Here is a 57,671-nt window from a genome sequence, read left to right as displayed (position 1 = left end):
TTCACGGAAGTTCCGGCGACATTGAAAGCTGGCGTAAAAGAAATCCTGGTGGACAGCGGACTTGAGTATTTGACCAAAGAAGAATAGGTAAATGCTGGCGCCCGCTGCGGCGTTTTTATTTTGCCCCCGGGTCCCGGGGGTTTTTGTACATCAATATATAGTGAACTTGAAAAATGAGTAAAAAGGGAAAAGTGGCGGAGGAGAAGTTTGGAACTGGAGGAGCGGTAGCGTCCGCCTTTGTCTGCGGATTTCCACCGCGAGCAGCGGTATAAATTCAAGAAATCTGCAGATGGGCAGCGGCCGGAAGTCCAAACATTCTCCGCAGTTACGACCAGACCTAATATGAAAATCTAACGTCCAATAAGAAAGGGGTGAAACAATGAACAGCAACGACGTAGCGAATTTGGAGAAGATTCTTCCCTTGGCTGATAAATATGGTTTGGCTTATATCGTGGCTCTGATTCTGCTGGTGATTGTTCTGGTGCTTTTGCGCTCGATTGTCAAAGGGAATCTGGTGCCGCGTGAACTGCTCGAGCGGGCTGAAGAAGACCGGGACCGTCTGCAAAATATTTTGGATAAAGAGCGCTCAGATTTCATGGCACCCACGCTTGAAGTACTGCAGAGACTGAAAATTGATCAAGCGTCAAGCGGTGTGAATGTAGTAAATGAAGAAGATCGGGGAGGATAACGTGCTGAGTAGATGGATCAAACGATTATCGCCCCTGCACCGGGAAAAGGAAAGGGAGCTGACCCAAGCCTCGGCCCGGGTAATGTTCTCTATCCTTCGATATAAGGACGTATCCAAAGAGATTCAGGAGGAGATCCAAAATAACGGATTTGCCGAATTTCTAATCTATGATCGGGGTGTCAACAATGGGCGTAATTGATTTTTTGCGGTTAATTGCATATTCGGTATCTTTGATTTGTGCGCTGCTGCTGATAGCTGCGCTTTTTTTGTATTTTCGCAGACGTCTGCGGGCAAAGGCGGTCAGCCTGTTTATGCTGGCAGCTTTTTTCTTTCTGGGTGCCTACACCTTCCAAATGGCAGTCGCTTTGTGGATTCGCTGCACTGCTGTGTCTGGAGCAGACACTGTGCTGGCTTCGCTCAAAACAGAGGCCTGGGCGGTTGCCCAGACCGGAACCACGATTGGGCTGCTCATCCTAACCTTATTGGTGTTCACGAAACGTCAAGATTTGTTCATTGTTCTGCAGGAGGGCAAGAAGGGAGGAGCAAGCCATGCTGACCCTGACACAAATCAAAAATAAGTCCGCTCCCCGCTTAACCGGCCTGCATCCCGTCGTGCTCGCAGCAGCTACTGCGTTAATCGAATGCTGCTACACATGTGGTGTTCCGGTCCAGATTACGCAAGGACTGCGGACAATAGCTGAACAGGATGCGCTCTATGCTCAAGGACGTACGAAGCCGGGGGCGGTTGTTACCAATGCCCGGGGTGGACAGAGCTATCACAATTATGGTCTGGCCATTGATTTTGCATTGCTGCTGCCGAATGGCTCAAGCGTGTCCTGGGACATGGCGCGTGACGGAGACAATGACCGGACAGCGGATTGGCTGGAGGTGGTGCAGCAGGCCAAACGGCTGGGTTTTGAATGGGGTGGAGACTGGACCAGTCTGAAGGATTATCCCCATTTTCAGATGAGCTTCGGATTGACGCTTTCCAAACTGCGGGCGGGAGCACAGCCTTCAGTACAAGCGGTGGAAGCGGCGTATAAGCTAATCAACGGAAGGACTAAGGGGGAACAGAATCTGAATAGTGATGCGGTTACAATAGTAAAAGTGAATGGCGCAAAAATAGCCGATGGCCGTTTGGAGAACGGTGTAACTTATGTGCCGGTACGTGCTGTAGCGGAAGCGCTTGGAGCTTCGGTTGGTTATGATTCGGTTACCCGAACCGTAGAGATTACAAGTGGCCGCTAGAATTAACATTTTTGAACGATAAACGCGAAACGGAAAGGAGTGATTTTCCAGTGATTAACACCGGTATTCTGGATAATGTATTGGCTTTTGCATCGGTATTAGCGGTATTTACGCTTGCCTTGGTGCAATTGGTCAAAAATAATATTAATCTGCCACGCAACGCGGTGCCTTTTATCGGACTTGGGATTGGGCTGCTTATTGGAGCTGCTGCGTATCCTTTTACCGATCTGGGGCTTACGCTCCGGCTATGGTCAGGGGGACTCGCCGGATTATCCGCGACAGGTTTATTTGAATTAGCCTTCAACGATCACCCGGGAACCACCAAAAAATAATACGTGAATTTAATTGACAGCCAGCTCGTTGGAGCTGGCTTTTTTGTGTGTCGGCGTAATATATTATCACATGAAAACTACATAAACCCTTCGCAGATTAGGCAATATAAATTGGAAGAAATACATATTTTTTTTGAGACTGTATATATAGCCGGATTGGTGTATAATCTTAATTGCTGTATCGCTTTACAGCACAATAAAGTTGGAGATTTCCGGGCAGTTTTATTGTATGATATGAGGAAAGCTTTAAATAGACAATGTTAAAAGCATTGATCCGGAAAGAGGATGGGGGGAGCAGCATGACCGAACTTACGACTGCCGTCAGCAAAAGCAACTCTAACAATCTGCTGCGGCGAGACGTACGGTTCCTGGGGAATATTTTGGGCGAAGTCTTGGTTCACCAAGGCGGTAACGAACTGCTGGAGATCGTAGAGAAGATCCGCGAAACCAGCAAATCGCTGCGCTCATTGTTTTTGCCTGAACTGCACAATGAATTCAAGGAGCTAATCAATTCACTTGATCCTGAGAATCGACACCAGGTGATACGGGCGTTCGCAATTTATTTTCAATTGGTGAACATTGCCGAGCAGAATCACCGGATTCGCCGAAAACGCGACTACGAACGTTCAGCCGGGGAGACTGTACAGCCTGGTTCTATCGAAAGCGCGATTCAGGAGCTCCGCGAGCGGGATTTCTCACACGAGGATGTTCATGAAATCATGAACGGCCTGTCTTTGGAGCTGGTCATGACGGCTCACCCTACGGAAGCCATGCGGCGGGCGATCCTTGATATTCATAAGCGTATCTCCGATGATGTGATGGGTCTGGATAACCCTACCCTGACCTTCCGGGAACGCGAACAGCTGCGTGAGAAGCTGCTGAATGAAGTCATTACCTTGTGGCAGACGGATGAGCTGCGTGACCGCAAGCCTACGGTACTGGATGAAGTCCGCAATGGAATGTACTATTTCCATGAGACGATTTTTCAGGTGCTGCCGGATGTGTATCAAGAACTTGAACGATGTCTAAGCAAATATTATCCGGGCCAGAATTGGCATGTTCCAACTTATCTGCGTTTTGGTTCGTGGATCGGGGGGGACCGTGACGGCAACCCTTCAGTAACCGCGGCTGTGACCTTACAGACCCTGCGTTTGCAGCGCAAGCTGGCAATTCGGGAATATCAGCGCATTATGCGCGAACTAATGCAGTATCTGAGCTTTAGTACAAGCATCGTTAAGGTAACGCCGGAGCTGCTGCAATCCATTGAATTGGATCGGGGCATTATTCAACTGGATAAGGCGAAATCCTGGCATAATGATAATGAGCCGTACCGGATTAAGCTTGCCTATATGATCGCGAAGACGCAGAACGTTATGGATGATGAGAAAAAAGGTACGCCTGAGCGCTACGCCTCACCGGAGCAATTTATAGATGATTTGAACGTGATTGACCGCAGCCTGCGCCATCACTATGCCGATTATGTAGCGGATACCTACATTAAGAAATTGATTCGCCAGGTAGAGTTGTTTGGATTCCATACCGCAACTCTTGATGTCCGCCAGCACAGCCAGGAGCATGAAAATGCGATGACCGAGATCCTGGCCAAAATGAATGTTACGCAGGATTATGCCAAGCTGCAGGAGAACGAGAAGATCGAGCTTCTGGAAAAGCTGCTGAATGATCCGCGTCCGCTGACTTCGCCATATCAGACCTACAGCGAAAGCACGGAGGAATGTCTTGCTGTGTACCGTGCCATTTATACGGCTCAAGAGGAGTACGGCAAACAATGTATCACTAGCTACCTCATCAGCATGGCTGAAGCCGCGAGCGATATTCTGGAGGTTATGGTGTTCTCCAAGGAAGTCGGCTTATTCCGCAAAGACAATGATGGTACTGTTGTTTGCACACTTCAGGCTGTGCCGCTGTTCGAAACCATTGACGATCTGCATGATGCACCGCAAATTATGCGGACATTGCTCAACCTGCCGATCTACCGTGATGCGGTTAGGGCGATGAATGACCTGCAGGAGATCATGCTGGGATATTCGGACAGCAACAAGGATGGCGGTGTGGTTACCGCCAACTATGAGCTGCGTGTGGCACTCAAGGAAATTACGGCTACGGCGGATGAATTCGGCATCAAACTGAAATTTTTCCATGGCCGCGGCGGAGCGCTTGGCCGTGGGGGCATGCCGCTGAACCGCAGTATTCTGGCCCAACCGGCCTCGACGATTGGCGGCGGCATTAAGATTACAGAGCAGGGCGAAGTCATCTCCTCCCGGTATTCGATGCAGGGAATCGCCTACCGCAGCTTGGAGCAGGCAACCTCCGCGCTGATTACGGCAGCGATTAATGCCAGATCACCGCAGGCTGATCTGTACGAGCCTAAGTGGGAAGAGATTGTGGCCCGGATTTCTGAAGTATCACTGAACAAATATCAGGACCTGATCTTCCGTGATCCGGATTTCCTGAACTACTTCAAGGAATCGACGCCGCTTCCTGAGGTTGGAGAGCTTAATATCGGGTCGCGTCCTTCCAAACGAAAGAACAGCGACCGTTTTGAAGACCTGCGTGCGATCCCTTGGGTTTTTGCCTGGACACAGAGCCGTTACCTGCTTCCTGCATGGTACGCTGCCGGAACGGGGCTGCAGAGCTTCTACGACGATAAGGAAGAGAACCTGAAGATCATGCAGCATATGTATGAGAAATTCTCGTTCTTCACTACGTTAATTGATACTCTGCAAATGGCCATTGCCAAGGCAGATCTGATTATTGCCAAGGAATACGCCGGCATGGGCAAAAATGAGGAGGCGCGTCAGCGTATCTTCGGACAGATCGAAGCAGAATTCAAGCTGACCTCCGAGCTGATTCTCAAAATCACCGGACAACAGGATATTCTGGATAACGTTCCTGTCATCCAGGAATCCATTCGCTTGCGGAATCCTTACGTTGATCCGCTCAGCTATCTGCAGGTGCAGCTCTTGTCTGAGCTTAGAGCCCTGCGTGAAGCCGAGGGCGATGACGCCGAGCTTCTGCGCGAGGTGCTGCTTACGATCAACGGCATTGCCGCCGGACTGCGAAATACCGGCTGATATTATAGTGAACTTGGAAGCTGGCCCGGCCGCTTCCCAATCCCCGTCCGGCCTCTCTATGGAGGCCGGACGGGGATTTTTTGTGAATAAACGGGTACCGTCCTTTTAGAGGAAGGTGAAGCCGGTTCTGCTTGTTTATACCGATTGAACATGAAGTTTATATACTATATATCGTATAATCATAGAGAAATTGCTGTATGATTGCACTTTCTGCAACAGATGACTCAGTCTCCGGCAACAAATCGCATTCTGCTGTATTTCCTGCAATAGATTTCGGGATTTTGAGGAAAATGCACCTTCCCCCGGGGATTCTGCTGTACAATGTGCAATTGATTCAGTTTTTAGGCAGATTTAGGAGGCATCTGCTGCAGAAAGTACAATAGAATACACCCGGACCTTAACTTGAATGAGATTCGAAGTGGTATCGGTGTTTAGATAGGCCGGGAACTATATGGGAGGGAAGCTGCAAGGATCAAGCAGCTTCCTTCCCTTTACCTGCCCATTGTTGCCGATATGGGTTTTGGGCAGAGCAATAGGCATTTGAACTTCCGCAGATGAAGTGATGGAGAGGAAATTTGGAATTGGAGGAGCGGAGCGTTCGCCTTTATTGTCAGATTTCAACCGCTGCTTGCGGCTTCAATCAGGAAATCTGACAATAACAGCGGCCGGAAATCCAAATGTTCCTCGGAGCCGCGATGAATCTGCGGATTTTCCTGAATGCCATAGCGTTAGCCCAATATATATAGAAGGTAACAATACAATCCTTGATTTTTGCACAAACTTGAATTACGATTTAAGAGCTTGTACCGTGGACAATCAAGAGATGAACGACCAAGGGCGGCAAGTCTGGGGGAGTTAACAGGTGGAGAATTTGGAAGGCAGATTGACAAAGCTCGCCTTGAAGGGCGACCAAAGGGCATTTGCCGAGCTTGTGGAACTATATAAAGACAAAATATATCATTTGGCATACCGGATGCTGAACAACCGCCATGAGGCAGAGGATATTGTTCAGGAAACGTTTTTGCGCGTGTACCGGAATTTGGACCGTTATGATGACAAACAGAAATTTTCAACCTGGATCTACCGCATCGGCACGAACCTGTGTATTGACAGACTCCGCAAGCGGCGGCCGACGTATTCATTGGATGCCGAGATGAACGACCAGGAGGGGATTGACGGCTATTCTATGATCCCCAGCAATAATGTGACCCCGGAAACGGAACTGCTGCTCTCCGAGACGCAGAGTCTGATCTATGAGGCCATTGACAGCCTGCCTGTGAAATACAGGTCGGTGATGATTTTGCGGTATCTGCAGGATTTATCTCTTCAGGAGATTAGCGACGTCATGGATATGCCTGTAACAACGATTAAGACCCGCGTGCACCGCGGACGTGAATTTTTACGTAAAAAATTAGGCCCCAAAATGTAAAATAGATTATTTTTTATGAAACGCCTGACGGGCAGCGACGTATGTAAGTTAAGCAAGTCTTATGCGCTCTGCCCCTTTGCCATGTAATAATTAAATAGCACTCATGAAAGGATTGGCTCCTATGGAATGCAAACTGGCCGTCTCTATGATGCACGACTACCTGGATGACGACTTGCCCGAACTGCAGCAGAGGGAATTGAAGGAGCATCTTCTATCCTGTACAGATTGCCGTGCCAAGTTCAAAGAATTGGAACAGACCGATATGCTGATGTTTTCCCTGATGCACCAGAATCCTGTGGCTTCTGAGGATCTTGTAGGCCGGATTATGAATTCATTACCGCATGTCAAGAAGGAACGGGCTTTTGTTACCTGGATCAAGCGGCATCCTGCACTTACAGCGGCGTCCGTATTTATTCTCGTAATGCTGATGAGCTCCGTTACTTTTTGGAATCAGGATCGGCAGCTTGTTGTCAGGGGAAGCGACCTGGAACAGGTTGTCATCAAGGGTGATACGGTTATCGTACCTTCCGGCAAAACAATATCCGGTGATCTAACGGTGGAGAATGGTAAAACTCAGGTGTATGGTGAAGTGAACGGCAATGTGACTGTGATCGACGGTTCCTTGTATCAGGCTTCAACAGCTCATATCTCCGGGCAAGTCAAAAGCATAGACCAAGCGGTAAGTTGGCTCTGGTATAAAGTGACGAACATGTTCTCTGAAGTTGCCTACCGTTAATAACATTTGGTCGCTTTTAGCAGAAATATCATTTGCGCCTCTTTTTCCGGAAAGATGGCGCTTTTTTGCTGCCTGGAAATAACATGGTATGAATCCCTGCGCGTCTAAACTTGCAACCTGGGCTGGAACGTTATAACCTAGATATGTTGCAGAACTTACAGACATTTTACATAAACCCAGCTAATATGAAATATGACGGGGGTTTTGGCATGAGTTATTTTTCGGACATGACATGGAAAGATTCCATTAAAGATATAGTCGATATTCTGATCGTCAGCTATATTATCTACAAAGTGCTCAATATGGTGCGCGGGACCCGGGCGGTTCAGCTCCTCAAGGGGATTCTGGTCCTGGTTGTGATCTGGGCACTGAGCACTCTGCTTGATTTGTATACCCTGAAATGGCTGATGAACCAGATTTTTACCTTCGGGATCTTTGCGATATTTATCATCTTTCAGCCCGAACTACGAAGGGGGCTGGAGCAGCTTGGCCGGGGCAAGTTTTTTGGACGGGCTGCCGAGAATGATGAAGAGATCAGCAAGCTGATCGGTGAAGTAATTAAAGCTGTGAATTATTTAGCCCAGCGAAAAATAGGCGCGTTAATTGTCTTCGAAAGAGCTACCGGGCTTAACGAATATACCGAATCCGGTATTCCTATGCGCTCTGTGGTCAGCTCCGAGCTGCTGATTAATATTTTTATTCCGAATACGCCGCTGCATGACGGTGCGCTGATTATGCAGGAAGGGCAGATCGCCGCTGCTGCCTGCTATTTGCCGCTGTCGGAGAATCCGTTTATCAGCAAGGAACTGGGGACACGCCACCGTGCCGCAATCGGGATTAGTGAAGTGGCCGACTCTGTTTCCGTTGTAGTCTCGGAAGAGACTGGACAGATTTCGCTGGCGATTAACGGGCAGATCGTGCGCGATATTAAGGAAGAGTCCTTAATCTCCAAGCTGTATGAGGAACTGCGTGCCACTTCATCGCTCAAGGAGAAGAGCTCCGCTTTCTGGAAACGGAAGGGGGATAAGAACAATGGATAAGTGGATGAAGAACAATAACTTTAATAAAATTCTCGCCCTTGCCCTTGCGATTATCCTGTGGACCATCGTCCATGTAGATACTGCACCTACCAGCCAGACCACGGTCAACAAGGAGTCCAAAATCATCGAAAATGTCAAGATAGAGGTCAAAGGATTCGATGAGGACAAATATGTAATCACGTCCCAGGACGCCGTAAGCGTCAGACTCGAGGTCCTGGGCAAAAAATCGGATCTCACCTATAAGTTTTCGGATGCCTATAAAGTGTGGATTGATTTAAGCAACATTCAACCGGGGGATACCACACTGCCGCTTCATTATTCACTTCCGAGCGGAGTGACGCTGCAGCATATCGATCCCAATGAAGTAAATGTCCATGTGGAACTGCGGAATACCAAGTCTTTTCCTGTATCCGTTGTTACTAAAGGGAAGCCGGCGGCGGGTTATCAGGTGGGTGCTCCAGTCATAGAACCAGCCGTGGAGGCGCAGGTTACGCTGGCTGCAAGTGAGCTTAGCAAGGTGTCCAAGGTGCAGGGAACCATTGAGCTGGATGGTGAAAGCGAGACAATTAAGGGCAAGAGGCTGAAGTTGTACGCGGTTGACAGCAGCGGCGAAGTGATTAAGGATGCGGTCATCGAGCCGTCCTCTATTGCTGTGGATCTGCCGGTCACTATGCCATTCAAAAGCCTGCCGCTTGACATCAGCTTCGCCGGTCAGCTTCCAGGAGCGTTGGCCTTGTCCCGGGTGTCGCCCGAACAGGACACGGTAACGGTATATGGAACCGAAGAGTCCTTAGCCGGTTTATCCTCCTACGAAGCCACGCTGAATTTAGGCACAATAGATTCCGCAGGTACCAAGGAGCTGAAGCTGGAGCTGCCTGCTCCGGAAGGTACGGTAAAGATTGAACCTGCAGTCTTGAATGTTTCTGTAGTGACCTCGAAGGTAGCCGAGAAGACCATCGACAATATCCCCATTAAGCTGGAGGGGGTAGACAACGGGCTTACCGCTCAGATCACAGATCCGGCCAGCAAAGCTGTTACCCTGACAGTATCCGGAGCCCCGGCTTTGCTGAATCAGCTGGACAAGAATAATATTAGTGTGGTGGCGGATGTGGTTGGCCTCACGGCTGGAAATCATGCTGTAACCCTGCATGTCTCGCTGCCCAGGTTCATTACTCTTGCGAATGCGTCGCAACGGCTGACGGCAACGGTAGAACTGCTGGCTCCGGCAACGCCAGAAGCTACGGAGACACCGGATAACAGCAATGCAGCAGTGACCCCTGAGCCAAGTACGGAGCCGGCCATCGTTGAAGAGAGTCCGACAGCACCTGCACAGAGTCCAGATGCCGGGGAACCCACAGCCACGCCAACCCCTTCCGACGTAGTACCGGAGAACGGCGCTAGTTCAGGTGCTCTCAACGGAGTTGGCAACAATGTAAGCAGTACGGATGGAACGTAACTTTTTGAGCCAGTCGACGTCTAACCTGTGAGTCCAAAGCACGAAACAAGAATTCATTCATACAATAATTCATTAAGCTGAAGCAGCGTATCTAAAGGAGAAAACAGATGGGTAAGTATTTTGGAACAGATGGTGTGCGCGGAGTTGCAAACCGAGAATTAACTGCAGAAATGGCCTATAGCATCGGCCGCTGCGGTGGATATGTATTGGCAGGAAATGTGGAGAAGCCTAAGGTGGTTATAGGTATGGACACGCGGATTTCGGGTCCGTTGCTGGAATCGGCGCTTGTAGCGGGCCTGTTATCCATTGGTGCTCAGGTTATTCGTCTGGGGATCGTAAGCACGCCTGCGGTGGCTTATATCACCAGATTGCTGAAGGCTGATGCAGGAGTGATGATTTCCGCCTCACACAATCCGGTTGAAGACAACGGGATTAAGTTTTTTGGCGGAGACGGCTTCAAGCTGACAGATGAAACCGAGCTGCGGATTGAAGAGCTGATGGATGCGGAAATCGATGAATTGCCGCGCCCTGTTGGTGCGGGTCTGGGGACAGTAAGCATAGATAATGATGCTAAATATTTATATTTGGACTATCTTAAAACAACGATTTCCCATAGCTTCGCAGGACTTAAGGTGGTACTGGACTGCGCCCATGGAGCAGCCTATGAACTTGCGCCACGCCTGTTCAGAGAGCTCGGGGCGGAAGTGATTGCCATCGGTTCGGAACCGGATGGACTGAACATTAATGACGGCGTTGGCTCCACACATCCGGAGACACTGCGCGAGGAAGTTCTGCGTCAGGGTGCGGATCTGGGACTTGCTTTTGACGGGGATGCAGACCGCTTGATTGCCATTGATGAGAATGGTGACGAAGTCGACGGAGACTTTATCCTCTGTATTTGCGGAGATGCCATGAACCGTGCCGGCAAGCTTAAGGATGGGACCATTGTATCCACAGTGATGAGCAATATCGGGTTCTACAAAGCAACAGAGCAATTGGCGCTGAACACAGCCAAGACTGCAGTCGGTGACCGCTACGTGATGGAAGAAATGCGCCGGGGCGGATACAATTTGGGCGGGGAACAGTCCGGCCATGTTATTTTCCTGGACTACAACACAACAGGTGACGGTATTCTGACGGCGATCCAACTGGTGGACACAATGAAATCATCCGGCAAGAAGCTCAGTGTGCTGAAATCGATGATGACCAAATATCCGCAGGTGCTGGTGAATGTTCGCGTACAGGATAAGACTAACTATCCGAACAATCCGGCGATTGAAGCGGCTATTCAGGAAGTGGAAGGCAAGCTCGGCGATAATGGCCGTGTGCTGGTGCGTCCTTCCGGTACAGAACCGTTGATCCGTGTAATGGCGGAAGGTCCGGATAAGGCGGAACTGGATCTTTATGTAGGGCAGATTGTTGATGTTGTTCAGCGTGAACTGGTGTAATTGGTTAGAGTTGTTCAGCTGGTGAAGGGGGTGCTTGATCTGCTTCACCGGCTGAATATTTATATTTTTGTCCAGTTCCTTGTACGGGCTGCCACAAGTATTCCTGATACAGCATTGCCAAAACGATGTAAGGTGCATATAATAGATTAAGTGTCATTCCAGAAGGAAAGCGGGGATAGTAAGGTTGGCAACAGCAAGCGCCAGAGCTTGATCTTGCGCGGGGGAGAAGAGAGAGCCAGCAAGTTGCCGATAGGGGCAGGGCTTGAACGGATCACGGCAGATGTAAGCTGACGAGGTGGAGGTGTTCGAAATGTTCGGCGGGGACCTCCCGGTGATGCACCAGAGCCGTAAATGGAAACGGAAAATGCGAGGGCGACCTTTCACACAACGTTTCTGTGGGTGCAAGCAGAAGTTATACATTTCATGGGATCGCGCAATAACGGAAAGAAACACAGAGCGTTCTGCTGCGGCAGAGGAGAAGACTGTGCATTTCATGAACATAGACACAAGGGAAACGGATACTGTTCTTTTTTTAAGGATGGCGTAATCGTGACAACTTGGTGAGCCTGAAATACAACAGAATATTTGCTTTTTCTCAAAAACATGCCGCACGGCACGTTTCTTTCCTTATGCCGCCCACACTATAAATTGGACGGAGGAAATTATTATGTGTGGTATTGTAGGATATATCGGGAATCAGAATTCGCAGGGGATCTTGGTAGAGGGATTGAAGAAGCTGGAGTATCGCGGTTATGATTCCGCAGGGATTGCCGTATTTACCAAAGAAGGCCTTCAGGTTGTAAAAGCACAAGGCCGTATGGCGAACCTTGAATCCAGACTGGAAGCTACTCCACTTACCGGCAGCGCCGGAATCGGGCATACACGCTGGGCGACGCATGGTAAACCTTCCGATGAGAACTCCCACCCGCACACCGACGAGAGTATGAAGTTTTCGGTCGTACACAACGGGATTGTGGAGAACTACCTTGACCTTAAGGAAGAACTGATTGCCGGAGGATGCCACTTTACTTCCGAAACGGATACGGAGGTTATTTCCCACCTGATCGCCCGTGAATATAATGGTGATATCGTAAAAGCTGTACAAAAAGCGATCACCTTCATGCGCGGTGCGTTTGCACTGGGAGTTCTGACTGAATATGAGCCCGACAAACTGGTGGCTGTGCGTCAAGCAAGCCCGCTGATCATTGGTCTGGGTGAAGGCGAAAACTTTATCGGGTCCGACATTCCCGCTTTGCTGGAGTATACCCGCAACGTATATATTTTGAACGACGGCGAAATGGCTGTACTGACACGGGATGCTGTCGAATTGATGACGATTGAAGGCAACTTTATTTCTCGGGAAATGATTACTGTCGATTGGGATGCAGTTACCGCAGAAAAAGGCGGCTATGAGCATTTCATGCTGAAAGAAATCCACGAGCAGCCAAAAGCATACCGCGATACTATGCGTGGACGTACAAATGCTGAAGGCAACAAAGTGATTCTGCCAGAGCTTAACCTGACTGAAGAGCAGATCAAGAACATCCGCAACATCCAGATCGTTGCCTGTGGTACGGCTTATAATGCCGGTCTTGTTGGACGTAATCTGATCGAGTCCTTGGTGCGTATTCCTGTAGAAAATGATATCGCTTCGGAGTACCGTTACCGTTCGCCGATCGTTACACCGGAAACTTTGGTTATCGTAGTCAGCCAATCCGGTGAAACTGCGGATACTCTGGCAGCGCTGCGTGAAGGCCAAGCGAATGGTGCGCATGTACTGGCAATTACTAACGTAGTGGGCAGCTCCATTGCCCGTGAAGCTAATGATGTGCTGGTGACCCTGGCTGGACCGGAAATTGCAGTAGCTTCCACCAAAGCCTACACTTCGCAGATTATCGCATTCACGCTGCTTGGTCTGTATCTGGCAGAAGTACGCGGTACTCAGAGCGAAGCACAGGTCGCTGAGATTTTGGCCGCTATGCAATCCCTGCCAGAGCAGGTAGAACAAATTCTCGCGCAAAAAGAAGCGATTAAAACCTACGCTGAGCAGATCGCTGAGCATAAGCACCTGTTCTTCATTGGCCGCGGCGTTGATTACGCTGTTGCTCAGGAAGGCTCGCTGAAGCTGAAAGAAATCTCCTATATTCACTCTGAAGCTTACGCTGCGGGTGAATTGAAGCACGGCACCCTGGCGCTGATCGAAGAAGGCGTTCCGGTGATTGCCCTGGCCACCCAGGAATCCGTTCTGGAGAAAACCGTCAGCAACATCAAGGAAGTAAAAGCCCGCGGCGCAGACGTCTTGGCGATTACACACGAAGAGCATGTCACCGACCTGCTGAGATCCGTCGATCAAGCCTTCGTGATTCCTAAGACTCTGCCGCTGCTGACCGCTGCATTGTCCGTAGTAACGCTGCAATTGCTCGCCTACTACGCTTCACTGGCCCTGGGCCACGATGTCGATAAACCACGGAATTTGGCGAAGAGTGTTACGGTGGAGTAAGGGGTTAAGGTATAATAAAATCCTATGTAGAATGACATTAAAGTTGGTTACTAGACATTAATGTGAGTAACTTAACAATAATGTTTGTATCTTAACAAAATAGATTGTAAATTCTGTTTTGAATCATTTTAGCTTGCTAAGTCGCTCATATTTTTGAGCGGCTTTTTTATGCCTACAAAGAGAAAATAGGAGCACGAAATAAAATTAGGCTTTACTGTGAGGAGAAAATAAAGTATTAGACTGACGATGCTTGGTTAAGCTCCCATCGCTTGTAGTTCACTACACGCTGCCATGGATCACGTACACAATCTATAATGCTTCAGTAAAAAGATCTTCTTTGATGAAGGTCACAATGAAAATATGAAAATATATTAACGGATCTTTGCAGCAAAATATAGAGGTCTGGGTCCACTTATAGGCGGGGAATTCCCCTCATTTTACTGGAAATTTGTGTATACGTTAGAATAGTCATAACCAGTAGGTCGAATCCGAGGTGATAAGCGTGAGTATATTAAGATACAGTTATCCCACGATGTTAAAAAGAAGCAAAAGCTTGTCTTATCGACAGCAAGTTACTTCAATGACAACGGTACTAATGAATTTTTTAGTAGAGCACAAGTTAATTGTTATAGAACCTTTCCAAGAGGATGGTTCGCTCAAGGACGACTTGAAACTGCGAAGCTCTTATTTAACCGATTTAGGAAATGAATTCTTCAAGGAGGTTTTTCCCAAGTGGTCTGCGTATATTGATCGAGGCGGAGATATTCAAAAAATAACCATTCTTTTAAAGGGATTGAACAAGCTGCAAATGTAGCTCTTACCAATATGCAAGCACTGGGACTTATAAACTTTCCAATTATCAAGCCAAACGAAGCGCGGTCAATAATTTGATCTTGCCGATAGATAACTGGAAATAATTACATATACTGGATTGAAGGATCAGCCGAAGGCTAGGTTTTTCTTAAAATATAAACTTATATCCTTCACGCTATGAATTATTCTTCTATTTCTCGCTGAAACGGGTACTGTCCTAATAAGGACGGCGTAGCCGTTTCTACTTGTTGACTGGTGCCTAATCAAAAATTAAACTTCTTCATCAGGGTCAATTACCCAATCTCTTTCTTTATAAACTGCATTTAATAAAAACGCAGGCTAATAAAGAAAGGGTGTATGAGATGAAGAAAGTTGGAGTAAGGAAAGTAACACCGGTCAAAAAAAGAGCAGCTGCAAAGCCGCCGTATAAGGCAAGACAAAGAACACAACTTGAGAATGCACTTCAACAATTGAATGATGCACGACAAATTATCAACGCCAGCCGTGCTGCTCTCTTTGACGCACGTAATAGAGTCAACGATGCAAGAGATTTAATCAACGAGGCATTAGATGAATTGTAACCACTGGCCTCAATCGTGTGATGCGAGCTAATTTGATATTCAAATTTAAATATAGCCTGGATTGCTTGGAGGAGTGGCCTTACTGATCAAGCTACTATGAAAATTCTTTGCACCAAAGTGTGGAAAAGGGCAGCACTAAGAAGATGCAGCTCGTTCGTTTTTAGAATGGGGAGCGCCTGAATCGCTTTTTATGGCAGCTTTGTACTACAATTCGAAAAATGCGCGGAGTACAGTCATCCAGTCTAATACTTTATTTTCAGCTGGCACTTGTCGAAACAGTCCCGATGAATGGTTTTTCTGCATTGGGGCTGTTTTTATTTTTTTCGTAAATTTCCCGGTACTGCTTGGGAGTCAGAGTTGTGAATTTCTTGAATGTAGCGAAAAAATGTCCTTTGGACAAGAAGCCGCATTGGTCGGCGATCTCCATCACAGAGAGCTGGTTGGAGATAAGCTTTGCCTTCACTCTCTCAATTCGTTCCTGAAGCATGTATTCGGCGAGCGACACGTTCATGATCTCCTTGAACAGCTGCCGGATATAGCTTACCGAGAAAGAGAAATTGTCAGCTACCTGCTCGATTGACAATTGCGCATCCTGCAGATGGTTGTCCACATAATCTTTAATCTCTAGAACGAGCTCTTCTTTGCGGCTTAGAGATTTTGGAACATCAAACTCGGATGCGAGCGCTCTTACGACATCTTCCATCCATGCCTGGAATTCGGCCAAGGTGCTGTAGGCGTCGAGCAAATGATGGATACTGCCAATTTCCTGCAGGCTGTTGGACTTTGAGAAGTTCTTGAGCAGATCATAGGTAACATAAGTCAAATAAAGCTTGCAGTCGCGATAGGGCATCTCTTGAATGAGCTTCATATGCTGGCGCAGCAGTGCCACGGCGGTCTCCGGCCGGCCCAGTTTTCCACCATTCAAGCGAAATATTATAACGGGTTGTTCAACGGAGCGCTTGATCCAGACGAATACTTCTCCAAGTTCAAGGATGAAGGTGAATCGGTGCTCAAGAAAATCCAGATTGAGCTGGAGAAGCAGGTTGACGCTTTTTTGGTAAACAAATCGTAAGAGCGAGGCCAGATATCCACAAGAGCCGATTCGCAAGCTTCCCCGCTTGCAGGATCGGCTTTTCTTATCCGCAGTTGATCAAGATGACTCAGTTGTTCTTTTCACGACGCAAGTTCTTGTGATAGTCCAATTCATGAACTTGTAGTCTTTTTCTTGAACAGAACAAAATCCAATAAAAGTGGAATTTTACCCAATGACCGGTTCCTTATGCCTGCGGACAATCGGTTCTATAATTATGTATGCGGTTACACGAAACCGAGGAATCAATATAAAGGGGAGGCAAAGTATGAAAAGTATGAAACGTGTTTTAGCAGGGATCTCTACTATGCTTGTGATGACAACTGCTCTTACAGCATGCGGCGGGAACTCGAATTCTAACTCCAACTCATCCAGCCCAAGTGAAGCTCCAGCAGCTTCGGCCAGCGCATCAGCGGCACCAGCCAAGGGAGATGGCTCGAAGGTCACCATCAATCTCTGGAGCTTCACGGACGAGATTCCGAACATGAGTAAAAAATATATGGAAACTCATCCCGACGCTAATGTGGAATTTAAAACTACGGTTATTGCAACAACCGATGGCGCTTATCAGCCTGCGCTTGACCAGGCCCTGGCTGCCGGCGGGAAAGATGCTCCGGATATTTTTGCAGCTGAAGCGGCGTTTGTCCTCAAATATACGCAAGGCGACGCATCCGGCTATGCTGCTAACTATGCGGACCTGGGCCTTGACGATCAGATGGTTAAGGATGCGGGCATTGCCCAATACTCGGTTGACATCGGCAGCAAAGACGGTCAATTGAAAGGACTTGGATATCAAGCGACCGGCGGAGCCTTTATCTATCGGCGTTCGATTGCCAAGGATGTTTTTGGATCGGACGATCCGGCTACCATTAAGAATGAAGTTGGACCTGGCTGGGAGAAATTCTACGAAGCAGCTGCGAAGCTAAAAGCCAAAGGGTATGGCATCGTTTCCGGAGACGGCGATATTTGGCACGCGATTGAGAACAGTTCTGAAAAAGGCTGGATTGTCGATGGCAAGCTTCATATCGATCCGAAACGCGAAGAGTTCCTTGATCTCTCCAAGAAGCTGAAGGATAACGGATATCACAACGATACAACGGACTGGACGGAAGCATGGTACGCAGATATGTCCGGCTCGGGCGCCCAACCGGTCTTCGGTTTCTTCGGTCCCGCTTGGCTCATTAACTATACAATGAGCGGACAAGTAAAAGACACAAATGGGGACTGGGCAGTTACCGAGCCGCCGACAGGCTTCTTCTGGGGAGGCACCTGGTTGCTGGCTAACAAAGACGTTACCAAGGACGACGCCAAGAAACAAGCTGTTGCGGACTTTATCAAGTGGGTGACGCTCGATACCTCCGAAACCGGCCTCCAGTATTACTGGGCTAACGGAACAATGAAAGAGGGCGAGCAAGGCACGAAGGACAGTGTTGCCTCCTCTGTCGTCATGGCGAAGTCCAACGGTGAAGTTCCACTGCTCGGCGGGCAGAACATGTTCGATGTGTTCGTTCCGGCCAACGCTAACGCTTCAGGCAAGAACTTGACCCAATACGACGAAACGATTAACAAGCTATGGCGCGAGCAAGTACGCGAATATACTGCGGGCAACAAAGACCGCGCCAAAGCAATTGAAACCTTCAAGCAGCAGGTCAAAGACCAGCTTGGTATCGATAGCGAATAAGAAAGAATCGAAGGGGCGGGGAGTTATCCCGTCCCTTCATATAACTAAAGGGGTGAAAACATGCGCCGCAAAGGTGTGAACTACTCGAAATTCGGCTATATCTTTACGTTTCCGTTTGTCTTGGCATTTCTGATTTTCTCGTTATATCCCATTTTATACACCGCAGTCATCGGGTTCACCGATATGCAGGGATTGATACCCAAACCGATTCATATTATGGATAACCCTTTTCAAAATTTCAAAGATCTCCTCTTTGATAATGTCTCATTCCGGAAGTCTCTAATCAACACTGGGTTGCTCTGGATCGTCAACTTCATTCCTCAGATCGTTCTGGCGCTTTTGCTCACTGCCTGGTTCACGAACAAGCGCCTCAACATAAAGGGACAAGGTGCGTTCAAGGTTCTGCTCTATATGCCCAATATAATCACAGCGGGTACAATCGCCGTGCTTTTCAGCACTTTGTTTGCCTATCCGATGGGTCCCATAAACAGTATTTTTGAAATGCTGGGATGGTCCGACGCTCCGATTTTCTTCCTGCAGGATAAGACAACAGCGCGGGGAATTGTGGCGTTCATCCAGTTCTGGATGTGGTACGGCAACACCATGATCATTCTTGTCGCAGGCGTTATGGGCATAAATCCCGCTCTCTTCGAGTCAGCGGCGATTGACGGCGCAAACGGATTCCAAACCTTTTTCCGTATCACGCTGCCGAGCCTCCGCACCATTCTGCTGTTCACGCTGATTACATCGATGATTGGCGGTTTGACCATGTTCGATATTCCGCAGCTGTTTCTTGCAGGCGGACCGGACGACTCCACGCTTACCACGTCTATGTTCATCTACGGTCAAGCGTTCAAGGGAAGCTATATGTACAACCGTGCTGCAGCGGCGAGCATGATTATGTTCGTGATTGCGGCAATATTGTCTGGATTGGTGTTCTATCTAATGCGTGACCGCGATGCGGGGAGAATGAAAAAAGCGGAAAAGAACTATAAAAAATCTGCCAAAGCAGCAGCTGTGAGGGAGGTATAGCAGATGGACCACAATCATAAAAACGGAACCGTTACCCGAAAGATAAACAAGACAATTATCTATATTGTCTGCATCTTTTTGGCGGTGCTGAGTATCCTCCCTTTTTGGATCATGTTTGTAAATGCTACCCGCTCTACAGCGGAAATCCAAAGCGGCCTTTCACTGCTTCCTTCGACCCACATGATGAGCAACCTGCGGGTGCTGCTCGATAAGAGCTTCGATCCCATACAAGGGTTCCTGAATTCGTTTATTATCTCCAGTTCAGCAACCATTTTAACAGTCTACTTCTCGTCCTTAGCGGCCTATGGGCTTGTGACCTATGACTGGAAGCTGCGTAAGCCTTTCTTTACCTTTATCTTATGCGTGATGATGATTCCTTCTCAGGCAAGTGCCATCGGATTCTATCAGTTCATGTATAAAATACATTGGACAAACAGCTTTCTTCCGCTGATTCTGCCTGCGATAGCAGCACCGGCGGTGGTATTCTTCATGCGGCAATACCTGCTCGCAACGCTGTCGATAGAGATCGTAGAAGCAGCGCGCGTAGACGGGTCCGGCGAATTCAAAACCTTTAACCGGATCATCCTGCCGCTGATGATGCCGGCCGTGGCGACACAAGCCATCTTTGCCTTTGTGGCCAATTGGAACAATTTGTTCATGCCGCTGATTTTACTGACACAGAAAGAAAAGTATACGATGCCGGTCATGGTGAGCTTACTGCGCGGCGATATTTATAAGACGGAGTTTGGCTCGATCTATATGGGGCTGGCCTTGACGGCTTTGCCGCTGTTTGTGGTTTACTTCCTGTTATCCCGGTACATTATCGCTGGCGTGGCGCTGGGAGGCGTTAAGGAATAATCCCTTTCCGCTTAAGGATGTCTTGGAGCTAATGCTTCGGAGACATCCTTATTTGCGTTTCTATAATACTGTTCATAACCGTGGCGGGTCACACTGAGAATAACATCGGTTAAGTTGAGGGTCGAAAACAGGAAATAAAAACAGAATAATTTCTCTTTATCGAAAGGTTTTTTACTTTATCATTTTACTTATAGCTTTATTCACTATCATTATGAACGCGTATGAGGTGGTCGATTGGTAGAGCAAGTATTACTTGTATCTTTATTTACTTTTATTATTCATTTTTCCGAGACGCTTACATATTCCCTTCGATTAGCTGGTGTACGTTTAGGGAAATTAGCGGTTGCTATGTCCTTATCGGGGATTATACTGCTCATTTCAAGAACAGCTAACATGGTCCAGGCCCTACTTACCGGCAAAATTCTAGACTACGCAAAACATAATGAAGATTATCATCTAATTGATCAGTTTCGGATTATTATCGGTGCTGCTGTCTTAGGGACATTTACAGCTTTATTACTGTTCCCATCAGCTGTATTACTCTCTTCGAGAATAATATCTCATTTAGAAGTGGCAGGATCTATACCACAAATGATTCGTTCTTCGGTTTCTTTTCAAAAGATAAATAATGCACGATATCATTTGCGTTTTCCCAAATTATCGATGCTGTCACGGCTGAGGATTGGAGGTATACCCAAAAGGTTGGTGGTTCTGAATTGTTTGGTAACCGCAATCTACACAATTGGTGTGTTAGCAGCTCTACTTGCTTCAACATTAACCACAGAATACTCGACTACCGCCTCACAATCTTCTGGTCTAATAAATGGGATGGCGACTATTTTACTTACCATACTCATTGATCCGCAAATTGGTTTAATTACCGATAAAGTTCTAAGAGGAGAACGTAAGGTCGCTACACTTAATAAGGTTTTTGGGCTTATAATGGTGTCCCGACTAGTTGGAACTGTTCTTGCACAGGTATTGCTGGAGCCGGCTGCTTATTGGATTAAATGGATGGTATCAGTACTATAATGACTAGAAGCATAAAGAAGAGGAGTTCTTCATATGTACGGAATTATGGCTATGTCTGGCCTGTCTTTCTTTCTGGTGGCCGTATTTACACCGTTGTTGATCTGGACGCTGCGCAGGCTGAGGCTAACGCAGCCAATTCGCGCCGAGCTTCCGGCGGATCATCAGGCCAAACGAGGTACACCGCTTATGGCAGGGCTGACCCTGCTTATCGGGATAGCGATTTCGCTGCATTTTCGACCCGGGCGTCTAATGTTGCTCTTATGCGTTACATTTTTGCTATTCAGCTCGGTCGGATTTTTGGATGATTTCAAAAAGGCCTTCTGGCAAAACCCGTCCGGCATCTCCGGCCGCATGAAGCTGGTGCTTCAATTTATTTTTACTGGAACCATTTTGTATGTATTACTCCATTCGTTTGGCTTGACGAGCGATATTGCGTTATTTCAAGGTTACCACTTGCACTTGCCTGTATATCTGTATGTTGCAGTCATGCTGCTGTTCGTGGTCGGCTCGGCGAATGCCATTAATTTTACGGACGGTCTTGACGGGCTGCTGATCAATGTGGCCGTTCCGACGTATTTTTTCTTTTTCATGATTTCGGACAAACCTGAAGTGCAGGCATTTTCACTCGTCATGATCGGCTGTCTGCTTGGGCTTTTCCTGTACAACATCTACCCGGCAAAAGTGTTTATGGGCGATACGGGATCACTGGCGATAGGAGGCTCCCTTTCCGTTTTAGCCATCATTGAGAAGATCGAGGTTTTGATTCCAATACTGTTTTTCGCCTATTTGGCAGAGCAACTGTCGGTCATTTTGCAGGTGTGGTGGTACAAACGGACAAAATTGCGGCTGTTCCGGATGGCCCCGGTCCATTACCATTTCAGCCTGAAGTACGGATGGAGTGAAAATAGAATCGTGATGATTTTTGGTTTCATTTCATGGGTATCCGTACTGTTCTGCTGGTTGATCTGGAAATATCTTATGAATTAAGCGCTGGCCCAGGCAGCTTAATCGTAAAAGCCGACCCCACCCCCGGCTCGCTGCTGACCTCGACCGTGCCTCCGCTCAAGCTGATAATGCGGCTGACCAGGGGCAGGCCAAGGCCGTTGCCTTCGGCAGAGCGGGCGGGATCGCCCTGGTAGAACTTCTCGAAAATATGCTTGCGGACCTTCGGGGCCATTCCTATTCCTGTATCTGAGATAACCGCCGTAATCCATGGGGGGCCGGGCCGGAGAGAAACCGAAATTTCTCCGCCCTCCGGCGTAAATTTGACCGCATTGCCGAGTATGTTGAGCCATACCTGCATCATCAGCTCTTCATTTCCGTAATAGCGCAGCTCCCCAAGATCAAGGTTAAGGCTCAGCTGCTTCGGCCCCCAAGCCGGTTCCAGCAATAATAGAGCCTGCCGGAGCTGCTCATCCAAGCGGTACTCCGTTTGTTCTGTGAGCAGTTCCTGGTTTTCGAGCTTGGATATTTTGAGGATATTGCCGGACAGGGTGGATAATTGCCGGGCGCTGTCGATAATCATCCCGGTGTATTCGTCATGCTCTTCTTTGCTTAGGCTGTCATCCTGCAAAAGGGTGGCATACCCCTCGATCGCCGCAAGGGGCGTCTTGAACTCGTGGGACACATTGACTACAAAATCATTACGGAGCGTCTCGATGCTGCGCAGCTCCTGAACCATAATATTGAAGTGGTGAGCGGCGTCGCTGATTTCGCCCACCCGGTGGGATTCATCCAAATGAATCTCGAAGTTGCCTTTGGAGACTTCCTTGGCTGCTTTAATCAGTTCCGCGATAGGAGCTAATATTTTCCGGCCTACGGTCACAGTGATCGTCGTCCCGATGACGAGGCTGAATAATATAATGGTCAGGACCGGCGGGAAAGGATTTCTATGCTGCATGGCATCGTTGCCCAGACGGATATATAGATAAGCCAAGATCGCCATGACTAAAAGGAAGGACACAACAATTACAAATACCAACGATACAAAATACCACCACAAACCTCTGCTTTTAGAGCGCCTTATCCTCATCCCAGCTTCACCGCCTTATAGCCGAGTCCTCTTACGGTGACAATTTCAAAGTCAGTGCTCTCCCTGAAACGCTCGCGCAAGCGGTTAATATGGACTACCACCGTATGCTCGTCAGATTCCGTATCCATTCCCCATATTTCATCCATCAGCTGCTGTTTAGTAAAGATTTTGTTCGGATAGGAGATTAGTTTATAGAGTAAATAAAATTCCTTTTGCGGAAGAAGGATGCTTTCCTGTCCCTGGTTGACGGTCAGGGAGTCATAATCCAGCACGGTTCCTCCGCATTCAATCCGGCGTTCGCTGATAATCTTGGCACGCCGCAGCAGCGCCCCGACACGCAGAAGCATTTCATTTACATTAATCGGCTTCACCATATAATCGTCGATTCCAACGAGAAAGCCCTGTTGTTTGTCGGCAAAGGTCTCCCGTGCAGTCACCATAAGAACCGGAAGATTATTGTTATTGTCTCTGAGTGTCCGCGTCAGCTCGTAGCCATCCATTTGCGGCATCATAATATCGCAGATCATCAAATCAATAAATTCCTTATCCAATGCCGTAAGGGCATCCTCGCCGTTAACTGCCGGGATTGCCCGGTATCCGTTTTTGGTCAGGACTGTACAGAAGAGCTGCCGTAATTTGCTGTCATCCTCAACTACAAGAATATTAAACATGAGGTTTCCTCCCGGGGGGCTTCATAGGGTTCAGTATATAGATTACTTAAGTATACCTCATGAACATCAAGTGAATCTCAACTGCCGAAGTTGAGGTTTAGTTTATATTTGGTGCTTATACTGGGGCCAGCAAGACAAGAACAGAGAGAGATTATAGAGAGCAAAGAGTTCAGGGATAGAAAAGGAGACTGAGAAGATGCTGCAATTAAAAAACATCACCAAGAGCTATAAGACCGGAGACTTCACGCAGGTTGCACTGGATAAAGTGAATCTGAATTTCAGGGAAAGCGAATTTGTTGCGATTTTGGGCCAAAGCGGGTCGGGCAAAACAACACTGCTGAATATTATCGGCGGACTGGATCAGTATGACAGCGGAGAGCTGATTATCAACGGCCAGTCAACGGAGCACTTCAAAGACGCCGATTGGGATGCGTACCGCAATAATAGTGTCGGCTTTATTTTTCAAAGCTATAATCTGATTTCGCACCTGAGCATCACGGATAATGTGGAGATGGGAATGACGCTCAGCGGGGTAACCTCAGCCGAGAAGCACCGCAAGGCGCTTGAAGTCCTGGAGAAGGTCGGACTCAAGGAGCATGTCCATAAAAAGCCGAACCAGCTCTCCGGCGGACAGATGCAGCGGGTAGCGATTGCCCGCGCCCTGGCCAACAATCCCGATATTATTCTTGCGGATGAGCCGACGGGGGCGCTGGATTCCGAAACCAGTGAGCAGATCATGGAGCTGATCCAAACCATTGCGGAGGATAAGCTGGTCATCATGGTTACCCACAACCCGGAGCTGGCTGAGAGCTATGCGGACCGTGTCATTCGTTTCTCGGACGGCCATGCCGTATCGGACAGCAATCCGCTGGCGAATCAGAAGACCTCAAGCTCTTATAAGCTGAAGGAAACCAGCATGAGCTTTTTCACTGCCCTGAAATTATCCGGGAAAAATATCGCGACCAAGAAGTGGCGGACGGGCCTGACCGCTTTTGCCTCAAGTATCGGCATCATTGGCATTGCCTTGATCCTGTCCTTGTCGAACGGATTCGATAAGCAGATCAGCACCTATGAAACGGGGGCGCTCTCGAACTTTCCGATCCAAATTACTCAGAAGCCAATAAATGTTGAATTGGGACCGCCAGCCAACGGAAAGTCTGAGCTTCCCTCGTACCCCAAAGAGAAAAAGCTATACCCCTATGATCCCAGCGAGAATTCATCACAGCATACAAATGTGCTCACCAAAGAATATATCGGGTATTTGAATCAGATTGACCCGGAGCTTATTGATGGTATTTCCTATACCCGCACCGTGAATATGAATGTACTGGTTTCGGATGGTGAAAAGGCGGCTGCGCTGGATAAAAGCAATATCGGCTTCACCGCATATCCCAGCAAACAGGGAAGTGAGGCGGGGAGCTATCTGGAGCAATATTATGATGTGCTGGAAGGAACCTTCCCTGCCAAGCCGACGGATGTCGTGCTCATCTTGGATGAATATAACCGTCTGACCGATGCTGCGGTCGATGCCCTGGGGCTGGATTATAAAGCGGACAGCATCGATCTGGGAGATCTTATTGGTAAACAACTGAAGCTCGTGATGAACAATGACTATTACCGCAAAAACGGCGGGCAGTTTGCTGTAAACGGAACAGCTGCGAATGTAATGGACCTCTATAACAACCCCAGAGCAGTAACTCTGAATATCGTTGGGGTACTGCGGGGCCAGGAAGGTTCAAGCATATCTACGCTGTCTCCGGGCATTGCCTATTCGGATGAGCTAGCCGCTTCATTTATAGCGGATGCGCAGAAATCGGAAATTGTTCTGGCGCAGGAAAAAGCAGACTTCAATGTGCTGACCGGCCAAGCGTTGTCCGATGGTGTCGCAGGCAGCGGCGCAGGCGGAGCCAGTGCAAGGCCGATGGGGATGATGGGCCCTGGTGCGGGTGCAGCAGGAGGTGCGGCTTCCTTGACTAAAGAGGAAGTGCTGGCCTCCCTGGGGGCAACAGACATTCCTAGCTCGGTCTCGCTGTATCCGATTGATTTCAGCGCCAAGGAATCGGTCACTGCTTATCTGGACAAATGGAATGAAGGCCGTGATACAAAGGATCAGGTAGAATATACCGATTTGGCGGCTATCGTGACCAACATCTCCGGTGGCATTATGGACGGAATTACCATGGTGCTGATTGCATTTGCTGCGATTTCCCTGGTGGTGTCACTGATCATGATCGGGATTATCACCTATATTTCCGTCATGGAGCGGACAAAGGAGATTGGCGTGCTTCGAGCGCTGGGTGCCCGTAAGAAGGATATTACACGGGTATTCAATGCCGAAACCTTTATTATCGGGGCCTGCTCGGGTATTCTGGGGATTGGCATTACCTACCTGCTCACTTTTCCGGTTAATGCCATACTCTATAATCTGACGGAGCTGTCAAATGTCGCCCAGCTCAATCCGCTGCATGCGCTTATTCTGGGTGTGATCAGTGTAGGCCTTACGATGATCGGCGGATTCATCCCGGCCAAGATGGCCGCGAAGAAAGATCCGGTTACAGCCCTGCGCAGTGAGTAAGGGATAAACTGTTAATCCAAAAAAATATTAAGATCAAAACCCCCGCGAAGCCTTGCTGCGCGGGGGGTCTATTTTTATCATTCAACGTTTTCATGATTTTCCTATTTCACACCACAACTAAGCTGTTCAATGTGCCGGTAGGTCTGGCGGTATTTCAGCGGTGAAAGGCCGGTGATTTCCTTGAATACACGCCCAAAGTGGGTCATGTTGTCGAAGCCGATCTTCTCGGCGATCTGGGATACCTTCAGGCCGGTACCCACCAGCAGGGCACGCGCTTCCTTGATGCGGACATTGTTCAAATACTCGGTGAAGGTAAAGCCGGTGCTGTCACGGAAGGTTTTGCAGAAATAGGACGGGCTTATATAGAAGCGTTTGGCGATGTCATTGACCGAATGGCGCTGGTCGTAATGGCGGTTCAAATAATCGACCACCTCAAAAATCTTTTTATTAACGATGCCGGTCTCCTGGGTGGCTCCGCGCGGAGAGGTTTCCTGATGACGGTAAATGAAGATCAGCAGCTCGAACATCAGGGTTTTCAGATAAAATTCATAGCCGGGCGGTTTGTTGTTGAACTCAGCGACCATTTTGTCGAACAAACGCTCGATTGCACTTTGTTCCGCACCGCTGAAGCGCAGCAGATGCCCTTTCCGCGAAAAGCTGGAGAGCACATCGAAATTATTGTGGTCAGGAAACAAATCCTCCATGAATTCACGCTTGAACACAAGCGTAATCCGCTCAAAGGACTCTCCGCTTGCATTGACAAGCTTATGAATCTCATTCATGTCTATCAGCAGGAGAACCCCGCCAACCACCTGATACGCTTTATCCTCAATGAAATAGCAGACATCCCCTGAAACCAGATAAAAAATTTCATAGCCGTTATGGTAATGCCGTGCAGGCATGCTGGACTGATGCTTCCGCTCGCGGCTAATGTCGAAATTTTGCGCTTCATAAAACTGGGTCTCCATGCCAAATCCCTCCAAACATACGCTTGTGTCAACTATCTTAACAGTAATATATGTAGAAAAACAATAAAAAAGAACTATGAATGTGCTTAAATTCATATTATTTATCGATATGATAAGGATAAGAGAGAGGGAGTAGTAAAGAAAAGGGGGTGTGTTTATAAGTTTGCAATAAAATGTCGCTTTTTGTGTTAGTTCTATGTAAACTTTAAAACTTTTCTGTGAATGAAACCAAAGGCTGATGGCTTGGATTTATACCTATTATTGGAGGGACATTCGGCCAAAAGCGAATTTCCCGCCTATATCGCTGAAGTGCTTGCACTAAAAAAGGAATTTGCCGGCCGGATCGCAGTGATGCTCGGAATCGAGGCGGATTTCCTGCCTCAATCTTTGGAACTGTACCGTGAGATTATTGCCGGCTACCCCTTCGACTACGTGATCGGGTCGATTCATGATTTTGGCGGAATCAGCATTTATGCAAGCTGCAATATTTATTTGAGGATTGCCAATTTTGAAAACCTTGTTTAGTATATAAGCACAGGCTTATATGTCTGGGGATGGAGAGACTGTCATGGAGGAAACTACTGTCAGTGCAGATATGTCCGGGCTCGCTGATGACCTGAAGCTGTTAGGTGATAGAACGCGTCTCTTGATGTTGTCTCTATTAAAGGAACGGGAATGGTGCGTATGCGAGTTTGTGGAGATTTTTGACATCTCCCAGCCTGCCATCAGCCAGCATCTGCGGAAATTAAGAAGCAAAGGCATCGTCAAGGAACAGAAGAGGGGCCAATGGGTGCACTATTCTCTTAACGTTGCGGACAAACCCCATATCCAGGCCGTGCTTCAGCTCACACCGGATGCTTCCACCATCCTGGCCATGCTGAATAAAACGCAGGTGACGGCTTGCTGCGAAATATTGCATTAATCCAGACGTTTTTTGAGAGGCCCGGATGAAGTCCGGATGTACACTGGAGGTTAGCTTTTGGGAATTTTAGCAGGTCTTATTTTTGTTGTAACGCTGGTATTTGTCATTTGGCAGCCCAAGAATCTATCCATCGGATGGTCTGCCTGCGGCGGGGCGATACTCGCTTTGCTTGCCGGTGTAGTCCGCTTTAGCGATGTTATCGATGTCACCCTGATCGTCTGGAATGCCACATTGGCCTTTGTCGCGATCATTCTGATTTCCTTAATCCTCGATAAAATTGGTTTCTTCGAATGGGCTGCTTTGCATGTGGCCAGAGCCGCACGCGGGAGTGGTACCCGGATGTTCTTCTTCATCACACTTCTTGGGGCAGTGGTGGCCGCGTTTTTTGCCAACGACGGTGCGGCGCTCATCCTAACCCCGATTGTGCTGGCTATGGTCCGTGCGCTGAATTTTGATGAGAAGAAGGTTTTTCCGTTCATCATTGCCGGAGGATTCATTGCGGATACCACTTCATTGCCGCTTGTTGTCAGTAATCTGGTGAATATCGTATCGGCGGATTTTTTCGGGGTGACCTTTATGGAATACGCAGGCCGTATGCTGATACCTACCCTGTTCTCTTTGGGGGCAAGTATTCTGGTGCTGTATCTCTTTTTCAGAAAAAGCATCCCGAGGACCTTTGACAGCTCACCGCTGAAAAAACCGGAAGAGGCTCTTAAAGATAAGCAGATGTTCAAGCTATCCTGGATTGTGCTTGCGGTTCTGCTGGCCGGATATTTCGTCAGTGAATTCCTGGACATTCCGGTGTCGGCCGTGGCCGGGGTTGTCGCAATCTTTTTTCTGCTGATGGCTAGAAGAAGCCCTAATGTGCTTGCTATGGAAATAGTGAGGGGTGCGCCATGGGCGATTGTGTTCTTTTCCATTGGCATGTATGTTGTCGTGTATGGTCTGCGGAATGCAGGTCTGACGGACGTCCTTGCCGATGTGATTCAGGCTGTAGCCGATCATGGGCTGTTTGCTGCGAGTGTGGGGATGGGCTTTATTGCCGCTGTTATCTCTTCAGTAATGAACAATATGCCAACCGTGATGATCGATGCGCTGGCGATCGATGCAACGCATACCTCTGGACTGATCAAGGAAGCTCTAATCTATGCGAATGTGATCGGCTCTGATCTGGGACCGAAGATTACACCGATCGGTTCACTGGCAACGCTGCTGTGGCTGCATGTGCTGTCAACAAAAGGGGTGAAAATATCCTGGGGAACCTATTTCAAAACAGGCATTATTCTGACCATTCCCACACTGTTCATCACGCTGCTTGGCCTCTATATAACTTTGATCCTATTTTAAACTCAAAGGAGATTGCAACTTATGGACAAGAAAATCATTTACTTTTTGTGTACAGGGAACTCCTGCCGAAGCCAGATGGCCGAAGGCTGGGCCAAGAAATACTTGAGCGAGGAATGGAAGGTGTACAGCGCAGGAATAGAGGCCCATGGTCTGAATCCAAAAGCCGTACAAGCTATGAATGAAGTGGGCATTGATATCTCGGGTCAAACCTCGGATATTATTGATCCGAAGCTTCTTAACAACGCAGACCTCGTGATTACATTATGCGGAGATGCTGCTGATAAATGCCCGGTTACACCACCACAGGTGAGACGGGAGCACTGGGGATTCGATGATCCGGCGAAAGCGCAGGGAACGGATGAAGAGAAGTGGGCGGTCTTCCAGCGGGTACGCGACCAAGTGGGCGAGCGCATTAAGCGGTTTGCGGATACCGGCGAATAACCGGGTGAAGGACTGACTATAAGTGGCGGAAACCAACTGCTGTCAGAGAATAGGAGAGAACGATAATGGCGAATTATCACGAACACAAGACGCAGGTGAGCAATGCTAAGTGGAAAAAGGGAACTTAATTGGGTCATATTACCTTGTCAGGGGCGAAATGAGCTGAATTAGTTACCCTTTTTCCACTTAGAATTGCCGAAGGATGGATAAAGGGTTCTCCAGGCATAGCCAAACTAAAAATTGATTCAGTCAAGGATGGCGTAGCCGTTTCCACTTGTTTGGGTTTACAAAGGTATGAAAGGCCTTTACTATCTTCTTATAAATTGAGGTAGACCCCACTACCCAGATGAAGATGAAGGGAATGGATCAAATTTGGTAAAAAGAAGCTTTCTGATACTGTATGGACTTGGGGGCAGCGGACCAGATCATTGGCAGACCTGGCTGTCTCAGGAACTGCTGGAACGGGGTGAAACGGTATATTATCCGGAGTTCCCCGGGAAGGATCAGCCGCAAAGACAAGACTGGATGGAGACGCTTGAGCAGGTGACTGCGGACATTCCTGAAGAAGAGGAAGTTACCGTGATTGCCCATAGTCTGGCCTGTATCCTATGGTTCCATTACGCATGCTCGGCTCCCCGCCGGACTATGAAGCAGGCCATTCTGGTATCTCCTGTATCTCCAGCGACAGATTTCGCAGAGGTGGCAAGCTTTTTTCCGATTCCCGTAAATCTGGAGGAAGTGGTAAGCGGCGCAGAGCGCACGGTGTTCGTTCATTCCTCGGCAGATCCCTTTTGCCCAGTAGAAGATGCGGTGCCATATATGAAACTGGGCTTGCCCAATCTTATCCTCCCGAACAGCGGCCATATCAACGTGGAATCCGGTCATGGTCCTTGGCCTATGATGCTGGAGCTGTGTCTTCGCAATTCAGTCATTTTACCGTAACCTATATAACAAGGGATGCTGCACCGCCACAGGTAAACCTTATGGCGATGCAGCATCCCTTGTTTTCTACGGTCTGGTTTATTTCTTACAATGCGCCCTTCGCAAGCTCCCGGCGCACAATCGGGGCAACCTTGGTGCCCAGCAGCTCGATGGCACGCAGGACCTCGCGGTGCGGCATGGTGCCGACATTCACATGCAGGAAGAAGCGGGTAACACCCAGATTCTTGCGCAGCAGCAGAATCTTCTCGGCGACATATTCGGCATCGCCTACATACAGGGCGCCCCGCAGACTGCGGGCCTCGTCATAGGTTGCCCGGTTGTAAGCTTGTCCCCAGCCCCGTTCGCGCCCGATCACATTCATCTGGGCCATGGTCGACGGATAGAACAAAGCAGCCGCCTGTTCAGTGGTTTCACCGACAAAGCCATGCGAGTGTGTGGCGATCTGAAGCTTGTCGGGGTTATGCCCGGCTTTGGCGGCAGCGTCCTTGTAGAGCTGGACCAGCGGGGCGAAGCGCTCCGGCATACCGCCGATAATAGCAAAGGCGATGGGGAGGCCGAGCATGCCTGCCCGGATCGCAGATTCGGGATTGCCGCCGCTGGCGATCCATACCGGCAGCGGGTCCTGGACAGCGCGGGGATAGACCGGGAGATTATTAATAGCCGGGCGATGTCCTCCGGGCCAGGTAACCTTTTCCGAGGCTCTAATCTTCAGCAGCAGCTCCAGCTTCTCTTCGAACAATTCGTCATAATCATCCAGGCTGTAGCCGAAGAGCGGGAAGGATTCGATAAAGGAGCCCCGGCCCGCCATAATTTCTGCCCGGCCGCCCGAGAGGCCGTCCAGCGTAGAGAAGGCTTGGTAGACGCGTACCGGATCATCCGAGGACAAAACAGTAACAGCACTGGTAAGCCGGATCTTCTTCGTCATAGCTGCCGCGGCAGCAAGCACAACAGCAGGTGCGCTGCCGGCGTAATCCGCACGGTGATGTTCCCCGATTCCATATACGTCAAGGCCCACCTGATCGGCGAGTACAATTTCTTCTACCGCTTCACGCAGTCTTTCGGCGTGGCTGATGACCTCGCCGGTCACCGGGTCCGGGGTAGTCTCCAAAAATGTGCTGATGCCTATTTCCATACTGTTTTCCATTTCGGCCATCTCTATCCGCCTCCTTTTTTCGTATCTTTATCTTACTATACTTTTTAATGTTTCTCAACTTTAGTAAGTGGAATTACATCATAAAAAATACCCGCCACCCATTAAGTATGGGCAGCAGGCGGATGCAATAGTGCTGTGTTAGGATTTTTTTTTGCCAACGGCAAGCTGTACGATCATGATGACAAGAACGAGCAAGGCAATGAGCTGGTCTGTACTCATAGGGGTCCGGCCTCCAATCCTTAAGTATAGGATGGCTCTTCGGACCGCATCCCCTCTCCCAAGGAGCTGCTTCGTTCCCCTAATACAGACTATGAGGGGGTGGCCGCAGTTATTACTTCATACCCTGAATAGTTATGCTGCTGAATTTTTTCCCGGGGATCTATGACAAGCCTTCCCTCAATCCTTACGCTCGGGGCCGGCATATTCCGGCTAAGTAACCACAGGCCATTTGACCTTGCGCAGCGCATCCATCAGCTCCGGCCCCACGTTCAGGTTGCTGCTGACGAGCTCCTCAGGCGTGAGCGCCATCCACTGGTTCAGTGAAACGTCGGCAAAGCGGCCGCTTTTGAACATTTCCAGGAACCACAGGGTTTCCGTGCCGGTATTCTGGATATAATGTCCGAAGGCAAAAGGGACATATCCGACATCTCCGGCCCTGTAATTGAAGGTGCGGGCTGCACCGCTGCCGCCAAAGACCGTCATGCGGCCTTCTCCGGCCAGATAATATTGCCACTCATCGTTATTCGGATGCCAGTGCAGCTCGCGCATCGCCCCCGGTTCTATCTCGACGAGTGCTGCGGCTATCGTTCTGGAGATGGGAAAATTCGAGCTGTCAACGATTCGCACGCTTCCCCCCGGCGTTTTCAGCGGAGGCTGGGCCAGCAGCCGGTGCTTGAAGCTCAGCGGAATTTCACCGAAGGGAGATTGTACCTTTTGACTCTGCAGAGAGCCGGGGACCTGGTCCTGGTAGATGTAGACCTGATCCTTCGGGAGGTAGTCAAAGGCTGAAGGCGGCACCCCGAAATTGGCCGACAGCACCTCCTTCGGCGTATGGGCGAACCAGTCGGAGAGGGACAGGGTATTGAGATCGGAGAATGTGCCGTCATCAAAAACAAGCAGAAATTCGCAGCCCTCCGCGAGCCCTTGAATAGAATGGGGGATACCCGGAGGGAAATACCACAGATCACCCGGGCCGATATCGGCAATAAAGTTCCGGCCGTTCTGATCCACCGCTGTAATCCGTGCGCTTCCAAGCAGCATATAGGACCATTCGGCCTGCTGATGCCAGTGCAGCTCCCGCACGCCGCCTGGAGTCAGGCTCATATTAACTGCCGCGAGTGTGGTGGCAACGGGCAATTCTCTAACCGTTACCTCTCTGGACCAGCCGCCGTGATTGAGCTGCATATGGGCGTCGGAGAAAGAGAATTTCAGATTGGGAATGAGTCCATTGTCGGTAACCGGAGGGATGAACATATCCGGGTTCTCCCGGTCCCGCATCACATCGCGGGGGCCAAGGTCTACGTTGCCTGCGCCGTCACTGCGGATCGGCTGGGGGATGCCTGCTTTTTTGGCTGAACCATGTTCCGGGGATTCCATGGGTCTGGCTCCTTTCCTGATCGCAATTGCTCATTAGAGAATATATGCCGGAAGGCCGTATGAAGATGCCCGCAATTGCAAATCAGTAATTGACAGAGACCGCCCGAAGAGGGATTCTTAATAATGGAGTACTAAGAGAAGCATTAACCAGAAGATTATAGAGAGCAGGGTATACACATATGACAGACAGCGGATCAATACGCTACCGCTTCAGCGAAGCCCCGATCTGGGAGCTGCAGCGCAAATATTATGAAGAGCTGGGGATGCAGGCCTGGAAAAACGACCAGGTTCCGCAGTATATTACGAGCAATCCGATGATCGGGACGGGCTATGCGGAGATGATCTTCGGGTTTTTGCAGGACCGGGCGGGGATGGGATACACCACAGAGCCGGTCATTATTCTGGAGCTGGGTGCAGGTGCCGGACGCCTCGCGTTCCATGTGCTGCAGAAGCTGTCTGAATTAATGGATTATGCAGGGCTGCCGCTGCCTCCGTTTACCTATGTCATGAGCGATCTTCCGTGGAAAAATATCACCGGCTGGCAGCAGCATCCCGGCCTGATCCCTTTTGTGGAGCAGGGCATCCTCGATTTTGCGCGTTTCGATGCCGTTGCGGATACCGCGCTGCATCTGACCGAGAGCGGAAAGGTGATTACACCGGGGACGCTGGCACAGCCGCTGATGGTGATCGCCAACTACTTTTTTGACAGTATCCCGCAGGAGCTGCTCTATGTGGATGAAGGCAAAATATATGAATGCGAGGTATCGCTGCAATACCCGGAGCAATCAGACACGATGGGGCCCTCCGAGGTGCTGAGGGATCTGATTCCCGAGTATCACTACCGCCGGGCAGAAGGCTATGAAGAGAAGTCTTACCCGTACCGTGAAGTAATCGCGTACTATCAGGACAAGCTTGAGGATTCGCATGTGCTCTTTCCGGCGGCAGCGCTGGAATGTATGGAGCGGCTGAGTGCGCTGTCCGGGGCGGGCTTCCTGCTGCTGACCGCCGATAAGGGTGACCACCGGCTGGAGAACTGGGAATTTGCTGAGCCTCCGAAGCTGATCCATCATGGCAGCATCTCACTTACAGCGAACTATCATGCGCTGGTGTGCTATTTTGAACAAAAAGGCGCATTGGCTTCATTCACCGAACATCATTACAAGAACCTGAACGTGGGCTGCATCTTTATGCTGGAAGAGCCGCTGCGCCATGTCCAGGCCCGCCTGGCCTACCGCAGGTTCATCGAACGTTTCGGACCGGATGATTTCTTCAGTCTGAAGCTCTGGATCGACCAGAACTATGACACCATCGGGCTGCAGCAGATTCTGGGCTTCTGGCGCCTGGGCGGCTATGATGCCGAGCTGTTCATCCAGAGTGCCGAGCGGATTTCCAGCCTGCTGGAAGAGGCCAGCGACGAGGAGATTCTCGATTTGAAGCTGGGGATCGACCGGATGTGGACAGGCTTTTATCCGATGCCGCAAAAATATGATCTCGCCCTGGACAGCGGACTGCTGCTGTTCGAGATGGGACTGTACGAAGACTCGCGGCAGTTTCTGACGCAATCGCTGCAGGAGACGGAGGATGAGCCGGTCGTCACGGTGCTCTATTGCCTGGCTATCTGCAGCTATGAACTGGAGGATCTGGAAGCTGCGCTGGAGTATACCCGGCAGGCGCTGGTGCTGGAGCCGGAGCATGAGGAAGCGCTGGACCTGCTGGCGGCGCTCAGCGGAGACTGATGCCGTCTTTACATCAGCCCTGTTTTTTTGTAAAGTTATTGAAACGCGATGATGAGAAGAGTAGATATATCCATTCTTTTACAGAGAGCCCCGGATGCTGAAAAGGGGCAAAGAAAGGTGTATTGAACCAAGCCTCTGAGCGGTGTACCGGAACTAAGCAGAGGCTGGGGATGGTGCGACAGGAGCTCCTGTTACAGAGCCAGAGTATAAGCATTGCCTGAAGGGAATGCCGTACTTAATGAGATTAATATGGCGACATATTAATAAACCTGGGGTGGTACCGCGAGAATCTCGTCCCCAAGACCATACGTCTTGGAGGTGGGGTTCTTTTTTGCATGGGGCAAAGCTTGTTTAGGGCGGTTTATCACATACAGGAGGGTTCACACATGAGCAGCGATAACGCAATGGATACTGCGGCAGCGGAAAACTATATGGATAAGCTAATCAAGGAGGATATAGAGTCCGGCATCTACAGCAGAGAGATCTGCACCCGGTTTCCGCCGGAACCGAACGGGTATCTGCACATCGGCAGCGCGTTTGCGATTCATACGAATTACGGGATTGCACAAAAGTATGGCGGCACCTTTCATCTGCGCTTCGACGATACGAATCCGCTCAAAGAGGACATGGAATATGTAAAAGCGATCATTCAGGATATCGAATGGCTGGGCTGCAGCCCCGGAGAACATATTTATTACGGCTCGGACTATTCGGAGCAAATCTACAGCAGCGCGCTGGCCTTAATCCGCAAAGGCAAAGCCTATGTCTGCGATTTGCCGCCGGAAGAGGTGACCGCCTACAGAGGCACACTGACGGAACCGGGAAAAAACAGTCCTTACCGTGAACGGTCCGTGGAGGAGAACCTCCGCTTATTCAGCGGAATGAGAGAAGGGGCTTATCCCGCCGGTTCCCGGGTGCTGCGGGCTAAAATCGATATGGCTTCACCGAACATCAACCTGCGTGATCCTGTAATCTACAGAATTATTCACGCGGAGCATTACCGTACAGGGAATGCATGGTGCATTTACCCGATGTATGATTTTGCCCACCCGATCCAGGACGCCATTGAAGGCATTACCCATTCCTTATGCTCGCTTGAGTTCAAGGACCACCGCCCCCTCTATGAGTGGGTGCTGGAGGAACTGGGCATTGAAGAAGCCCCTAGGCAAAGGGAATTCGGACGGGTCAATCTGACAGGGGTGGTTACCAGCAAACGGTATCTCAGAGCACTTGTTGCGGGGAACTACGTGGACGGCTGGGATGATCCCCGGCTTCCCACACTGCGCGGTCTGCGGAGACGGGGATTTACCCCGGAGAGCATCCGCAGTTTTGTCCGGGAGATCGGCATGGTCCGAAACCAAACGATGGTGGATTTCTCCATGCTGGAGCATTGCCTGAGACAGGATCTCAAAGCCACTGTGCCGAGTATAATGGCCGTGCTCGATCCGCTAAAGGTCGTTATTACCAATTACGAGGCGGGGGTGACAGAGTGGCTGACCCTGGCCAATAATAGCGAAAATGCAGAGCTGGGTGTAAGAGAGGTGCCATTCTCAGACACTGTCTACATTGAGCGTGATGATTTCATGGAGGAACCGGCACCGGGTTTCCGCAGGCTGGTTCCGGGCGGTGAAGTCCGGCTGAAGGGGGCTTATATCATCAGATGCAACGAAGTCATCAAGGATGCTGAAACCGGTGCGATCAGCGAGCTGCGCTGCACCTATGATCCTCTGACGAAAAGCGGCGGGGCAAATAGTGGACGCAAAGTCAAAGGCACCCTGCATTGGGTCTCGGCCAGTCATGGCATACCGGCAGAGGTATATCTGTATGAGAAGCTGCTGGAAGACAACGACGGTCCCAAGGCGGAAGGCGAAACCTGGGAGGAGTACATCAATCCGGAGTCCAGGAAGCTGCTGGAACACTGCCTTCTGGAGCCTTTTGCGGCTGGTGCCAAGCCTGAGGATAAATTTCAATTTATGCGCCAGGGCTACTTCTGCGCCGACAACAAGCTGAGCCGGGAAGACCGGCTGGTGTTCAACCGGATTGTTCCGCTGAAGGATACGTGGAAGGGAAGGAAATAAGTACCTATTAATGGGATGAAGATACAGGTACTAGCAGCGGGCGGGAGCCGGGGGTGCCCGGAACCCCGCCCGTTTGTTTTGAACATAATCATATGAAGGAGGCCTCACTTCAGGGGGCTTTTTTACATATGATTAAAGTAGCCTACTCCAGACTATATAGATTGAACTTGAAAACCGAAGGGCAATATCGTTAGTGGAAAAAGTATCACTAATCGAACTGATTCGGCTTATAGAGCATCCCATGTGGGAAAAAGTACCACTAATCCGGTTGAAAGCGGCCATATGGGAGGAATACGCATGAATTAGGTGTACAAAATTCAACTAAAATCTTCTGTAGCCCGGAATTCAGCAAATAGTTTTACTTTTTCCACTTATATAGCTAGCCTCAGCGCACAATGGTTAATAATAGGGTATGGAATGATGCCGTGCATTAGTTTGCAGAAATGCATTTACATTTTTCAAAACGCAGATTATAATAAAACTAAATTAAATGTTGCACCAGGGAAACTTTCGTGTGTATAGACAACTTTTCCGGGCAAGAGGAGGGATTGATAATGATGGAGCAAAATTTGGCAGAAACACCTCCAATGATTCACAGACCTAAAAACAGACTCACCGCACAGGCAGTACTGAACGGGGATGTCAAAGGATTAAAGAGGCTCCTTCCTTTCCTGGGCCCGGCTTTTATCGCTTCTGTAGCCTATCTGGACCCCGGGAATTTCGCTACCAATATTACAGCAGGCTCCAAATATGGTTATTTGCTGCTGTGGGTTATATTTGCCTCGAATCTGATGGCTGTTCTGATTCAATCGCTGTCCGCCAAGCTTGGTATAGCTACCGGCAAGAATCTGCCTGAGGTGGCACGGGAGAAATTCCCGAAGGGCGTATCCATCTTTTTGTGGATTCAGAGTGAGCTGGTGATTATCGCTACCGATCTGGCGGAGTTTATCGGGGCAGCCCTAGGACTGTATCTATTGTTCGGCATTCCGATGCTGCCAGCCGCACTGATCACCGCTGTCGGTTCATTCGCCATTCTGGAGCTGCAGCGGCGCGGGTACCGTACGCTTGAGGCTGGAATCGCCGGAATGGTGCTCATTGTCGTACTGGCCTTTGCGTTCCAGGTCATCATGGCCAAGCCGGATGCCGGGGCAGTCGTCGCCGGGATTTTCACTCCGCAGTTCCAGGGCGTGGACAGCATTCTGCTGGCTGCGGGCATCCTGGGTGCGACGGTAATGCCGCATGCGATATATCTGCATTCTTCGCTGACACAGAGCCGCGTAGTCGGCATCGATGACAAGGAGAAAAAACAGATTTTCAAGCTGGAGTTCATCGATATTCTGATTGCCATGCTGATTGCCGGTGCGGTTAATATGGCGATGGTGGTTGTGTCCGCCGCGTTGTTTTTCAAGAATGGCTTAGTGGTCGAGGATTTGGATATCGCCTTTGAGCAGTTCCGCCATTTGGCCGGACCGGTTACTGCGCTTTCCTTCGGACTGGGTCTCTTGATTGCCGGACTTTCCAGTTCGTCAGTGGGGACGATGGCAGGGGATGTGGTTATGCAGGGCTTCATTAATAAAAGAATCAATCTCTACCTGCGGCGGGCGATTACAATTCTTCCTCCGCTGGCGATCATCGCCTTCGGCATCAATGCCACAAGCGCACTGGTCATGAGCCAGGTGGTGCTCTCGTTCGGGATTGCCTTTGCCTTGATTCCGCTGGTGATCTTTACCAGTGACCGCAAGATCATGAACGGGCTGGTGAACCACCGGATTACTACGGTTCTAGGCTGGATCATCTCCGCACTGGTTGTATCGCTGAATCTGTTCCTGATTGTGGAGATGTTTGTCTGAAAGCTTCCAACCAAGAGGGTAACTGTATTTCATACAATTAATAGTAAATACATTTATCGATTCTAAGGGAATAGATTGTTAGGATTAGGAAAAAGCCCGCCCCCGGCATCTGTCAGGTTATACCTGAACGGATGACCGGAGGCGGGCTTTTTTGAAATATAAGAAAGGTCTCTCTGAAACGCAGCATGGTTTGTTTGCGTTGAAGACTAGGCTCTGCTGTACGGGGGCGAGGTTACTGCTTCACGATATCCTGTACGGATTTGTCGAGCTTCTCCAGAAGCTGATCGTGATTCAATTGGCCGCCCAGATATTCCTGCATAGCTGCACCGAAGCCTTGAGTCACCCCGTCAGGGAACATATCCCAGTTCCAGCCGAGTGCTTTGGCGGATTGTTCCTGCACAGCAACGGCAACCTGGCCGATATCCGCTGCATCCGTTTTAACGTTGGTTTCAGCAGGGATGAATTTGAATTCCTTGGTCAGATATTTTTGGCCGGTTTCTGAACTCACGAGCCAGTTGAGGAACGCTTTGGCTTCTTCCGGATGTGCCGATTTGCTGTTCACAATATAGTTGTTAGGCACACCTACGAGAATGGTTCCTTCTTCGTCGCTGATTGGAAGCGGGAGGAGGCCGAGGTTCAGGTCCGGATCAATTTTGTCGATATCCCCTTGCGTCCAGTTGCCCTGCATCATCATGGCCGCTTTGCCGGATGCGAAGTCTGCAATCTGGGTAGCATAGTCTGTAGTCATTTTATTATCCTGTGCATTGTCAAAAATTACATCCACCAGGTCAAGCCATTGCTTGAACACAGCATTGCCTTTAAAGGTTTGGGTACCGGCTTTGAGCTCCTCGATGAATTTCTTCGGGTCCGGCTGATGAGCCAGGCCTACGTTAACCAGGTGCATCCCCATGGACCACCACTCATTGGTAGCTTCAAACGGCGTGATGTCTGCGGCTTTCAGCTTGGCTACCGCGTCTTTGAGCTGTGAAAGTGTTTTGGGTTCTTCCGTGATTCCTGCTTTGGTGAACAGGTCCTTGTTATAGATGAGTCCGTAGCCTTCAACGTTCATCGGCATTCCGTACAGCTTGCCATCGACGGTAGCCGGCGCTTTGGCGGTTGGAATCAGATTGGCCACCCAAGGCTCGTTCGACAAATCGGTGGCACGGTCCATATAAGGAACCAGAGCTGTGTAACCGCCATTGTTGAAAATTTCCGGTTCAGAGCCGGAAGCAAGCTCTGCTTTGAGCAGCGCGCCATAATCTTCACCGCCGCCATGTGTTTCCACTTCAACTTTCACACCGGTTTCTTTCTCATATTCTTCGGCCAGTGTGTTTAACTGCTCGGCAATTTCGACCTTGAACTGGAACATTTTGATCGTTACATCCTTGGCCGGATCTTTGGTGGACTCGGGTGCAGCTGTCTCTGTTTCTGATTTGACAGCGTTTCCACCGTTTGCGGAATTATTATTGCCGCCATTGCCGCAACCTGCGATAATAAGTGTGCAAACGGTTGCGATAACAAATGCGAACTTTCTTTTCATAGTATAACCTCCCTGGTCTAGTGGTCCTACAACCTGATCGTAATGCAAATTTGAATTAGCTTACACTTAATATTTTGCTCAAAAAAGTGGATATTATTGCAGAGGGTCTAACCCTTAATGGAGCCTGCGGTGACACCTTCAACAATATAACGCTGCAGAGACAGGAAGAACAAGAGAATCGGCGTAATCGCCATGACCAGTCCGGCGAGAGCAAGGTCCCATTTCTTGGTGTACTGGCCGAAGAACTTGGTAACAGCCACCGGCAGTGTGGTCAGGTCCTTATTGCCTCCAATGACAAGCACCGGCAGCAGGTAGTCATTCCAGATCCACAGGGTGTTCAGAATAATGACGGTAACAATGATCGGCATCAGCAGCGGGAAGACGATTTTGAAGAAAACGCCATAGGGGCTTGAGCCGTCAACACGTGCAGCTTCCTCCAGCTCTATGGGCACACTTTTGATGAAGCCATGGAACAGGAACACGGACAGCGGCATTCCGAAGCCGAGATAGCAGGCCACAATGCCGTACAGCTCACCGCGCAGCTCCAGCATGCTGGTCACCCGGACCAATTGCAGCATCAGAGACTGGAACGGAATGATCATCGCCGATACAAGCAGCAGGAACACAAAGGAATTGAAGCGTGACGGTTTTCTGACAATCTGGTAGGCAGCCATGGAGCTGAACATCACGATGAAGATTACACTTAGAACTGTGATTTGCAGGGAGTTCCAGAACGCCTGGGGAAAATTGATCGCATCCCATACTTTGGAGTAATTATCCCAGTGAAACACCTGCGGGAACGATGCCGCATCAATCAGGATTTCCTTCAGCCGCTTAACCGAGTTGCTCAGCACCAGGTAGAACGGAGACAGGAACACCAGGGCCAGAAGAATGGCGAATATCTCAAGGATGAAATTGTTCAGACGATATCTGCTAGTCTGCATTATGCGGACACCTCTTTCCGTTTGGTGAGCCAGACCTGTGTGACGGTGATCAGCGAGACGGCGAAGAAGAAGAGCAGCGCTTTGGCGGTGCCGAGGCCGTAACGGTTGTTGATCAGTGCTTCCGCATAGATGTTGTAGGCAAGCGACTGGGTTGAGGTTCCCGGTCCGCCTTTGGTCAGCGACAGGTTGAGATCGAACATTTTGAAGGCATTGGAAGTGGTCAGGAACAGGCAGATGGTGATGGATGGCATGATTAGCGGGACATAGACACTCTTGAACAACTGCGGAGCGCGTGCCCCGTCGATCTTAGCCGCTTCAATCAGATCCTTCGGAATTCCGGCCAATCCGGCGATGTAGATGACCATCATATACCCGGCTGTCTGCCAGACGAACACGATCACGAGGCCCCAGAAGCCGGTGCCCGCTGTACCCAGCCAAGGCAGCTGGAAGAAGGAAATACCGGTCATCTCACCGATGGTAGCGAAACCTTTGGTGAAGATAAACTGCCAGATGTAACCGAGCAGAATGCCGCCAATTACATTGGGCATGAAGAAGATTGTGCGCAGCACCTTTTTGGTTTTCAGCGCCGTCATCAGCAGGAATGCAAGCAGCAGTGCCAAGACATTGGCTGCAATAACGGATACTACTGTGAAGCGTAAAGTAAAGAAGAGGGAATCCCAAAACTTGTCATCATTCATAAAAATCCGTTTCCAGTTGTCCGCACCAGTCCAGACCGCTTTGTCCAAATCCAGTCCGTTCCAGTTGGTGGAGGAGTAGTAAAAGCCGAGAATGAAGGGTGTGACCACAATGGTCAGGAAGAAGAGCAGGGCGGGCCAGAGGAAAATAATTTGCTGTCCCCAGCCTCGTTGCAGACGCAGAGCTTTTCTCATATGGAGTCTCCTTTTTGTATAGTTAATCTTCGGGTTCACATCTTCATTATAGGAACCGGCAAGTATGACTAACACTCAATTTGATGATGATAAAAGTGGATTATATTGCAGGGATGCTTGCGCAGCGGACATTCGGCACAGTAGTATACGGGAAGAAGCAACCTTCCGCCAACCCTACAGGAGGACAAAGCATGTTCAAAAACAGCATACGGACCCGGCTGATGGCGCTTGTGCTGCTGGCCTCTGTGATTCCATCAGCGATTTCAGTTACGTTCTCTTATCTCTATACTAAGGAATCGGTCACGGAGCAGTCCGTGAAGCAGAATACGAAGCTGCTGACGCTCGGGGAAGCCAAACTGAGCAGCTACTTCAGCGGTATGAATCAGCGGGCAATGTCGCTGTACAGCGGAATCAATGTGCCCAGCTCTTTTTATACCACTCTGCTCACCTCCAAAAGCTTGCAGGATGTTCCGCCCGGCTCCGCAGTCCCGGATAACCGGGCTGTGATCTCCACCCAGCTTTCCAACCTGTTTCTCTCGGACCGGAACACTTTTCAGATCCATCTGTATGTGCGGGCAGCACAGCAGTCCAATCTGCTGCGGGGAGGGTATTTCCGCCGGGAGGCCAACACCCGCTATGCTTTGGATGAGCACCTTGAAGGGACGTACCGCCCCTACATCGAGGTCACCCATATAGAACATCAGTATGGGATAAGGTCCGGTTTTCCTAATTTGAAGCCGGGGATTGAACCGGTATTTACGGCCCATTTTCCAATTTACAAAACCCCAAGTTCCGACGTTCTGGCCGACCTGTCGATTGACTATCGCCTTGCGGAGCTGGAGGGGATCGTCAAATCCATGTACAATTCCGATACGGAACGCCTTTATGTGCTTAATGATCAGGGGCAAGCGCTGTTTGCCTCTGATCCCGATTGGATCGCCAAGCCGGTCAAGGCGGGCTGGAGCCAGCTTCCCGGGAACAGCGGCAGCGGTCATTTTACCTGGAAAAAGGACGGATTCAAGGGGATTGTCATGTACCGGCATATTGAGGACCCGTTGTTCAAAGGCAGCATTATCAAGCTCGTTCCCTATGAAGATCTGTACGAGGATGCCCGGGTCATCACCCGGTTCAATACCGGTATTGGTATATTGTTTCTGCTTGTGGGCGGAATCAGCGCAGTGCTCATCTCTATTGGCTTCACCAGACCGATCAAGAAGCTGATCTCCTTCACCCAGAAGGTGCAGATCGGACAGTTGGACGCGCATATGGATGTCGAACGGGAGGATGAGTTCGGCCTGCTGACGCGCAAGATCACGGGGATGACCCGGACGATCAACGATTTGATCCTCAATGAGTACAAGCTGGAACTGGCGAACAAAACCAACCAGCTGAAGGCGCTGCAGGCACAGGTCAATCCGCATTTCCTGTATAATGCCCTGCAGTCCATCGCCAGCTTGTCCCTGCGGTTCAATGCGCCTAAGGTGTATGATCTCATCTATTCCCTTGGCAGCATGATGCGATATTCAATGAATACTGAACGCACACAGGTTCCGCTCCGCGATGAAATCGAGCATGTGCAGAACTATGTCATCCTGCAGACGGAGCGGTTCGGCGAAGAGAATCTGCGCCTTGATGTCGATGCGGAGGAGGAGGCGCTGGATGTGGAGGTGCCCAAAATGATTCTGCAGCCTATCGTGGAAAATATCTTCAAGCACGGCTTCGCGGACGGCATCCAGGGCGGGGTCATCTCCATCAGGTGTGCGCTGGATGGCCAAGGCCGGTTAATGCTTGCCGTTAAGGATAACGGCAAAGGAATTGAGCCGGAACGGCTGGAAGCCATCCTGGCCGGACTGACAGAGAGCGGCAGAACGGAGCGTGAAGAGATCGGGCTGTACAATGTGCTTGCCCGTCTCCGCCTGCAGATGAGCAGCGAGGCGCAGATGTTCTTGAGCGACAATGGGGACAGCGGAGTAACTGTTACACTCCTTATTCCGCTGGACAGCATATAAATTACTTACAGAAAGGGGGGGGCGGGCAATGAAGGTGCTGATAGTAGATGATGAGAAGCATGTGCGGGAAGCCATCCGCTATTTTGTTCCGTGGGAGAAGCATCATATTACAGATATCTATGAGGCGTCGAACGGGCAGGAAGCGATGCGGATCATGCAGGAGCAGCAGCCTGCGATTGTCTTTACGGATATGCGGATGCCGCTCATGGATGGAGCAGAGCTGCTGGAGTGGCTGCACAGCCATTATCCGCATACGAAGACCATCGTGATCAGCGGCTATCAGGACTTCAACTATGTGAAGCCGGCGATTGTCTACGGCGGAACGGATTATTTGCTGAAGCCGTTGAACAGCAAGCAGCTGATTGCCGCCGCTGAGCATGCCTTCAAGCTGTGGCTTGAGGAGGAACAGGAGCGGCACCAGGCGCACCGCCAGAATATGCAGCTGAATGTGCTGCGGCCGCTCTACTGGGATAAGATTCTTTCAGATCTGGTAGCGGGACAGGCTTCTTTTCAGGAGGTAAGAAATTCGCTGTGCGAAGAGTTGGGCATGCCGCTATTTGTGGCTGAATGCAGAGTTGCACTCATCTCACTCCAGGGGGCGGACTGCCGGCTGCTGCAGAGATTTCAGGGCGATGTGGGCTTGACCTCATTCGTGCTGGCGAATGTCTGCAACGAGGTGCTGGCACCGATGCAGAACGGTTTCGCCTTCCGCAGCTGGCAGGGCGGAGCAGATATTGTTCTTCTGCTATGGAGCGCTGTTGCTGAGGCGGAAGAAGAGATGCACCGTATTAACGAGTCCATTAGACAGACCTACGGTGTGCAGATGGATATCGGCCTCAGCCTTCCGGTTGCATTTCCGGAAGGGCTGCAAACGGCTTTCCGCCAGGCGCGGCAGAGTCTGAACGAGCGGAATCTGCTGCAGCGGGAAGGACGGATTCATCTGTTCCGGGAGCAGTCCGGATCGGGTGGTCCTGAAGAGAACTACGCATATGAAGTGCAGTTGGACAAGCTGAGAATTGCTGTCCTCTCCGGTGACCTGGACAAGATGGAGCGGGTCGTGGATGAGTGGTCAGATCAGTTGGCCGGCCTTCCGCTGCTTACGGGGAGCCAGTTCCAGCAGCTTCAGGCGGAGATATCGGAAGTCCTCCGCCGCTTGCGGCCGGACGGGGAGATTTCGCTTGAGCCTTGCTATGACAGCGAGGGGCTGTTTTCTGTGGAGAATTGGCGGAGCCAGCTCAAGGCCTTGCTCCAGCGCTTGTCCGAGGGGAATGCCCAGGCACCGGACAGCCGGCTTGTCGGGGAAATCCGGCAGTATCTCGAGCAGAACTATGCCCAGGATATGACCTTGCAGCATATTGCTGAACGTTTTTTTATCAGCAGGGAGAATGTCTCGCGGAAGTTCAAGCAGATTACAGGGGAGAATCTGTCCGATTATTTGACCGGCCTCCGGGTAGACAAGGCCAAAACCCTGCTGCAGAATACGAATCTGCGGCTGTCGCAAATTTCGGAGCTGGTAGGATATGAGGATGAGAAATATTTCAGCCGTGTATTTAAGAAGTCTACCGGGCAGTCGCCGAGGGAATACCGCAAGCAGGGAGAGAGCCAATAACAATTTTCCAGGTTTAACCCTTTCAGCATTTCCAGCTTTTGACCGATAGTAAAGATAAGGGAAATATTCATTCGGTTGATTCGGGAGGACGGGGTATGGAAAGGTATTTAGGCAAAAGAATAAAACATGATTTGATCAATGCCTACGGGGTTACGGTAATTCCAGCGAACAGCATTCTGAATGCAGAACATTTGGAGCTGATCCGCAAGCAAAAAATCAATATTCTCGACATTATCTTTGCAGGGGAAGAGGGACAAGCGCCTTCCTGCAAGGAGCTGGCATACAACGTGGTGAATGCATCGAAGGATTTATTTGAGTCCTTCCGGATTTCCCGCAAGGTTCCGCTCGCGGATATCCGGAAGGAAGTTGTGCCTGTGGTTCAGGAAATATCCCGTCATTCCGATATTTTTGCGTTATTTGATGCGATTCAGGGCAAGGACGACTATACATACCAGCACAACATCGGGGTAGGGGTATTGTCGACACTGATCGGCAGATGGATGAATATGAGTGAATCGGAGCTGTCGGTGCTGTCACTGGCTGCAACCCTGCATGATATCGGCAAGCTGAAAATCCCTTCCGAGATATTGAACAAACCGGGCAAGCTGACCCCGGATGAATATGAATTAGTCAAGAAGCATACGATTCTGGGCTACGAAATGCTCAAGGAAACCACGGGAGCGAACTCCCATATCACGCTGACGGCACTGCAGCACCATGAACGGAATGACGGCAGGGGGTATCCGCTGGGGCTGAAGGAAGAACAGATCGATGCCTACGCCAAGATCGTCGCCGTCGCCGATATCTTTCATGCGATGTCTTCCAGACGCCCCTATCATGAGCCGGTACCCTTCCATATCATTGTCGATCAGATGAGAAGAGGGAGCTTTGGCGCGCTGGACCCGCATATTGTCTCGGTGTTCCTGGTGAATATTGTGAAGCGGACGGTCGGCCGCGAGGTCATTTTGACCGATGGACGGGTCGGTGAAATCGTCTACCTGAACCCCCACGATATTGAGACCCCTTTGGTTAAAGTCGATGATGAGTATATTGACCTCAGCAAGCTGAATACAATTAAGATTAAAGAGATCAGTATCGAGTAGCAAGCAGGGTATTCAGTCAAAATAATCCGCCAGCCCCTCAGCGATGGCCTTGGCTGCTTTTTTCTGGTATGACGCTGTACGGACGATCGATTCGTCAGTGCGGTTGCTCAGAAAACCAAGCTCCACCAGCGTCGCCGGGAGGCTATTTTCCCGCAGAATATGATAATCCCCGAAAGATAAGCCGTTGGATTTCAGGCCAATGCCCTGCCGGAGCCGGTTCTCGATGGAGCGGGCCAGCCGCAAATCATTATTTTCCGAATAAAAAAAGGTGAGCGTCCCCGATACCTTCTTCGGAGAAGAATTGTAATGTATGCTGACAAAAGCATCCGCCCGGAGCTGCTGCCCGATTTGCACCCGCCGTGACAGAGAGGGCTTCTGGTCCCCTCGCGTACGGGTCAGCTCCACCCTTGCCCCTTTTGCCCGCAGATAATCGCGCACATAAAAAGCCGTCTGCAGTGTCAAATCCTTCTCCATTGTGTCATAGCTTGTGCCTAGCATTCCCGGGTCGCTGCCCCCATGTCCGGGGTCAATGACAATCAGCTTGCCGCGGATGCTTCCGGTACGAGGGCTGCTCCCGCTGCTCCAAGTGCTCCCTGTGCTTGAGCCTCCTCTGGCAATATACTGCCCTGCTACCCAGCCTGTCTCTCCGCTTGCAGTGCGGATTCGCGCCCAATCTCCCTGCCGCAGCAGAATCTTGACGGAATCCCCTTCTTTTAAGGACCCCAGGACTTTATAACCCGTTCCCGGGCCTCCCCTGATCCGCAATGATGAGGCGGTGACCTGTGCGGTTCCGCCGGCACTGCCGGAGGATGGGCTTGAGGTCTTCACGGAAGCTGCCCCAGCTGCGGTGCCTGACGCTGCTTCGGCTGTTCCGCTGGTCCGTTTAAGATAATATCCGGCAACCCAGCCGGAGACCGAACCCGCCCGCACCTTAAGCCAGCCGTGCTGCTCGTCCGTTACGGTGACCAGTGCTCCGCTTTTCAGCGATCCGGTCACCGACGCGCTTGCGGCCGGTTCACTGCGCACATTCAGCGAAGAGGCGTAGACCTTTGCCGTATAAGCTCCGGCGGCATGGGCTGATTCAGGCTGCCAAGGGGTGGATAGCAATAAAGTAGCTGCCAGCATGGCAGTGGATAATGTTTTTTTCATATTATGTAAGATCCTCGTTTCAGAAATAGGTTAAAGGTTTATTACCCGTTCCTGCCGGAGGGAAACAGGAGACTCTTAAAATTTAAAAAGAAAAACAGCCTCTGTTCCAGAATTGCATTCACCTGTATAATTGTTACATATTGGAAGCCGACAAAGGAGTGCCGACGTGACCAGACCAAAACTATTCATTGGATCTTCCAGAGAATCCATTCGTTACGCGCGGGCCATTCACGAGCAGCTGAAGTGGGAGGCCCAGGTGAATCCGTGGTATGCCAATGCCTTCCGGGCAAACGAATACACCATGGAAGCGCTTGAACGTCATCTGGATGAGAGTGATTTTGCCGTATTTGTGTTTTCGGCGGATGATGTAGCCAAGATACGCGGCAAATATTATTATGTGACCCGTGACAATACACAGTTTGAAATGGGGCTGTTCTGGGCGAGGCTGCGGCGGAGCCGCGTCTTCTGCCTGCTCCCGGACCAGGTGCCGGCCCGTAAGGATCTGATTCCCGGCGAGAACATTGAGGAATATCATCTGCTCTCGGATTTATCAGGGCTTACGCCTCTGGAATATGAATGGCAGCATGAGAATCCTGTGGCGGCTGTGGATGTCAGCTGCGGCAAGATCATTGACAGCATTCAGGGGCTGGGCAGCTTCCGCGACCCGCAGAAGGAATTGGAACAGCTGAAGCTTGAACTTAGGCGAAAAGAAAGTATCCTTCACTTCTTCTGGCAATATAATAATAATATGTCTTCTCCAGAAGACCGCGAAAATTACCAGGCGCTGAGCGAAGCAGTCCGCAATTCCTTTCTGCCTCCCATGCACTGCCGGGTGATCGGTGCTGCCATGTGGCAGGCCCGTGACCAGGAAGCCCTGGTGCAGGTGGGCGGAAATGTGGGACGCGGGCATTCCTATCCATTTTCACCGAACGAAGAAAAGGGCTCCCGTCCAGGTGTGCTTGAGGCTTTTCTGACCAAGGAATGGACCTTTTTTCAGCGTACGGAAGTTGCTGAGGTCTATATCCTATGCTATCCTTTAGGTGAGAGGCATGTCCTTTCTGTACATTTTTCCGGAAGCGACGGATTATCTGCGGAGGATCTGACCGAGGTCGTGGCGTACAACCGGGATTTGTTCCGTACCGTCAATCATTTAGTGGGAGGGGACTGACACGATGAAGAACATGAAGAACGCAGTAAGTTTGTCCAGTGCTGTCCGCCGAACCGCAAACGGCAGCAGCGGAGGCGCCAAAGGCCGCACGAAGCGCAAGGCGGGAACCGGAAGTCCCACCAAGCTGTCGCCTTCAGCCATCAATGTCTATATTGCGCCATCGCTTGAAGGCGGAGACGACGAATACAAGAAACTCATCAGCGGGAAGGTTGACAATAACAAACCTTCATTTGCTTAACCGTAAATAGGGCCTCCAGTTCAAGCTGGAGGCCTTTTTTTTGAAATATTACGCCAGAATTTAAATGCTTCACGCTATAAATTATCCTTCTATTTCTCGCTGAAACGGATACCGTCCTAATAAGGACGGCGCAGCCGTTTCTAAGCAGCCGTTTCTTCTTGTTTAGGAAATTATGATTTCTATTTATTGTGGATAAAATGTGTATAAAGTTGGGGATAAGTAGGCACGAATTCAGCGGATTCACTCAAACGGGTGGAAATCAGCCGGATTCTATTGCCTTTTTCCCACTGGCGCTTGTGTAAAAGCAGGTGAGCCGTGCTAGTTGGAAAAAGGGAACTTATTTCTCCCACAAATCAAACATTGTAAGAATGAAGTGGAAAAAGGAAACTTAATTAGGCGATATTACTCCGTTAGGAGCCAAACCAGCAGAATTAGTTAACCTTTTTCCACTTGAAATTTCCGAAGAATTCAAAAAGTTCTCCAGGCAACGCTAAACTGAAATCTATTCAGACAAGGACGGCGTATCCGTTTTGTTCATCTTTCAGAAAGGATACCTTGGGATCCCCGCAAAGTACATGAATAAGCTTCCATGGAAAAGCCCCGCTTTGCGGGCTGGCGGATTCGTCACACAGGAACTGAAAAGGTCAGCGGAAATGCAGCCGCCAGTCCTTTTTGGCCCTCTGCGGTTATAACAACCGCTCTCGTATGCGGGAGCCGGTTCACCCACTGGCGGTCCAGCAAAAGTTGAAGAATTGCAGCTCCCAATGCCCCCGCGAGATGGTAACGTCTTTCGCTCCAGTCCAGGCATTTAGGGGCAAAAGCGCGCCGGCATTTTCTTACCTGGTCCAGATCAATTCCCAGCCTGTTCAAGGCGTGCTCACCCTGGACTGTAACGGCGAAGCCGTCCGCTTCCTCAGCAATAATTCCCTTAAGCAGCAAAGCCTCTGTTAACTGCACCCCGAATTTTCCCGCCAGATGGTCGTAGCAGGTTCTGGCATGACGCATGGCCTGATCCTGTACGGAGTGGCGGAGTGAGCTGACCTTCACCGGGGGCGAGATCGACAGCAGCAGCTCTATTACCTGGGCGATTTCCGGACTGGAGATGCCATAATAACGGTGTCTGCCCTGGGTATGAACGGTGAGTATGCCGCCTTCCGCCATTTTGCCAAGATGGAAGCTGGCGGTTTGGGGTTTGATCCCGGCGGCAGCCGCCAGCGCTGTGGCTGGGTGGAGGCCGCCGTCCATCAATACGGTCAGAATGCTTGCCCGGGACGGTTCTGTGATCAGGGATGCCACTTGGGCAACGGCTGGATTGGCTTGCATGGTATATCCTCCTTCTGCATTCCATACTTCGATGAATATTGTAAGAATTCTATTTTACAATACAATCAATACATTTGCAGAGGAGATATTATGATGAAGAATCCATTTGTGGAACCCCGGCAGGCGGTAACTATACATCCGAAAATTCTGTATTACGGGACACCGGTCATCCTGTTGACGACACTCAATGAGGATTTGACCGTAAACATAAGTCCGATTTCGTCCTCATGGGCTTTGGGGGAGCATATTATCCTGGGTCTGGGGACGGGCGGGAAGGCACTGGAAAACCTGCAGCGGAAGCCTGAATGCGTGATTAATCTGCCTGACGCTTCCCTATGGGAGCAGGTGGAGGGGCTGGCCCGCCTGACAGGAAAAAATCCGGTTCCTGCTGAGAAGAAGGAGGCCGGATTTATATTTGAAAAGGATAAATTTGCTTACTCAGGACTTACGAAGGCCGAATCCACTACAGTACTAACGGCCAGAATTGCTGAATGTCCGATCCAGATTGAAGCGCGGGTGAAACATATCCGTATTCCGGAGGATTCACCGCATTTTGCAATTGTCGAGACGCAAAGCATGCAAGTGCATGTCCATAAGGAACTGGTTGCCGGTGAACATCATATTGATCCGGCCAGCTGGAACCCGCTGATCTATAATTTCCGCCATTACTTTGGCTTGAGCCCAGAGCTTGGGAAGTCCTACCGGTCGGAAACGTAAATATTACGGTGTTCAAAGTCCACGCGCGGGAGAGATGCCGCTGTTCTTCTTCGCAATTTCCCGCCGCACAACCGGAGCTACCTCGGTGGCCAGCAGTTCAATAGCGGCTGCCACCTTGGCATACGGAAGACCGCCGATATCGAGCTGGGTCATGAAGCGGTTATGGCCGAACAGCTCATGCTGGTAGAGAATCTTTTCGACAATCTGCTGCGGGCTGCCGACAGCCAGTGTATTGACAGGCGATACGAAACGGCCAAAATCACTGCGCGAGACACGGTATTCCTGGCCGGGGTGCGGACTGATGGCATTGCGGTAGCTATAATAGTAAGGGTAATATTCATCCAGCGCCTGCTGTGAGGTTTTGGCAATATAACCATGGCTGGTGATAGCGATCTTCAGGTCTGCTGCGGCATGTCCAGCTTCAGCTCCGTTCCGGCGGTAGGTATCGGCAAGGTTCTGGAAGGGCTCCGGACTGCCGCTGAGAATGGCGATCGCCATGCCGACGCCGAGGCTTCCGGCTTGTGCAGCGCTGTCGGCGGAGCCGCCGATGCCGACCCAGAGGGGAAGCTTATGCTGTAAAGGGCGTGGAGCTATTTCCGCATTCTTCAGCGGAGAGCGGAAATTCCCCTGCCAGTTCATCACTTCACGCTGGTTCAGCTGCAGCAGCAGCTCCAGATTCTCGGTAAAAAGCTGCTTGTAGTCCTCCATGTCATACCCGAACAGCGGAAAGGACTCCAGAAAAGCACCCCGGCCGGAAATGATTTCCGCCCGGCCGCCGGACAGCAGGTCCAGGGTGGCGAAATCCTCAAAGACCCGCACAGGGTCGATCGTGCTCAGCACCGTTGTCGCACTGGTCAGCTTGATCCGCCTGGTCACCTGGGAAATGGCGGCCAGCACCACCGGAACGGAGGAAATGATAAAATCCAGCCGGTGATGCTCACCCACCCCAAACACATCAAGCCCCGCTTCATCGGCCAGCTTGGCCGCCTCAATGATCTCTTTCATCCGCTGCTGAGGGCTGATCCGCTGCCCTGTATGGCAGTCAGTTACGATATCCCCTAATGTGTACAGGCCAAATTCAAATTCCGGCACTTGTTCTTTCGTGTGATTGTCCATCTTTTATAACCCCTTGTTATTCAGAATAATACCTCATGATGAGCAGTTTGCCCGTATGCTAGTCCGTAAAGGAGGAATACAAGTTATTGTATCATAACAACTTACAAAATGTAAGTATATGAACGTAAGTTTGTTAATGCGCGGAATGGAAGATTTGCTTAGGTTTAGTGTATTGGATTTTACCGTTTTCATCCACGGGATTTTGGGCAGGGGAGAGAGGAGTGGAAAATTATTGAATTGAGAGGTGTGAGTTATACTGGCTTTAGTGTAAAGTGATATGTATAGCTCATCCATAAGGAGGACTACTTGATGAAAAAATTACAGATCAGAAGGAGGGTCTGGGCTATCACTGCTGGATTAAGCCTGTTGTTTGCGCCGTGCTCCGTACATTCAGCTTGGGCTGATTCGCATACCTCTTACGTAGGAAATAACAGTGATTATGACTGGACCGCTACGACTCCTGTTGTCAAAACGGTCTGGACCCATGCCATGGATGTAAAGGCAGCAGCCGATTATGACACCGTAAATCAGGGATCTGCGGTTGCCGGAGGCGGTAAGGTTTATGTCCTTCAGAAGGGGCAGGCCGTAGCAATCAATGCGCAGACGGGGAAGGTGGCCTGGAAATATGGGGCCAAGCTTCTCGGCCCGCTGCTCTATCAGAAGGGGGTAGTCTATGCCCGCTCACAGGGCGGGACGATATATGCCGTGTATGCCGACACAGGACGGAATAAATGGAGTTCCACTGTCAAAGCCAAAGGCAAGCTGAGCATTGATCAGGACCAGCTGTATGCTGCGGACAGTGATATCATGGCTTTCCGTCTCGGGGACGGCAAATTTCTCTGGAAGGACAACTACAGCGAAACATTATTTTCCCCGCTGGTGTTCCAAGGTAACCTGGTATTTGCCCAGAATTCGTCGTCCGGGGTTTACACGTATATGGTGCTGCATGCCTTTGACCGGACAACAGGCAAACATCTATGGGAAGCGGACAACCAGGCTCTTCCGCTAACGGCGGCGAATGGAACAGTGTTGTCTCAGCGGCTGAGCAATCTGATGGATCTGGTACCCTTGACTACTCTGGACAGCTTGGATGCCAAAACCGGCAAACGGATAAAGACAGTAGAGTATAACCCGAAAAAGATCGACCCGGTCAATCCCGAGCCCGTAAACGGAGTGATCAGCAGCGGGGGCAGGGCCTGGCTTCTCGGCGGTCAGATTTATATCGAGGAAGGGAACAGCTTGTACAGTTATCCTCTGGAGGCCGATCCTTCCAAAGTCAAAGCGGTTAAATACACTGCGTCGTCCAGCGGGTTGTCCCTGGACTACGCCGCAGGTCCATATGACGGAAGAGTGTTTTTCAGCAATGCTCAGGCTGTTTACGGTATAAAGACGGCTAATCAGTCACCGGTGCCGTATCCCTCAGGCGGACAGATTGCCAGATTTGACCTGCTGGGTCACGGCATGTATCTGGCCGAGCCCTCCGGGAAGCTGGTGGCGATTAATCTCCTTACAGCGAAGCCTGTCCTACAGCTGCAAACCTCAGGCCGAGTGTTTGGACCTACCCTGCTGGAGAGCGGAATGATTATTGTGCAGAGCAAAGGGAAGCTGATGGCGTTCAAGGAGCCGGCGGGCCTTAGAATGCAATAAGGAATAGAGTGTAAAATTAATAATCACAACCACTCACATTAAGTTGGGCTGCATTTAAACGGATTAATGGTATCTTTCCAATCAGGTCAAAACTAGTCTGCTATTGCACTTTATGCAGCAGATGATCCATAAATCGGCCGAAAAGCACAATCTATTGTACTCTGTACATTAGAATTCTCTGGATAAGCTGTTTTTGACGCCAAAACCGGTAATCTGTTGCACGAAATACAGCAGAATGCGATTCGACGCACAATATTAAACATTCTATTGCACGAAGTGCAGTCATGCTACAAATCTACTTATTCATAATGAAGACTGCAGATTCAAGTTCAATCTGTAAAGTCCTTATTCCATGAAATTTCGATGCTTAACCTACAAAGGTTGATTGTATTAAAAGTCTGCTTTAACATTGTATACCACTGCAATACGAATTTGAACGGGAGGTATTATGGAACAGCAAGGGATTTGGGCGATAGGAATATTTTTGTTTACATACGGATTGATTATTTCTGAGAAGGTACACCGCACGATTCTGGCGATGCTCGGAGCCCTGATTATGATTGCAGCGGGAATTGTCCCGCAGGAAACAGCGCTTGCGCATATTGATTTCAATACGCTTGGGCTGCTGGCAGGTATGATGATGATGGTAGGGATTACCGCAGAGACGGGCTTGTTCAGCTATGTGGCGGTAAAAGCGGCCAAGCTGGCCAAGGGTGAGCCCAAAAGAATATTGGTGGCTCTAGTGCTGGTTACCGCGCTGGCCTCTGCTTTTCTCGATAATGTGACGACCGTACTGCTGATGGTACCGATCACTTTCAGTATTACAAGGCAGTTGCGAATTAACCCGCTGCCCTTTCTACTGTCGCAGATTATGGCCTCTAACGTGGGCGGAACAGCGACGCTGATAGGAGATCCGCCGAATATTATGATTGGCAGCGCCGTGAAGGAGCTGACGTTCATGGCATTTATCAGCAACCTTACTCCGGTGATCCTGATCATCATCATGACGTATTTGCCGCTGTTTCTGCTCATGTTCCGCAAGCAGCTGAAATCTTCGCCCGAACTGCAGCGGAGTGTGATGGAGATGGACGAGCGGGCGATGATCACTGACCGCAAGCTGCTGCGCAAATGCCTTTGGGTGCTGGGCCTGACGATTCTCGGCTTCTTTCTGCATCAGGCGATTCATTTGGAGTCCGCGACAGTGGCGCTGGCCGGGGCCTTTCTGCTGCTTCTCCTCACCGGAGGAGAGCAGATGCTGCACAAGGCTTTTGCCAGTGTGGAGTGGGTGACGATATTTTTCTTCATCGGTTTGTTCGTGCTCGTATCTGGACTCGTAGAGACCGGCGTGATTGCAGAGCTGGCAGGGCAAGCAATGAAGCTTACCGGCGGGAACCTGGCAGCCAGCTCGATGCTGATTTTATGGCTGAGCGCGATAGCTTCTGCTTTTCTGGACAACATTCCTTTTGTAGCGACCATGATTCCTCTGATTCAGGAGATGGGCAATCTGGGCATTCACAACCTGGAGCCTTTGTGGTGGAGCCTCGCACTTGGAGCATGTCTGGGGGGGAACGGGACGCTGATCGGCGCGAGTGCGAATCTTATAGTTGCAGGCCTTGCGGCAAAAGAAGGATATCCCATCACGTTTATGAGATACTTGAAAGTGGGCTTTCCCTTGATGCTGCTGTCAATAGTAATCTCAAGCCTCTATATCTATCTGCGGTACCTGATCTAATTGTGAATTTTTGTTGACAGAGCTATAGATAGATGATATTTTAAATTTACAAATTCCAATTGATTTACTTTGAATTAAAATATGCCGACTGTTCCAACAGAGGTATCCGTGTTAATCACTGCACGGGACCTCTGTTTTTTTGTTGCAACCCTAGAGAATTTAAGCTGAAGGAGGAACGGGTATGGGAGAAATTTTGCTGTCGATCACACAGCTGAATAAGAGCTTTGGTACGGCAGGGGGTCAGGTGCAGGCGCTGCGGAATGTCGAGCTTCAGGTGCAGGAGGGCGAGTTCATTACGGTCATCGGTCCAAGCGGCTGCGGAAAAAGCACGCTGCTGCGCATCGTTGCCGGCCTCGACACCGGCTATACCGGCAGAGTTACACTGGAGGGGGCGGAGATCGGCGGGCCGGGCATTGATAAAGGGTTTATTTTTCAGGAGCACCGGCTGTTCCCTTGGCTCACTGTCGAGAAGAATATCGCCTCCGATCTGCCGCTCGGGAAACCCGAAATCCGGCGGAAGGTCGATGAGCTGATTGAGCTGGTCAAGCTGAATGGCTTCGAACAAGCCTATCCGCGCGAGCTGTCCGGCGGGATGGCCCAGCGTGTGGCGATTGCCCGGGCGCTGCTGCGAAGTCCTAAAATTCTGCTGCTGGATGAGCCTTTCGGGGCGCTGGACGCGTTCACCCGGGCCCATATGCAGACGGTGCTGCTGGACATCTGGCGGCGGAACCGGACCACGATGATTTTTGTGACCCATGATATTGATGAAGCAGTATTCCTGGGCAACCGTGTGGTCATTCTGGAGCCGCGTCCGGGCCAAATTCGCAGGATTATTCCGGTGGACCTGCCGTATCCGCGTAAAAAAACCACGAATTCTTTTCAGGAGCTCCGGCTCAAGGTGCTGAATGCTTTTGAAAAGGTGGATGAGCTGGAGCTGACAGACGGTGCGGGGATTTAGAAAAACTGGCCTGTCAGCGGGGTGTCAGTACTGCTTGTGAATGTGGAAACAGCGTGTTTCTGCTGCATTATATCCGACTTAACTTACCTGAATATATGTATATTAATGTAGAAGAAGGAGGGAGCACTCATGACCCAAAGGGCCGCGGCGGTGAGCACCGC

At 50.1% G+C, this 57,671-nt stretch carries 52 protein-coding genes and 1 other annotated feature (2 of these 53 cut by a window edge); of the genes, 40 read left to right on the top strand and 12 right to left on the bottom strand.

Going from position 1 to position 57,671, the window contains the following annotated elements:
- From BLQ82_RS33000 to BLQ82_RS24705, 15 genes are all read left to right on the top strand, one after another.
- Nucleotides 1-87, top strand: the 3' portion of a protein-coding gene (locus BLQ82_RS33000; protein WP_280117269.1) for a hypothetical protein. Its footprint begins 45 nt before the window's first position; only the last 87 of its 132 coding nucleotides appear in the window; the start codon falls outside the window, past its left edge; its stop codon occupies nt 85-87.
- 292 nt (nt 88-379) lie between these two features.
- Nucleotides 380-688 (top strand): hypothetical protein, encoded by a 309-nt coding sequence (locus tag BLQ82_RS24780; protein ID WP_062522779.1) that lies wholly within the window; start codon nt 380-382, stop codon nt 686-688.
- A gap of 1 nt (nt 689) precedes the next feature.
- The gene (locus tag BLQ82_RS24775; protein ID WP_020426193.1) at nt 690-887 is read left to right on the top strand and encodes a hypothetical protein; all 198 of its coding nucleotides are present in this window, start codon (nt 690-692) and stop codon (nt 885-887) included.
- Complete coding sequence (locus tag BLQ82_RS24770) at nt 874-1,266, top strand: hypothetical protein (RefSeq protein WP_074648610.1); 393 nt, start codon at nt 874-876, stop codon at nt 1,264-1,266. Before BLQ82_RS24775 ends, BLQ82_RS24770 begins: the two co-directional genes overlap by 14 nt.
- Nucleotides 1,238-1,936: a M15 family metallopeptidase gene (locus tag BLQ82_RS24765; RefSeq protein WP_062522781.1), complete on the top strand. Its 699-nt coding sequence runs from the start codon at nt 1,238-1,240 to the stop codon at nt 1,934-1,936. Before BLQ82_RS24770 ends, BLQ82_RS24765 begins: the two co-directional genes overlap by 29 nt.
- A gap of 68 nt (nt 1,937-2,004) precedes the next feature.
- A complete protein-coding gene (locus tag BLQ82_RS24760) occupies nt 2,005-2,268 on the top strand; it encodes a holin (RefSeq protein ID WP_062522939.1) in 264 nt (87 codons plus the stop codon).
- Between the two features lie 299 nt (nt 2,269-2,567).
- Entirely contained in the window at nt 2,568-5,360 is a 2,793-nt protein-coding gene (ppc, locus tag BLQ82_RS24755; RefSeq protein WP_062522783.1) for a phosphoenolpyruvate carboxylase, read from the top strand.
- An 862-nt stretch (nt 5,361-6,222) separates the two neighbouring features.
- Nucleotides 6,223-6,789: an RNA polymerase sigma factor SigW gene (gene sigW, locus BLQ82_RS24745; RefSeq protein WP_062522787.1), complete on the top strand. Its 567-nt coding sequence runs from the start codon at nt 6,223-6,225 to the stop codon at nt 6,787-6,789.
- 121 nt (nt 6,790-6,910) lie between these two features.
- Nucleotides 6,911-7,525 (top strand): zf-HC2 domain-containing protein, encoded by a 615-nt coding sequence (locus BLQ82_RS24740; RefSeq protein WP_025703544.1) that lies wholly within the window; start codon nt 6,911-6,913, stop codon nt 7,523-7,525.
- 209 nt (nt 7,526-7,734) lie between these two features.
- Nucleotides 7,735-8,565: a diadenylate cyclase CdaA gene (cdaA, locus tag BLQ82_RS24735; protein WP_025703543.1), complete on the top strand. Its 831-nt coding sequence runs from the start codon at nt 7,735-7,737 to the stop codon at nt 8,563-8,565.
- Entirely contained in the window at nt 8,558-10,021 is a 1,464-nt protein-coding gene (locus tag BLQ82_RS24730; RefSeq protein ID WP_062522789.1) for a CdaR family protein, read from the top strand. Before cdaA ends, BLQ82_RS24730 begins: the two co-directional genes overlap by 8 nt.
- 107 nt (nt 10,022-10,128) lie before the next feature.
- Complete coding sequence (gene glmM / locus BLQ82_RS24725) at nt 10,129-11,469, top strand: phosphoglucosamine mutase (protein ID WP_062522791.1); 1,341 nt, start codon at nt 10,129-10,131, stop codon at nt 11,467-11,469.
- 667 nt (nt 11,470-12,136) lie between these two features.
- The gene (gene glmS / locus BLQ82_RS24715; protein ID WP_062522795.1) at nt 12,137-13,969 is read left to right on the top strand and encodes a glutamine--fructose-6-phosphate transaminase (isomerizing); all 1,833 of its coding nucleotides are present in this window, start codon (nt 12,137-12,139) and stop codon (nt 13,967-13,969) included.
- Nucleotides 13,970-14,471: 502 nt separating this feature from the next.
- The gene (locus tag BLQ82_RS24710; RefSeq protein WP_062522797.1) at nt 14,472-14,783 is read left to right on the top strand and encodes a hypothetical protein; all 312 of its coding nucleotides are present in this window, start codon (nt 14,472-14,474) and stop codon (nt 14,781-14,783) included.
- A gap of 361 nt (nt 14,784-15,144) precedes the next feature.
- A complete protein-coding gene (locus BLQ82_RS24705) occupies nt 15,145-15,363 on the top strand; it encodes a hypothetical protein (RefSeq protein WP_062522799.1) in 219 nt (72 codons plus the stop codon).
- Nucleotides 15,364-15,619: 256 nt separating this feature from the next.
- Here the strand turns inward: BLQ82_RS24705 and BLQ82_RS24700 are convergent, their stop codons facing one another.
- A complete protein-coding gene (locus BLQ82_RS24700; protein WP_062522801.1) occupies nt 15,620-16,252 on the bottom strand; it encodes a helix-turn-helix transcriptional regulator in 633 nt (210 codons plus the stop codon).
- Here BLQ82_RS24700 and BLQ82_RS24695 point away from each other — a divergent pair.
- The 6 genes from BLQ82_RS24695 to mraY all read left to right on the top strand — a co-directional run bounded on the left by BLQ82_RS24695 (nt 16,232) and on the right by mraY (nt 22,043).
- Complete coding sequence (locus BLQ82_RS24695; protein ID WP_062522803.1) at nt 16,232-16,435, top strand: DUF3502 domain-containing protein; 204 nt, start codon at nt 16,232-16,234, stop codon at nt 16,433-16,435. The two genes, BLQ82_RS24700 and BLQ82_RS24695, sit on opposite strands and share 21 nt — an antisense overlap.
- Nucleotides 16,436-16,721: 286 nt before the next feature.
- Nucleotides 16,722-18,134, top strand: a complete 1,413-nt coding sequence (locus BLQ82_RS24690) for an ABC transporter substrate-binding protein (protein ID WP_082722631.1) — start codon at nt 16,722-16,724, stop codon at nt 18,132-18,134.
- Between the two features lie 60 nt (nt 18,135-18,194).
- Nucleotides 18,195-19,166 carry a carbohydrate ABC transporter permease gene (locus BLQ82_RS24685; protein ID WP_062522805.1) on the top strand — a complete coding sequence of 324 codons (972 nt, stop codon included), beginning with the start codon at nt 18,195-18,197 and terminating at the stop codon, nt 19,164-19,166.
- Between the two features lie 3 nt (nt 19,167-19,169).
- Nucleotides 19,170-20,024: a carbohydrate ABC transporter permease gene (locus BLQ82_RS24680; RefSeq protein WP_062522807.1), complete on the top strand. Its 855-nt coding sequence runs from the start codon at nt 19,170-19,172 to the stop codon at nt 20,022-20,024.
- Nucleotides 20,025-20,258: 234 nt separating this feature from the next.
- On the top strand, nt 20,259-21,056 hold the full coding sequence (locus BLQ82_RS24675; RefSeq protein ID WP_062522809.1) for a lipid II flippase Amj family protein: 798 nt from the start codon (nt 20,259-20,261) through the stop codon (nt 21,054-21,056).
- Between the two features lie 33 nt (nt 21,057-21,089).
- The gene (mraY, locus tag BLQ82_RS24670; protein WP_062522811.1) at nt 21,090-22,043 is read left to right on the top strand and encodes a phospho-N-acetylmuramoyl-pentapeptide-transferase; all 954 of its coding nucleotides are present in this window, start codon (nt 21,090-21,092) and stop codon (nt 22,041-22,043) included.
- Here mraY and BLQ82_RS24665 read toward each other — a convergent pair.
- Nucleotides 22,033-23,088 (bottom strand): HAMP domain-containing sensor histidine kinase, encoded by a 1,056-nt coding sequence (locus BLQ82_RS24665; RefSeq protein ID WP_062522813.1) that lies wholly within the window; start codon nt 23,086-23,088, stop codon nt 22,033-22,035. The two genes, mraY and BLQ82_RS24665, sit on opposite strands and share 11 nt — an antisense overlap.
- Entirely contained in the window at nt 23,085-23,759 is a 675-nt protein-coding gene (locus tag BLQ82_RS24660) for a response regulator transcription factor (RefSeq protein WP_062522815.1), read from the bottom strand. Before BLQ82_RS24660 ends, BLQ82_RS24665 begins: the two co-directional genes overlap by 4 nt.
- Before the next feature lie 196 nt (nt 23,760-23,955).
- Here BLQ82_RS24660 and BLQ82_RS24655 point away from each other — a divergent pair, with 196 nt between their 5' ends.
- Complete coding sequence (locus tag BLQ82_RS24655; RefSeq protein WP_062522816.1) at nt 23,956-26,334, top strand: ABC transporter ATP-binding protein/permease; 2,379 nt, start codon at nt 23,956-23,958, stop codon at nt 26,332-26,334.
- Between the two features lie 101 nt (nt 26,335-26,435).
- Here BLQ82_RS24655 and BLQ82_RS24650 read toward each other — a convergent pair whose 3' ends face one another.
- The gene (locus BLQ82_RS24650) at nt 26,436-27,302 is read right to left on the bottom strand and encodes an AraC family transcriptional regulator (protein WP_062522818.1); all 867 of its coding nucleotides are present in this window, start codon (nt 27,300-27,302) and stop codon (nt 26,436-26,438) included.
- A 261-nt stretch (nt 27,303-27,563) separates the two neighbouring features.
- Here BLQ82_RS24650 and BLQ82_RS24645 point away from each other — a divergent pair, with 261 nt between their 5' ends.
- From BLQ82_RS24645 to BLQ82_RS24625, 5 genes are all read left to right on the top strand, one after another.
- Nucleotides 27,564-27,827 (top strand): PHP domain-containing protein, encoded by a 264-nt coding sequence (locus tag BLQ82_RS24645; protein WP_062522820.1) that lies wholly within the window; start codon nt 27,564-27,566, stop codon nt 27,825-27,827.
- A gap of 43 nt (nt 27,828-27,870) precedes the next feature.
- Entirely contained in the window at nt 27,871-28,224 is a 354-nt protein-coding gene (locus BLQ82_RS24640; protein ID WP_244280990.1) for an ArsR/SmtB family transcription factor, read from the top strand.
- A 57-nt stretch (nt 28,225-28,281) separates the two neighbouring features.
- The gene (locus BLQ82_RS24635) at nt 28,282-29,571 is read left to right on the top strand and encodes an arsenical efflux pump membrane protein ArsB (protein WP_062522822.1); all 1,290 of its coding nucleotides are present in this window, start codon (nt 28,282-28,284) and stop codon (nt 29,569-29,571) included.
- A 21-nt stretch (nt 29,572-29,592) separates the two neighbouring features.
- A complete protein-coding gene (arsC, locus tag BLQ82_RS24630) occupies nt 29,593-30,012 on the top strand; it encodes an arsenate reductase (thioredoxin) (RefSeq protein WP_062522824.1) in 420 nt (139 codons plus the stop codon).
- A gap of 372 nt (nt 30,013-30,384) precedes the next feature.
- Nucleotides 30,385-30,954: an RBBP9/YdeN family alpha/beta hydrolase gene (locus tag BLQ82_RS24625; RefSeq protein ID WP_062522826.1), complete on the top strand. Its 570-nt coding sequence runs from the start codon at nt 30,385-30,387 to the stop codon at nt 30,952-30,954.
- Between the two features lie 85 nt (nt 30,955-31,039).
- Here BLQ82_RS24625 and BLQ82_RS24620 read toward each other — a convergent pair whose 3' ends face one another.
- Together BLQ82_RS24620 and BLQ82_RS24615 are read right to left on the bottom strand one after the other, a co-directional pair.
- Nucleotides 31,040-32,107, bottom strand: a complete 1,068-nt coding sequence (locus BLQ82_RS24620) for an LLM class flavin-dependent oxidoreductase (protein ID WP_082722633.1) — start codon at nt 32,105-32,107, stop codon at nt 31,040-31,042.
- Between the two features lie 429 nt (nt 32,108-32,536).
- Entirely contained in the window at nt 32,537-33,703 is a 1,167-nt protein-coding gene (locus BLQ82_RS24615) for an oxalate decarboxylase family bicupin (protein WP_062522828.1), read from the bottom strand.
- A gap of 179 nt (nt 33,704-33,882) precedes the next feature.
- Here BLQ82_RS24615 and BLQ82_RS24610 point away from each other — a divergent pair, with 179 nt between their 5' ends.
- The 3 genes from BLQ82_RS24610 to BLQ82_RS24600 all read left to right on the top strand — a co-directional run bounded on the left by BLQ82_RS24610 (nt 33,883) and on the right by BLQ82_RS24600 (nt 39,367).
- Nucleotides 33,883-35,439: a tetratricopeptide repeat protein gene (locus tag BLQ82_RS24610; RefSeq protein ID WP_062522830.1), complete on the top strand. Its 1,557-nt coding sequence runs from the start codon at nt 33,883-33,885 to the stop codon at nt 35,437-35,439.
- Between the two features lie 39 nt (nt 35,440-35,478).
- Nucleotides 35,479-35,741, top strand: a binding site (T-box leader).
- A gap of 84 nt (nt 35,742-35,825) precedes the next feature.
- On the top strand, nt 35,826-37,517 hold the full coding sequence (locus tag BLQ82_RS24605; protein ID WP_062522833.1) for a glutamine--tRNA ligase/YqeY domain fusion protein: 1,692 nt from the start codon (nt 35,826-35,828) through the stop codon (nt 37,515-37,517).
- 587 nt (nt 37,518-38,104) lie between these two features.
- The gene (locus BLQ82_RS24600; RefSeq protein ID WP_143013544.1) at nt 38,105-39,367 is read left to right on the top strand and encodes an Nramp family divalent metal transporter; all 1,263 of its coding nucleotides are present in this window, start codon (nt 38,105-38,107) and stop codon (nt 39,365-39,367) included.
- A 232-nt stretch (nt 39,368-39,599) separates the two neighbouring features.
- Here the strand turns inward: BLQ82_RS24600 and BLQ82_RS24595 are convergent, their stop codons facing one another.
- The 3 genes from BLQ82_RS24595 to BLQ82_RS24585 form a co-directional block, all read right to left on the bottom strand.
- Nucleotides 39,600-40,907 carry an ABC transporter substrate-binding protein gene (locus tag BLQ82_RS24595; protein ID WP_062522835.1) on the bottom strand — a complete coding sequence of 436 codons (1,308 nt, stop codon included), beginning with the start codon at nt 40,905-40,907 and terminating at the stop codon, nt 39,600-39,602.
- Nucleotides 40,908-41,014: 107 nt separating this feature from the next.
- Nucleotides 41,015-41,851, bottom strand: a complete 837-nt coding sequence (locus BLQ82_RS24590; protein ID WP_062522837.1) for a carbohydrate ABC transporter permease — start codon at nt 41,849-41,851, stop codon at nt 41,015-41,017.
- Complete coding sequence (locus BLQ82_RS24585; RefSeq protein WP_039833347.1) at nt 41,851-42,741, bottom strand: carbohydrate ABC transporter permease; 891 nt, start codon at nt 42,739-42,741, stop codon at nt 41,851-41,853. The genes BLQ82_RS24590 and BLQ82_RS24585 overlap by 1 nt, the downstream gene beginning before the upstream one ends.
- Before the next feature lie 191 nt (nt 42,742-42,932).
- On the opposite strand from BLQ82_RS24585, the gene BLQ82_RS24580 reads away from it, so the two are divergent.
- The 3 genes from BLQ82_RS24580 (at nt 42,933) to BLQ82_RS24570 (ending at nt 47,462) form a co-directional block, all read left to right on the top strand.
- Entirely contained in the window at nt 42,933-44,750 is a 1,818-nt protein-coding gene (locus tag BLQ82_RS24580) for a sensor histidine kinase (protein WP_062522950.1), read from the top strand.
- Nucleotides 44,751-44,778: 28 nt separating this feature from the next.
- Complete coding sequence (locus tag BLQ82_RS24575; protein ID WP_062522839.1) at nt 44,779-46,359, top strand: response regulator; 1,581 nt, start codon at nt 44,779-44,781, stop codon at nt 46,357-46,359.
- A 95-nt stretch (nt 46,360-46,454) separates the two neighbouring features.
- Entirely contained in the window at nt 46,455-47,462 is a 1,008-nt protein-coding gene (locus tag BLQ82_RS24570) for an HD-GYP domain-containing protein (protein ID WP_062522841.1), read from the top strand.
- A gap of 12 nt (nt 47,463-47,474) precedes the next feature.
- On the opposite strand, the gene BLQ82_RS24565 is transcribed toward BLQ82_RS24570, so the two are convergent.
- Nucleotides 47,475-48,611 carry an N-acetylmuramoyl-L-alanine amidase family protein gene (locus tag BLQ82_RS24565; RefSeq protein ID WP_062522843.1) on the bottom strand — a complete coding sequence of 379 codons (1,137 nt, stop codon included), beginning with the start codon at nt 48,609-48,611 and terminating at the stop codon, nt 47,475-47,477.
- A 166-nt stretch (nt 48,612-48,777) separates the two neighbouring features.
- Between BLQ82_RS24565 and BLQ82_RS24560 the strand changes: the two genes are divergently transcribed.
- Entirely contained in the window at nt 48,778-49,779 is a 1,002-nt protein-coding gene (locus tag BLQ82_RS24560) for a TIR domain-containing protein (protein WP_062522845.1), read from the top strand.
- Between the two features lie 4 nt (nt 49,780-49,783).
- Complete coding sequence (locus tag BLQ82_RS24555; RefSeq protein WP_025704449.1) at nt 49,784-50,017, top strand: hypothetical protein; 234 nt, start codon at nt 49,784-49,786, stop codon at nt 50,015-50,017.
- Nucleotides 50,018-50,641: 624 nt separating this feature from the next.
- Here the strand turns inward: BLQ82_RS24555 and BLQ82_RS24550 are convergent.
- The gene (locus BLQ82_RS24550; protein WP_062522847.1) at nt 50,642-51,340 is read right to left on the bottom strand and encodes an ArsR/SmtB family transcription factor; all 699 of its coding nucleotides are present in this window, start codon (nt 51,338-51,340) and stop codon (nt 50,642-50,644) included.
- 90 nt (nt 51,341-51,430) lie between these two features.
- Between BLQ82_RS24550 and BLQ82_RS24545 the strand changes: the two genes are divergently transcribed.
- The gene (locus BLQ82_RS24545) at nt 51,431-52,057 is read left to right on the top strand and encodes a flavin reductase family protein (protein WP_244280989.1); all 627 of its coding nucleotides are present in this window, start codon (nt 51,431-51,433) and stop codon (nt 52,055-52,057) included.
- Nucleotides 52,058-52,069: 12 nt separating this feature from the next.
- Here the strand turns inward: BLQ82_RS24545 and BLQ82_RS24540 are convergent, their stop codons facing one another.
- The gene (locus BLQ82_RS24540; protein ID WP_062522851.1) at nt 52,070-53,173 is read right to left on the bottom strand and encodes an LLM class flavin-dependent oxidoreductase; all 1,104 of its coding nucleotides are present in this window, start codon (nt 53,171-53,173) and stop codon (nt 52,070-52,072) included.
- Between the two features lie 309 nt (nt 53,174-53,482).
- Here BLQ82_RS24540 and BLQ82_RS24535 point away from each other — a divergent pair, with 309 nt between their 5' ends.
- The 4 genes from BLQ82_RS24535 to BLQ82_RS24520 form a co-directional block, all read left to right on the top strand.
- The gene (locus BLQ82_RS24535; protein WP_062522853.1) at nt 53,483-54,820 is read left to right on the top strand and encodes an outer membrane protein assembly factor BamB family protein; all 1,338 of its coding nucleotides are present in this window, start codon (nt 53,483-53,485) and stop codon (nt 54,818-54,820) included.
- A 448-nt stretch (nt 54,821-55,268) separates the two neighbouring features.
- Nucleotides 55,269-56,552, top strand: coding sequence for an ArsB/NhaD family transporter (locus tag BLQ82_RS24530; RefSeq protein ID WP_062522855.1), 1,284 nt, complete (start codon nt 55,269-55,271; stop codon nt 56,550-56,552).
- A gap of 181 nt (nt 56,553-56,733) precedes the next feature.
- Nucleotides 56,734-57,510 (top strand): ABC transporter ATP-binding protein, encoded by a 777-nt coding sequence (locus BLQ82_RS24525; RefSeq protein WP_062522857.1) that lies wholly within the window; start codon nt 56,734-56,736, stop codon nt 57,508-57,510.
- Nucleotides 57,511-57,639: 129 nt separating this feature from the next.
- On the top strand, nt 57,640-57,671 hold the beginning of the coding sequence (locus BLQ82_RS24520; protein ID WP_062522859.1) for an ABC transporter permease. Its footprint extends 772 nt past the window's final position; 32 of the gene's 804 nt are visible here — the first part of the coding sequence; its start codon is at nt 57,640-57,642; its stop codon lies beyond the right edge, outside the window.

The organism is Paenibacillus jilunlii, assembly GCF_900102965.1.
Lineage (GTDB): Bacteria > Bacillota > Bacilli > Paenibacillales > Paenibacillaceae > Paenibacillus_AQ > Paenibacillus_AQ jilunlii.
The sequence above is the reverse complement of the archived record's forward strand: the minus strand, read 5'-3'. Positions and strand labels throughout refer to the sequence as shown.

What these genes read in the sequence shown, in the direction of transcription:
- BLQ82_RS24690 (WP_082722631.1), top strand. Translation starts at nt 16,722, where the DNA reads ATGAAAAGTATGAAACGTGTTTTAGCAGGGATCTCTACTATGCTTGTG.
- BLQ82_RS24610 (WP_062522830.1), top strand. Translation starts at nt 33,883, where the DNA reads ATGACAGACAGCGGATCAATACGCTACCGCTTCAGCGAAGCCCCGATC.
- BLQ82_RS24770 (WP_074648610.1), top strand. Translation starts at nt 874, where the DNA reads ATGGGCGTAATTGATTTTTTGCGGTTAATTGCATATTCGGTATCTTTG.
- BLQ82_RS24685 (WP_062522805.1), top strand. Translation starts at nt 18,195, where the DNA reads ATGCGCCGCAAAGGTGTGAACTACTCGAAATTCGGCTATATCTTTACG.
- BLQ82_RS24780 (WP_062522779.1), top strand. Translation starts at nt 380, where the DNA reads ATGAACAGCAACGACGTAGCGAATTTGGAGAAGATTCTTCCCTTGGCT.
- glmS (WP_062522795.1), top strand. Translation starts at nt 12,137, where the DNA reads ATGTGTGGTATTGTAGGATATATCGGGAATCAGAATTCGCAGGGGATC.
- BLQ82_RS24585 (WP_039833347.1), bottom strand. Translation starts at nt 42,741, where the DNA reads ATGAGAAAAGCTCTGCGTCTGCAACGAGGCTGGGGACAGCAAATTATT.
- BLQ82_RS24565 (WP_062522843.1), bottom strand. Translation starts at nt 48,611, where the DNA reads ATGAAAAAAACATTATCCACTGCCATGCTGGCAGCTACTTTATTGCTA.
- glmM (WP_062522791.1), top strand. Translation starts at nt 10,129, where the DNA reads ATGGGTAAGTATTTTGGAACAGATGGTGTGCGCGGAGTTGCAAACCGA.
- BLQ82_RS24655 (WP_062522816.1), top strand. Translation starts at nt 23,956, where the DNA reads ATGCTGCAATTAAAAAACATCACCAAGAGCTATAAGACCGGAGACTTC.
- BLQ82_RS24525 (WP_062522857.1), top strand. Translation starts at nt 56,734, where the DNA reads ATGGGAGAAATTTTGCTGTCGATCACACAGCTGAATAAGAGCTTTGGT.
- BLQ82_RS24570 (WP_062522841.1), top strand. Translation starts at nt 46,455, where the DNA reads ATGGAAAGGTATTTAGGCAAAAGAATAAAACATGATTTGATCAATGCC.
- BLQ82_RS24600 (WP_143013544.1), top strand. Translation starts at nt 38,105, where the DNA reads ATGATTCACAGACCTAAAAACAGACTCACCGCACAGGCAGTACTGAAC.
- BLQ82_RS24615 (WP_062522828.1), bottom strand. Translation starts at nt 33,703, where the DNA reads ATGGAATCCCCGGAACATGGTTCAGCCAAAAAAGCAGGCATCCCCCAG.
- mraY (WP_062522811.1), top strand. Translation starts at nt 21,090, where the DNA reads ATGTACGGAATTATGGCTATGTCTGGCCTGTCTTTCTTTCTGGTGGCC.
- BLQ82_RS24550 (WP_062522847.1), bottom strand. Translation starts at nt 51,340, where the DNA reads ATGCAAGCCAATCCAGCCGTTGCCCAAGTGGCATCCCTGATCACAGAA.
- BLQ82_RS24695 (WP_062522803.1), top strand. Translation starts at nt 16,232, where the DNA reads ATGCTGGCGCAGCAGTGCCACGGCGGTCTCCGGCCGGCCCAGTTTTCC.
- BLQ82_RS24640 (WP_244280990.1), top strand. Translation starts at nt 27,871, where the DNA reads ATGGAGGAAACTACTGTCAGTGCAGATATGTCCGGGCTCGCTGATGAC.
- BLQ82_RS24590 (WP_062522837.1), bottom strand. Translation starts at nt 41,851, where the DNA reads ATGCAGACTAGCAGATATCGTCTGAACAATTTCATCCTTGAGATATTC.
- BLQ82_RS24595 (WP_062522835.1), bottom strand. Translation starts at nt 40,907, where the DNA reads ATGAAAAGAAAGTTCGCATTTGTTATCGCAACCGTTTGCACACTTATT.
- arsC (WP_062522824.1), top strand. Translation starts at nt 29,593, where the DNA reads ATGGACAAGAAAATCATTTACTTTTTGTGTACAGGGAACTCCTGCCGA.
- BLQ82_RS24730 (WP_062522789.1), top strand. Translation starts at nt 8,558, where the DNA reads ATGGATAAGTGGATGAAGAACAATAACTTTAATAAAATTCTCGCCCTT.
- BLQ82_RS24555 (WP_025704449.1), top strand. Translation starts at nt 49,784, where the DNA reads ATGAAGAACATGAAGAACGCAGTAAGTTTGTCCAGTGCTGTCCGCCGA.
- BLQ82_RS24530 (WP_062522855.1), top strand. Translation starts at nt 55,269, where the DNA reads ATGGAACAGCAAGGGATTTGGGCGATAGGAATATTTTTGTTTACATAC.
- BLQ82_RS24540 (WP_062522851.1), bottom strand. Translation starts at nt 53,173, where the DNA reads ATGGACAATCACACGAAAGAACAAGTGCCGGAATTTGAATTTGGCCTG.
- BLQ82_RS24660 (WP_062522815.1), bottom strand. Translation starts at nt 23,759, where the DNA reads ATGTTTAATATTCTTGTAGTTGAGGATGACAGCAAATTACGGCAGCTC.
- BLQ82_RS24765 (WP_062522781.1), top strand. Translation starts at nt 1,238, where the DNA reads ATGCTGACCCTGACACAAATCAAAAATAAGTCCGCTCCCCGCTTAACC.
- BLQ82_RS24680 (WP_062522807.1), top strand. Translation starts at nt 19,170, where the DNA reads ATGGACCACAATCATAAAAACGGAACCGTTACCCGAAAGATAAACAAG.
- BLQ82_RS24580 (WP_062522950.1), top strand. Translation starts at nt 42,933, where the DNA reads ATGTTCAAAAACAGCATACGGACCCGGCTGATGGCGCTTGTGCTGCTG.
- BLQ82_RS24705 (WP_062522799.1), top strand. Translation starts at nt 15,145, where the DNA reads ATGAAGAAAGTTGGAGTAAGGAAAGTAACACCGGTCAAAAAAAGAGCA.
- ppc (WP_062522783.1), top strand. Translation starts at nt 2,568, where the DNA reads ATGACCGAACTTACGACTGCCGTCAGCAAAAGCAACTCTAACAATCTG.
- BLQ82_RS24740 (WP_025703544.1), top strand. Translation starts at nt 6,911, where the DNA reads ATGGAATGCAAACTGGCCGTCTCTATGATGCACGACTACCTGGATGAC.
- BLQ82_RS24665 (WP_062522813.1), bottom strand. Translation starts at nt 23,088, where the DNA reads ATGAGGATAAGGCGCTCTAAAAGCAGAGGTTTGTGGTGGTATTTTGTA.
- BLQ82_RS24535 (WP_062522853.1), top strand. Translation starts at nt 53,483, where the DNA reads ATGAAAAAATTACAGATCAGAAGGAGGGTCTGGGCTATCACTGCTGGA.
- cdaA (WP_025703543.1), top strand. Translation starts at nt 7,735, where the DNA reads ATGAGTTATTTTTCGGACATGACATGGAAAGATTCCATTAAAGATATA.
- BLQ82_RS24545 (WP_244280989.1), top strand. Translation starts at nt 51,431, where the DNA reads ATGATGAAGAATCCATTTGTGGAACCCCGGCAGGCGGTAACTATACAT.
- BLQ82_RS24620 (WP_082722633.1), bottom strand. Translation starts at nt 32,107, where the DNA reads ATGGCCGAAATGGAAAACAGTATGGAAATAGGCATCAGCACATTTTTG.
- BLQ82_RS24575 (WP_062522839.1), top strand. Translation starts at nt 44,779, where the DNA reads ATGAAGGTGCTGATAGTAGATGATGAGAAGCATGTGCGGGAAGCCATC.
- BLQ82_RS24605 (WP_062522833.1), top strand. Translation starts at nt 35,826, where the DNA reads ATGAGCAGCGATAACGCAATGGATACTGCGGCAGCGGAAAACTATATG.
- BLQ82_RS24650 (WP_062522818.1), bottom strand. Translation starts at nt 27,302, where the DNA reads ATGGAGACCCAGTTTTATGAAGCGCAAAATTTCGACATTAGCCGCGAG.